44 protein-coding genes (2 of these 44 only partly in view) are annotated in these 57,671 nt (G+C 38.3%); 32 read left to right on the top strand and 12 right to left on the bottom strand.

From position 1 onward, the window contains the following. Together R3E32_24510 and R3E32_24505 are read left to right on the top strand one after the other, a co-directional pair. Window positions 1-518, top strand: partial view of a glycoside hydrolase family 9 protein gene (locus tag R3E32_24510; protein ID MEZ4887913.1) — the 3' portion only. It extends 2,041 nt beyond the left edge of the window; only the last 518 of its 2,559 coding nucleotides appear in the window; the start codon falls outside the window, past its left edge; the stop codon is at window positions 516-518. A gap of 58 nt (window positions 519-576) precedes the next feature. Continuing rightward, complete coding sequence (locus tag R3E32_24505) at window positions 577-2,460, top strand: sodium:proton antiporter (protein ID MEZ4887912.1); 1,884 nt, start codon at window positions 577-579, stop codon at window positions 2,458-2,460. 162 nt (window positions 2,461-2,622) lie between these two features. Here R3E32_24505 and R3E32_24500 read toward each other — a convergent pair whose 3' ends face one another. Together R3E32_24500 and R3E32_24495 are read right to left on the bottom strand one after the other, a co-directional pair. Further along, window positions 2,623-3,897, bottom strand: coding sequence for a M56 family metallopeptidase (locus R3E32_24500; GenBank protein MEZ4887911.1), 1,275 nt, complete (start codon window positions 3,895-3,897; stop codon window positions 2,623-2,625). Between the two features lie 91 nt (window positions 3,898-3,988). Continuing rightward, window positions 3,989-4,348: a BlaI/MecI/CopY family transcriptional regulator gene (locus R3E32_24495; GenBank protein MEZ4887910.1), complete on the bottom strand. Its 360-nt coding sequence runs from the start codon at window positions 4,346-4,348 to the stop codon at window positions 3,989-3,991. 236 nt (window positions 4,349-4,584) lie between these two features. On the opposite strand from R3E32_24495, the gene R3E32_24490 reads away from it, so the two are divergent. The 9 genes from R3E32_24490 (at window position 4,585) to R3E32_24450 (ending at window position 13,980) form a co-directional block, all read left to right on the top strand. Further along, window positions 4,585-5,187 carry a DUF899 family protein gene (locus R3E32_24490; GenBank protein MEZ4887909.1) on the top strand — a complete coding sequence of 201 codons (603 nt, stop codon included), beginning with the start codon at window positions 4,585-4,587 and terminating at the stop codon, window positions 5,185-5,187. A 149-nt stretch (window positions 5,188-5,336) separates the two neighbouring features. Further along, the gene (locus R3E32_24485; protein ID MEZ4887908.1) at window positions 5,337-6,245 is read left to right on the top strand and encodes a DUF2167 domain-containing protein; all 909 of its coding nucleotides are present in this window, start codon (window positions 5,337-5,339) and stop codon (window positions 6,243-6,245) included. A gap of 163 nt (window positions 6,246-6,408) precedes the next feature. After that, entirely contained in the window at window positions 6,409-8,844 is a 2,436-nt protein-coding gene (locus tag R3E32_24480; protein ID MEZ4887907.1) for a TonB-dependent receptor, read from the top strand. A gap of 141 nt (window positions 8,845-8,985) precedes the next feature. After that, window positions 8,986-10,008, top strand: coding sequence for an RHS repeat-associated core domain-containing protein (locus R3E32_24475; GenBank protein MEZ4887906.1), 1,023 nt, complete (start codon window positions 8,986-8,988; stop codon window positions 10,006-10,008). Window positions 10,009-10,060: 52 nt separating this feature from the next. Further along, window positions 10,061-10,438, top strand: coding sequence for a hypothetical protein (locus tag R3E32_24470; protein ID MEZ4887905.1), 378 nt, complete (start codon window positions 10,061-10,063; stop codon window positions 10,436-10,438). Between the two features lie 33 nt (window positions 10,439-10,471). Next, window positions 10,472-10,696 (top strand): VCBS repeat-containing protein, encoded by a 225-nt coding sequence (locus R3E32_24465; GenBank protein ID MEZ4887904.1) that lies wholly within the window; start codon window positions 10,472-10,474, stop codon window positions 10,694-10,696. Between the two features lie 250 nt (window positions 10,697-10,946). Then, window positions 10,947-11,972 (top strand): RHS repeat-associated core domain-containing protein, encoded by a 1,026-nt coding sequence (locus R3E32_24460; GenBank protein MEZ4887903.1) that lies wholly within the window; start codon window positions 10,947-10,949, stop codon window positions 11,970-11,972. A gap of 45 nt (window positions 11,973-12,017) precedes the next feature. Beyond that, window positions 12,018-12,644, top strand: coding sequence for a hypothetical protein (locus tag R3E32_24455; GenBank protein MEZ4887902.1), 627 nt, complete (start codon window positions 12,018-12,020; stop codon window positions 12,642-12,644). Window positions 12,645-13,062: 418 nt separating this feature from the next. Continuing rightward, complete coding sequence (locus R3E32_24450) at window positions 13,063-13,980, top strand: VCBS repeat-containing protein (protein ID MEZ4887901.1); 918 nt, start codon at window positions 13,063-13,065, stop codon at window positions 13,978-13,980. Here R3E32_24450 and R3E32_24445 read toward each other — a convergent pair. Then, window positions 13,975-14,568 (bottom strand): ISAs1 family transposase, encoded by a 594-nt coding sequence (locus tag R3E32_24445; protein ID MEZ4887900.1) that lies wholly within the window; start codon window positions 14,566-14,568, stop codon window positions 13,975-13,977. The genes R3E32_24450 and R3E32_24445 overlap by 6 nt on opposite strands. Further along, a complete protein-coding gene (locus tag R3E32_24440) occupies window positions 14,538-15,098 on the bottom strand; it encodes an ISAs1 family transposase (protein MEZ4887899.1) in 561 nt (186 codons plus the stop codon). The genes R3E32_24445 and R3E32_24440 overlap by 31 nt, the downstream gene beginning before the upstream one ends. Window positions 15,099-15,174: 76 nt before the next feature. On the opposite strand from R3E32_24440, the gene R3E32_24435 reads away from it, so the two are divergent. Together R3E32_24435 and R3E32_24430 are read left to right on the top strand one after the other, a co-directional pair. Beyond that, window positions 15,175-16,128 (top strand): ASPIC/UnbV domain-containing protein, encoded by a 954-nt coding sequence (locus tag R3E32_24435; protein MEZ4887898.1) that lies wholly within the window; start codon window positions 15,175-15,177, stop codon window positions 16,126-16,128. Between the two features lie 44 nt (window positions 16,129-16,172). After that, complete coding sequence (locus R3E32_24430; GenBank protein ID MEZ4887897.1) at window positions 16,173-17,888, top strand: FlgD immunoglobulin-like domain containing protein; 1,716 nt, start codon at window positions 16,173-16,175, stop codon at window positions 17,886-17,888. A 134-nt stretch (window positions 17,889-18,022) separates the two neighbouring features. Here the strand turns inward: R3E32_24430 and R3E32_24425 are convergent, their stop codons facing one another. The 3 genes from R3E32_24425 to R3E32_24415 form a co-directional block, all read right to left on the bottom strand. Then, window positions 18,023-19,276: an ATP-binding protein gene (locus R3E32_24425; protein MEZ4887896.1), complete on the bottom strand. Its 1,254-nt coding sequence runs from the start codon at window positions 19,274-19,276 to the stop codon at window positions 18,023-18,025. A 488-nt stretch (window positions 19,277-19,764) separates the two neighbouring features. Continuing rightward, the gene (gene typA / locus R3E32_24420) at window positions 19,765-21,576 is read right to left on the bottom strand and encodes a translational GTPase TypA (protein ID MEZ4887895.1); all 1,812 of its coding nucleotides are present in this window, start codon (window positions 21,574-21,576) and stop codon (window positions 19,765-19,767) included. A 203-nt stretch (window positions 21,577-21,779) separates the two neighbouring features. Next, on the bottom strand, window positions 21,780-23,339 hold the full coding sequence (locus R3E32_24415) for a GNAT family N-acyltransferase (protein MEZ4887894.1): 1,560 nt from the start codon (window positions 23,337-23,339) through the stop codon (window positions 21,780-21,782). Between the two features lie 115 nt (window positions 23,340-23,454). On the opposite strand from R3E32_24415, the gene R3E32_24410 reads away from it, so the two are divergent. Then, window positions 23,455-25,236: an ABC transporter substrate-binding protein gene (locus R3E32_24410; GenBank protein MEZ4887893.1), complete on the top strand. Its 1,782-nt coding sequence runs from the start codon at window positions 23,455-23,457 to the stop codon at window positions 25,234-25,236. Window positions 25,237-25,460: 224 nt separating this feature from the next. Next, complete coding sequence (locus R3E32_24405; protein MEZ4887892.1) at window positions 25,461-25,913, top strand: regulatory protein RecX; 453 nt, start codon at window positions 25,461-25,463, stop codon at window positions 25,911-25,913. Here R3E32_24405 and R3E32_24400 read toward each other — a convergent pair. The 3 genes from R3E32_24400 to R3E32_24390 form a co-directional block, all read right to left on the bottom strand. Beyond that, the gene (locus R3E32_24400) at window positions 25,910-26,338 is read right to left on the bottom strand and encodes an ATP-binding protein (protein MEZ4887891.1); all 429 of its coding nucleotides are present in this window, start codon (window positions 26,336-26,338) and stop codon (window positions 25,910-25,912) included. The two genes, R3E32_24405 and R3E32_24400, sit on opposite strands and share 4 nt — an antisense overlap. After that, on the bottom strand, window positions 26,335-26,670 hold the full coding sequence (locus R3E32_24395; protein MEZ4887890.1) for an STAS domain-containing protein: 336 nt from the start codon (window positions 26,668-26,670) through the stop codon (window positions 26,335-26,337). Before R3E32_24395 ends, R3E32_24400 begins: the two co-directional genes overlap by 4 nt. Before the next feature lie 183 nt (window positions 26,671-26,853). Next, window positions 26,854-28,902, bottom strand: a complete 2,049-nt coding sequence (locus R3E32_24390) for a PP2C family protein-serine/threonine phosphatase (protein ID MEZ4887889.1) — start codon at window positions 28,900-28,902, stop codon at window positions 26,854-26,856. 16 nt (window positions 28,903-28,918) lie between these two features. Between R3E32_24390 and rlmD the strand changes: the two genes are divergently transcribed. The 11 genes from rlmD (at window position 28,919) to R3E32_24335 (ending at window position 41,039) form a co-directional block, all read left to right on the top strand. Beyond that, on the top strand, window positions 28,919-30,319 hold the full coding sequence (gene rlmD, locus R3E32_24385) for a 23S rRNA (uracil(1939)-C(5))-methyltransferase RlmD (protein ID MEZ4887888.1): 1,401 nt from the start codon (window positions 28,919-28,921) through the stop codon (window positions 30,317-30,319). 169 nt (window positions 30,320-30,488) lie between these two features. Then, window positions 30,489-31,025: an RNA polymerase sigma factor gene (locus R3E32_24380; protein ID MEZ4887887.1), complete on the top strand. Its 537-nt coding sequence runs from the start codon at window positions 30,489-30,491 to the stop codon at window positions 31,023-31,025. Next, window positions 31,025-32,683, top strand: coding sequence for a hypothetical protein (locus R3E32_24375; protein ID MEZ4887886.1), 1,659 nt, complete (start codon window positions 31,025-31,027; stop codon window positions 32,681-32,683). The genes R3E32_24380 and R3E32_24375 overlap by 1 nt, the downstream gene beginning before the upstream one ends. 138 nt (window positions 32,684-32,821) lie before the next feature. After that, on the top strand, window positions 32,822-33,214 hold the full coding sequence (locus R3E32_24370) for a PepSY-like domain-containing protein (GenBank protein MEZ4887885.1): 393 nt from the start codon (window positions 32,822-32,824) through the stop codon (window positions 33,212-33,214). 14 nt (window positions 33,215-33,228) lie between these two features. Next, complete coding sequence (locus R3E32_24365) at window positions 33,229-33,843, top strand: HD domain-containing protein (protein MEZ4887884.1); 615 nt, start codon at window positions 33,229-33,231, stop codon at window positions 33,841-33,843. A gap of 52 nt (window positions 33,844-33,895) precedes the next feature. After that, window positions 33,896-36,277, top strand: coding sequence for a TonB-dependent receptor (locus R3E32_24360; protein MEZ4887883.1), 2,382 nt, complete (start codon window positions 33,896-33,898; stop codon window positions 36,275-36,277). Window positions 36,278-36,377: 100 nt separating this feature from the next. Further along, a complete protein-coding gene (locus R3E32_24355; protein MEZ4887882.1) occupies window positions 36,378-37,181 on the top strand; it encodes a phosphatase PAP2 family protein in 804 nt (267 codons plus the stop codon). Window positions 37,182-37,258: 77 nt separating this feature from the next. Next, window positions 37,259-37,942 carry a GldM family protein gene (locus R3E32_24350; protein ID MEZ4887881.1) on the top strand — a complete coding sequence of 228 codons (684 nt, stop codon included), beginning with the start codon at window positions 37,259-37,261 and terminating at the stop codon, window positions 37,940-37,942. A gap of 18 nt (window positions 37,943-37,960) precedes the next feature. Then, window positions 37,961-38,635 carry a GldM family protein gene (locus R3E32_24345; protein ID MEZ4887880.1) on the top strand — a complete coding sequence of 225 codons (675 nt, stop codon included), beginning with the start codon at window positions 37,961-37,963 and terminating at the stop codon, window positions 38,633-38,635. Between the two features lie 12 nt (window positions 38,636-38,647). Continuing rightward, a complete protein-coding gene (locus R3E32_24340; protein ID MEZ4887879.1) occupies window positions 38,648-39,313 on the top strand; it encodes a GldM family protein in 666 nt (221 codons plus the stop codon). 319 nt (window positions 39,314-39,632) lie between these two features. Further along, complete coding sequence (locus tag R3E32_24335; GenBank protein ID MEZ4887878.1) at window positions 39,633-41,039, top strand: hypothetical protein; 1,407 nt, start codon at window positions 39,633-39,635, stop codon at window positions 41,037-41,039. A 94-nt stretch (window positions 41,040-41,133) separates the two neighbouring features. Here R3E32_24335 and R3E32_24330 read toward each other — a convergent pair whose 3' ends face one another. After that, a complete protein-coding gene (locus R3E32_24330; protein ID MEZ4887877.1) occupies window positions 41,134-43,821 on the bottom strand; it encodes a hypothetical protein in 2,688 nt (895 codons plus the stop codon). 943 nt (window positions 43,822-44,764) lie between these two features. Here R3E32_24330 and R3E32_24325 point away from each other — a divergent pair. Together R3E32_24325 and R3E32_24320 are read left to right on the top strand one after the other, a co-directional pair. Beyond that, the gene (locus R3E32_24325; protein MEZ4887876.1) at window positions 44,765-46,972 is read left to right on the top strand and encodes a carboxy terminal-processing peptidase; all 2,208 of its coding nucleotides are present in this window, start codon (window positions 44,765-44,767) and stop codon (window positions 46,970-46,972) included. 141 nt (window positions 46,973-47,113) lie between these two features. Continuing rightward, the gene (locus R3E32_24320; protein MEZ4887875.1) at window positions 47,114-48,637 is read left to right on the top strand and encodes a sulfatase-like hydrolase/transferase; all 1,524 of its coding nucleotides are present in this window, start codon (window positions 47,114-47,116) and stop codon (window positions 48,635-48,637) included. A 26-nt stretch (window positions 48,638-48,663) separates the two neighbouring features. On the opposite strand, the gene R3E32_24315 is transcribed toward R3E32_24320, so the two are convergent. Further along, on the bottom strand, window positions 48,664-51,102 hold the full coding sequence (locus tag R3E32_24315) for a L,D-transpeptidase family protein (GenBank protein MEZ4887874.1): 2,439 nt from the start codon (window positions 51,100-51,102) through the stop codon (window positions 48,664-48,666). Window positions 51,103-51,409: 307 nt separating this feature from the next. On the opposite strand from R3E32_24315, the gene pheS reads away from it, so the two are divergent. The 4 genes from pheS to R3E32_24295 all read left to right on the top strand — a co-directional run. Beyond that, on the top strand, window positions 51,410-52,453 hold the full coding sequence (pheS, locus tag R3E32_24310; protein MEZ4887873.1) for a phenylalanine--tRNA ligase subunit alpha: 1,044 nt from the start codon (window positions 51,410-51,412) through the stop codon (window positions 52,451-52,453). Between the two features lie 765 nt (window positions 52,454-53,218). Then, the gene (locus R3E32_24305) at window positions 53,219-54,982 is read left to right on the top strand and encodes a hypothetical protein (GenBank protein ID MEZ4887872.1); all 1,764 of its coding nucleotides are present in this window, start codon (window positions 53,219-53,221) and stop codon (window positions 54,980-54,982) included. A 241-nt stretch (window positions 54,983-55,223) separates the two neighbouring features. Continuing rightward, window positions 55,224-56,429 (top strand): hypothetical protein, encoded by a 1,206-nt coding sequence (locus tag R3E32_24300; protein ID MEZ4887871.1) that lies wholly within the window; start codon window positions 55,224-55,226, stop codon window positions 56,427-56,429. 813 nt (window positions 56,430-57,242) lie between these two features. Next, window positions 57,243-57,671: the beginning of a right-handed parallel beta-helix repeat-containing protein gene (locus R3E32_24295; GenBank protein ID MEZ4887870.1), read on the top strand. It continues 2,346 nt past the right edge of the window; only the first 429 of its 2,775 coding nucleotides appear in the window; the start codon lies at window positions 57,243-57,245; its stop codon lies beyond the right edge, outside the window.

Raw genomic sequence — 57,671 nt, 5'->3', positions numbered from 1 at the left:
CATTTGACGTTTTTCCTTCAAACACAGTTGATTGGCTCTTAATAGAATTGAGAGATCTATCCAACAATACCCTAATTCTCGCTCAAAAAGCCTGTGTTTTATTGAAGGATGGAACAATTGCGGGGATGGATGGTTTGGAAGGTGTGACCTTTACGAACTTGGGTAGCGGTGATTACTATGTATCTATTAAAAGTCGACATCACCTTGCTTTATTAAGCGCAAATGTGGTATTCTTGCCGAATGAAACGGCATTTGATTTTGGAAATGCGGACAACATTGAAGGAGGGACATTGCAGTTGGCGGATTTAGGAAGTGGAGTAAGAGCATGTTTTGCAGGAGATTTTGACAGCAATGGAATTGTGAGTGTAGCAGACTTCAATCATTTTACAAACAATATGGCACAACTGAACCAATATTTGGATGCAGATTGCAATATGGACGGCAATGTGACGGTAGAGGACTACAATTTTTATAGACAAAATGCAAGTGTGATTGGCGTAGAGGCGATTAGGTATTGAGGAATGGGAATTCAGGAGGGGAAAGTTAGAGTTATAATAAAATAGCATATCTTGAAGTATGATTGAATTAGGAGGAATAGTAATATTGGGAATTTTGGGGCAATGGATAGCGTGGAAGATGAGAGTTCCTGCTATCTTACCGTTGATTTTGATGGGTTTAGGAGTCGGCCCTATTGCTGAATATTTTTTGGGTTCAAAACTCATTACCCCTATTTTTGAAGCTGAATTAAACAGAGGATTGTTTTTGTCAAACAGTTTTTTCTATTTTGTTTCCATGTCCATTGGTATCATTCTGTTTGAAGGAGGACTTACACTCAGGAAAGAAGAAGTCAAAAAAAGTGGTTCAACCATTTTGAAACTGATTACTTTTGGTTCACTCATTACCTTTGGTGGCGGCACTTTGGCGGCTCACTATGTGGTAGGTTTGACTTGGAATATGTCGTTTCTATTTGCAGCCCTGATTATTGTGACGGGACCGACAGTGATTGCACCGATTTTGAGGAATTTACCACTCAATAAAAATACTTCAACAGTATTGAAGTGGGAAGGAATTTTGATTGATCCCATTGGTGCATTGGTTGCAGTATTGGTATTTGAATTTATCTTAATAGGTGCTACGGGGCATGGAGGTGAGGCTTTTACAAGTGTAGCATTTGGTGAATTTTCCAAAATATTGGTGGTTGGAACGGGCTTGGGATTCGGTGGAGCTTACTTGCTCAATTATTTGTTAATCAATCATTTAGTTCCGCATTACCTCATCAATGTATTTACATTGGCATTGGTCTTATCGGTATTCGTTATTTCTGATTTGATAGCACATGAATCAGGCTTATTGACAGTAGTAGTTATGGGCATGGTAGTGGGCAATATGGGAATTCCGCACCTCAAAGACATTCTAAATTTTAAGGAATCCATGACCGTCTTGCTAATCTCGGTTTTGTTTATCACACTTTCTGCAAATATAAGTTTGTCTGACGTTGAGCTACTTCACCCCAATACTTTCATTCTATTCTTGATTGTGTTATTGGTATTGCGACCTCTGAGTGTTTTTGTGAGCACCTATGGGGGCATATTGAGTTTCAAAGAAAAACTGTTTATTTCGATGGTAGGTCCACGTGGAATCGTTGCAGCAGGTATTGCTTCTGTTTTTGGATTGAAACTAACCGAAAAAGGGATTGAAGGTGCAAATATGCTGACTCCATTGGTTTTTTTAATTGTATTGGGAACAGTGTTATTTACGGCTTTGACTGCCCGATTTTTTGCCAAAAAGCTGAAAATCACAATGGATCACTCAACGGGTGTCACCATCATAGGAGCAAATGCGGGGGCAAGGTTGATTGCCAAGTTTTTGCAGGAAAATGGCCGACACGTTGTCTTGATTGACAATTCTGAAATTAAAGTCCAAAGAGCCACCGATGCGGGTTTGCAAGCCTTCAAAGACAACATATTTGACGAAAACCTACCTGATCAATTTGATTTGTTGGACATGGGTTATTTGCTGGCATTGACCGAAAATGAAAGTGTGAATCTCTATGCTTGCAACAATCTTCAAAGTACTTTGGGAGAACATGGATGTTACCGCTTGATGTCGCCCACCGAAATGAAAAACACAGATGAACCTCCTTCAAGCAATGCTTTGTTTGACACAACGGTTGATTTTCTGAACTTTAGTGAAGCGGCAAGGGATTTTCCAGAAATTCATGAAATACATTATGAAGATGTAGATGAACTTCAAATGTTGCTAAAAAAATGTAGCAATACGCATGAACGCATCCCATTGTTTATTCGTCGAAAGAATGAGCAATTCGATGTGATTCCTGCCAATCGAGATGACTTCAAAGTAGATGACGGTATGTCACTGGTTTATTTGGGTAGAGAAATCACGGAGGAAGAATTGGAGGAAGAAAAGAAAGTGATGGATGAAGAATTGACTCAGAAATAGAGAATGTAGATTTTTTATGAGAGAGCCAGAAGTTTTTGTTTCATTGATATATCCAACATCAAACGCCGTTAATTATAAACCCTAAATCCTACTCAGAGAATAGGTGATTAACGAAGTTTGATATCGGATTTTTTGCCCTTGATAGTATCCCTGATGCAGCATCTATTCCATTCTTACAGCAGGCAATTTGAAACTAATCGGAAGGGTGAACTGCACTTTTACCTTTTCACCATCGTTCATGCCAGCTATCCAATTGGGCATCGCATTGACAACTCTCAAAGCCTCAGCATCACAATCAGCATTAAACCCTTTTATCACCTTTGCTTGCGTCACCTCCCCTTTTTCATTTATAACAAAAGTTACAAATGATTTCCCTTCAATTTTTGCATCAAAAGCCGACTTTGGATATTTCACATTGTCAATCATAAACTTAACCAATGCTTCAAAACCTCCTGCAAATTCAGGCATTTGATCCACTTCAAGATAGATATCCTTATCTTCAAATCCAGCCATCTTCTCTTTCACTACTTCCGAAATAGGTGTTTGTTTTTCAAGAGATTCAGCTTCGGAGCAAGAAAATAACAAAAAGCTCAATCCAAATAGAGGAACAGCCAAGAGATAAATCCAAAGCGCACGGTTTTGTGTTTTTGTGTTTTTCATCATGAGAATACGTTTTTTAATTTGATGTTTAGAAAAATGATTACTAATTGAAAGCACATTGCAATGTATAGCTTGTTGCACAATCAGTTGTGCATAATTTTTCATGCTATCGGGATAGTGCTGCAAAACCACACTATCTGCTAAATATTCGTGGACTTCCTGCAATTTTTGCTGGTACAAATACACGATTGGGTTGAACCAACAAACAATCTTCAAAACCTCCAATAACAAAATGTCATAGCTGTGCTGCTGTTGAATATGTGTTTCTTCATGCAGTAAAATCTGTTCTTTTGCCGAATCAGATATTTGTTGGGTATTGATAACCAAATATTTGAAGAAAGAAAAAGTGGGTAATTGTTGGGTTTCAATGACGAAATATCCTTTCTCTGAAACTACTCCATTTGCCCTGTGTTTGCGGACAAAATGCCCAAATGACCACAACTGCCCCAACAATCGAAGGCTGAACAACAAAACACCTGTTAAATAGATGATGCTCAAAACTTCCACCAAGCCCATATTTTGCTGCAATTGCTGACTTGCTTCTGCTTCAATCGAAATCGTTTGCAGCACATAGGACCAAGTTGGAACATCTGCAACTGATTGATAATTAATCCTAATTTGCAGCAAAGGCAAAACCAAAGCAGTGATTGAACTCAGTAACAAAAACCATCGGTTCCATTGAAGTGAAGTTTGTTTTTGCAGCAAAAAACAATAAAATAGGTAAAACAAGGTCATGCAGAGGCTGACCTCTGTTAGGTATATTAGTAAATTTTGCATAGGTATTTGTTTGATAGAAAAATAAGACTACAATCTCAATCCAAGAATTAATTCATAGAATACAAAAGGATTTTGTAATCAGTGTATTTGATTAATCTTCTTCCAATTCCTTCAATAAATCTTCAATATCCCCTTTATCCAACTTCTCTTCTTTTGCAAAAAACGAAACCATTTTTTTGAAAGAGCCGTCAAAATAGTTACTCACCATATTGTTCATCAAAAACTTTCGGTAATCGGATTTGCTGACATTGGGCGTATAGATATTCGTTCTACCAAAAGTTTCGTAAATCACAAAACCTTTGTTTACCAAGACTTTCACCATTGAAGCCACCGTTGTAGGAGGTATCTCCTCCCCTTTCGGCAAGGCTGCTCGAATATCTCCTAAAGCCGCTCTTTCGAGTGACCAAAGGGCTTGCATGATTCTTTCTTCTGCTTTGGTTAGTTTTTCCATTTGTATGCTTTTTTCTGCTGTTAAAGCAAAGATAAAACTTATTTTCCAATCATACAACTGTTTTTACAGTTATAAGACTATTTTTTTGAATTAAATCATTGTTTTGTCAAATTTTGTTAAATATTTTAGTTTATTGCTCAAATTTTGTTATATTTGAAGTGATTTATCTTCAATTTTAGAAATCTTTGAGATTCCCAAAATTTTCAACAACTCTTTATCATTCAAAAATAGAAACCATGACTTTAGACGACAACACACTTCAAGAACGCATCCATGAGCTCGAAAAAGAAATCATGGACAAAAAACAAGCCCTTGCCAAACTCCGAAAAGACCTCATTCCGCAAGAAATAAAAGACTACACGCTTATTGACAAAGATGGCAAAGAAGTGCAACTCTCTGAATTATTTGGAGATAGTAATGAAATGTTATTGGTCTTCAACATGGGAAAAACCTGTAGATGGTGCACACTTTGGGCAGATGGTTACAATGGTATCAGTCAACACCTACAAAGTCGAGCTGCTTTCATCGTTGTATCTCCTGACCCACCTGAAGTGCAGCAAGAATTTGCGGATACAAGAGAATGGGATTTTCCGATGTTGAGTTACCAAGGCTCGGATATTGGCAAAGATTTAGGCTATCAAACAGAGGATGGTTATTACATGCCTGGGGTGATTTCGTTGAGCAAATCGAAAGAAGGAAAAATTTGCTATCACAGCAAAGCCTTTTTTGGACCAAGTGACAACTATTGTGTGCAGTACGATTTTATGGATTTGCTGCCCAAAGGGGCTAAAAACTGGCAACCGCAATATGAATATTCAACAGAAATATCTAACAATTGATTTTCAATATTTTATGAATATATATGACAATATTTTTTAGATAGCACTCAATTTATTTAGACATTAGTTGGATAAATAATACTCATTCGTATCTTTGGGATTTGCTAATTCATTTGACAATCTATTCACTAGCTATAAATTCCTATTTTATGAAAAAATTATTACTATCCATTTTGTGTTTGTTCTCTTTCCATGTATTCATTGCAGCCCAAGAAGATATGGATACAACCGCTTTGGAAATGTCTGATTCATTGTTGGTTCAGCTTTTTAAACTCCAACAAGATAGCATTGAAAAAGCCTTTGTTTACCAAACAGGAAAAGTCGAACTGGGCGACGGTTTGGCTGCCATTGAAGTACCGACAGGCTACAAATTTTTAGATGCTCAACAATCCAACTATGTTTTGACCGAATTGTGGGGCAATCCTCCAAGCGAATCATTGGGGATGTTGTTGCCCGAAGACATTTCACCCATCAGCGACAATTTCTCCTATGCCATTGATGTTAGTTATTCAGATGAAGGCTACATCGAGGACAAGGATGCCAAAAGTTTGGACTACGATGATTTGCTCGAAGAAATGCAGAAAGATGCTAAAGAAATCAACGATCAGCGTAGAGAAATGGGCTACCCTGCGGTTGATTTGGTCAGATGGGCTGCACCTCCTTATTATGATGAAGCTAACAAAAAACTCCACTGGGCAAAGGAATTGGCCTTTGAAGGAGAACCTGCTAATACACTGAACTACAATATCCGCATTTTGGGGCGAGGTGGTTATCTTAATCTCAATGCCATTGGAGAAATGGATATTTTGCCGAAAGTACAAGCCGATATTGGTGACATTCTCACCAGCGTAAACTTCAATAGCGGAAACCGATACAGCGATTTCAACCCAAGTATGGATAAAGTGGCAGCTTATGGTATTGGTGGACTCATTGCAGGAAAAGTTTTGGCAAAAGCTGGCTTTTTTGCTCTTTTATTGAAGTTCTGGAAAATCATTGCAGTGGCAATAGTGGGCTTTTTCGCCTTTATCAAACGGATGTTTACAGGTGGAGGCCAATGAAAAAAATAATTTAGGATTCTTTAACACACTGAAAGGCTTTTACTTTGAACTTTGAAGGGGCAATAAGAGTTGTTTAGTTAAAACTAAGGGGAGGTGAATAAGTAGTACTTATTCACCTCCTATTTTTTATACCAAAATATACTTCATTCTAAAATATCAAGCTATGAAAGTTTTTGTTACCCTTTCGCTTATTTTATTCAGTTTTTGCAGCCAAACCCATGCTGCTAGTATCAAAGGACAATTGCAGGACGACAAAGGCGAAGCATTGATTTTTGCAGCCGTTGCTTTATATACCAGTTCTGACAGCACTTTAGCGAAAGTAGAAACTTCCAACGAAACGGGAATTTTCCACTTAAAAGGTATAAAAGCAGGCAATTATTACCTGCAAGCCACTTATGTAGGATTATCCGATTTGAAGAAAACGGGTATTGTACTAGCCGAAAACCAAGACCTCGATTTAGGCATTTTGGCTTTTGAACCAGCATCAGTCAAACTGCAAGAAACTACCGTAACAGCTTCAAGGGTAATGGTGGAAACCAAACCCGATAGAACCATCTTCAATGTTAGTGGAACTATCAACAGCACTGGCTCAGACGGTATCTCTTTGCTGCGAAAAGCTCCGGCAGTAATGGTCGACAACAACGACAATATCACTGTTTTGGGACGTTCGGGCGTACTCCTCTATGTGGACGGCAAACGGCTACCATTGGCAGGAGCAGAGCTCACCAATTATCTACAAAATCTTCCCGCTGACCAAATTGACCGCATCGAAATTGTCACCAATCCCGGTGCAAAGTACGAGGCAGAAGGCAATGCGGGTATCATTGACATACGATTGAAGAAAGACAAAAATCTAGGCGCAAATGGCTCTATCAGTGCTACTTTCAGTCAAGGACGCTATGCTAAAGGCAATCTCAACGGAAGTGGTAATTACCGCAATAAAAACTTCAACGTTTTCGGAACGATTGGTTTGGCAGACGGCAAAAGCTTCAACGATATGCACTTTGAAAGTTATCAAAATGGCATCCAATTACTCGAAAAAAATACGACCCGCCATAACTGGGACAATTACAATTACCGTCTTGGAACTGATTTTTTCCTTCACAAAAACCACACGCTTGGTTTTTTGGTGAGTGGGATGACTTCCACAGGATTAGGCTTGAATACCAACCGTATTGCGATTGGACTCGAATCCACGCCTACCCAAATAGATAGTATTTTGGTTGCCAACAACGTTTCGACAAATGATCGAACACAAAATTCGTACAATATCAACTACCGCTTTGACAATGGAGAAGGACGCAGCCTAAATGTGGATTTGGACTATGGCAAATACGGGAATGAAAGCGATCGTTATCAACCCAATCAATATTTCGATGCCAATGAAGTGGTTGTTTTAACTGAGGTAATCAATCGCTTCGATATGCCTACGGATATTGATATTTACACACTGAAAGTGGACTACGAGGAAGAAATGTTGGGCGGTACAGTCGGTATTGGTTCTAAATTAAGTCAAGTGGTTTCTGAAAATACCTTTTTGGTTTTTGACGAAGAAAATGGAGATTTTATTCAAAACAATCAACGCTCCAATTTCTTCAAATATGATGAAAAAGTATATGCGGGTTATATCAATTATGCCCGAAAACTGAATGACAAGTGGAATCTTTCGGCGGGATTGAGGGCTGAACAAACCGATGCAATGGGAAATTTGGAAGCTTTTTTACCTGAACTACAAGAGCCTCCTGTAGTATTGGACTATCTTAGCTGGTTTCCAAGTGCAGGCTTGACATGGCAAGTTGCTCCTAAGCACAGTTTGGCACTGAACTACGGTCGCCGAATCAATCGCCCCGACTATAATGTATTGAACCCCTTCAACAACCAATTGAGTCAAATCTCTTATGAAAAAGGGAATCCTTTTTTGCGTCCAGAAATTGTGAACAATTTGGAGCTGGGATATACAATGAACTACCGCTACAACTTCAAATTGGGATACAGCCGCACAATTGACCAAATCACCCGTTTGATTGGTCCAGACGAAAATGATCCGAGAGCGAACTTCATCACTTGGGACAACTTAGCCGAAAAAACAGTGGTTAGCTTCAATGCGAGTGCGCCAGCGCAAATCACCAAAAAATGGAATGCTTACTTCAATTTCAGTGCTTCTCACATTGACAATCAAGCCGATTATGGAGAAGGGGCAATAGTTGACCTACAGGCATTTACCTACTCAATTTACCAACAACATACCTTCGATTTACCCGCAGGCTTCAAAGGTGAAATATCGGGCTGGTTTTCAGGCCCTGGAATCTGGGGAGGTGTATTTGAATACGAAACAAGTTGGAGTTTGAACTTTGGTTTGCAAAAGAAATTCTTCAATGACAAACTGAATGCTCGATTGAGTTTTGACGATGTTTTTTTCGAAACGGGTTGGGACGGTATTTCTCGATTTGATGGTTTGGTATCCGCAGGGGGCGGAAATTGGGACAGTCGCCGTGGCAGCCTTAGCCTTAGCTACAACTTCGGTAATCAAAATGTAAAATCTCGTAAGCGCAAAACGGGTATTGAAGAAGAGGCAGGAAGGGTAGGAAGCGGGAATTAATTATGTGAATCACAATAAGTAATAAATAAAAAAGACACTTCAATGTCAGTTTTAGACTTTGGACGAAAGATTAAAGATATAAGGCAATTGGACAGTTCAGCGAAACCTTGTCAATCAAGGATGCCGAAGAAATCGGTATAGTTGCAAACTTTGACAACGGTTGAGCGGCACTTCCTCCTCCAACACCTACACGACTACTTCCCCTACGGCAAAACCCTACGTGAATGGTACCCCAACGAATTCGACCCACAGGAACGCTACCAAACGACTCAACACCAAAGAGACTTCGAGACCAACTTCGACCACCGAGGGGCGAGGTTGTATGATGCGGATGCTGGACGATTTTTGAGTTTGGATCCTTTGGCAAAAAAATATCCTACACTTTCAGATTATGTTTATGTAGCTAATAATCCCTTGATTTTTGTTGATCCAGAAGGAAAGTGGATTGAAGAAATTGTACAAAAGGGAGGAGGAATAAATGGACGAGACCTTGTAACTATTAAAATAACAGGAAAATTCATGAATTATTCAAGTACTGATGTAGATATGGAACAAGCACTAACAGAAATTAAAAATATGGTCGAATCTTCTTTTAGAGGTGAAGATGTTGGAGGTGTAGATATTCAGGTTGATTTTGATTTTAGTATAGTTGAAAGTATGGAAGATGTTGAGAGCAGTGATCATTTACTTGTTTTAGCTGATGGGAAATCTTGGAAAGTACCTGCAATGTCAAATAAAATTGGAGGAATGGTTGCATTTGGAGATGCGAAGTATTTTGAAGGTTGGTACGATACCAATTACGGGGAAGAAGGTGAAAGATCAATGGCTCACGAGATAGGACATTTATTTGGTTTAACACATAGATCTGGTAATTACAGAGGATCAAATTTAATGACTCAAGGATATGCGTTTTTACGTGGTAATAAAATTACTAAAAAACAGCTGATGCATACGAGAATGATGATAAGAACAGGGAGGCTAAATAGAGGTGGAAACACCTTCTATGGAGGTCCTAATACTGAAACAGATGCTATAGAAAATCAAAAAAAAGTACACGCAACTCGATTTTTTTCTTTGGCGCCTGGAATAAAGAATGGTAACAACTTAGGAACTGAGTCAAGGATAAGAAAAAATAAAGAACGATTAGACATTGATACTAACTAACAATCAAATACACCATTATTTAATTTGTCGTATAATTAAACACATATAACAAATGAAGAAATCAATTGTACTTATATTTTTTTTAGTAATTTTCCTTTTTGGAACATGGCAAATAGTTTGGGTTATGGTTGAGGGAGGTAATTTGAATATCTATGTATTAAATGAGACAGAATTGCAAGAAGGTATTTCAACAAATATTTTTCTAGATGGTAAAAAAATAATTAATAAAAAAATTGAATATAATATTTTTCCTGAAGAAGAAAATTTTCGGAAAGTAATAGGTAATTATAATCTTACCATCCAGTGTAAAGATTTAAACCTTAGTAAATCAATAGATTTTCAATTGCTTACAGTGAATTGGATTCTATTCTATATATCAGAAGACACTATTGTTATACAGAAAAATATCATTCCTCCTCTATTTCAATAATTTTCCACTTAGTAACTACAAAATAAATACTTTATGAAAACCAAAACAATAACAATACTATTATACCTATTCTTTCTTGTTTCTCAATCCCACGCCCAAACCTTCACCGAGGTCAGCCAATCCATAGGCATAGAAGTCCTACACGAAGGCAAGCAATATTTGGGAGGTGGAGTTGCCTTTTTCGACTACGATGGAGATGGATGGTTGGACATTTATGCAACAACGGGCAGGCAGTGTGAACAGGAACTCCTAGATTGAAAGGAACTGCTTACTTGGCTATGTTTTGAAAAGTGGGTTCACGTTATATGAGGTTCTTTTACATCTAGCAGTTCCTGTTCAAAACCATTAGCCAATCCATAGGCATTGAAGTCCTACACAAAGGCAAGCAATATTTGGGAGGAGGAGTTGCCTTTTTCTAAAACCATTCAACAATAAGCATTTGACCAAAAAAATCACATATCATTCTTTCAACAACTTGGACAGTTCAGCGAAACCTTGTCAATCAAGAATGCTGAAGAAATCGGTACAGTTGCAAACTTTGACAACGGTTGAGCGGAACTATGTCCTCCAACACCTACACGACTACTTCCCCTACGGCAAAACCCTCCGTGAATGGTACCCCAACGACTTCGACCCACAAGAACGCTACCAAACCACTCAACACCAAAGAGACTTCGAAACCAACTTCGACTACCGAGGGGCGAGACTCTACGATGCAGATGCTGGGCGGTTTTTGAGTTTGGATCCTTTGGCGGCGGATTATCCGAGTTGGAGTGATTACAATTATGTGTTGGGGAATCCTGTGATTTTTGTGGATCCTGATGGGAAAAGCCCAGGTGATTCTCGTTTTTATATTACTATGAAAGTAAGAATAAAACAGACGTTTTATAAGGTTGAACAATTAATATTTCCTTCTTGGATAACCACAGCTCCTTCAGAAGCAGGATTTATTTCTCCAAACTATACAGGAGAAAGTAAAGTAGTAGGTTTTGACATAAATATTCCTGTAATATTGCATGAAGATGGTAATTATGCCATTGCTGAAAAACAAATGGAGGTTGGCTCTAAACCATTCAGAGGAAGCGGAAAACTAAGTGTAACTGGATTAGGTACACTTTTTCAAATTCCAAATACAGTTTTTGAAGGGGACTTCTCGATTGGAGCAGCCCCAGGTGAAATTAATCTTGGAAAACTTGCAGCATATGTCAAATACGAAAAAGAAATTGCTGGTGGATTAAAAGGAGGAGTATCATATACAATGGATTATAACGTTGTTTTAAAGGGAGAACCTAAGATTCTAAAATTTTCTATAACGGTCAAATTGAAAGATTACGATGATTGGGGAGATGCTACACCTCATTTAGAAATAGAAGTGGAAGGATTAGAAGAAAGTTTTGAATTAGGCTCACAAGATTATGACGTTTATATAGAGTTCAAACAGTCAGACTTGGGTTATCCTGGAGCACAAAAACCGCTTGGAGTTATAGTAAAACACTCATCTGGAAGAGACATGAGTAAGTTTAGAGGTGATTAAAAACTTTTAGTTCAAAACATATTATTTAATAAAAATAATTACACTATGTTTATTAATTATAAAATAATATTAGTTATAACTGCATTAAGTCTACTTTATCTAAGTAATAGAGGTATAAAAGATAACAATAATATTCTTAATGAAAAGGAATTTTTAGATTATCACTTAGCTTTGATAGATACGATGACTGTACTAACAGATGTGAATTTAGAATCATATAAAATGGACTGGAAAAATGATTTCCCGTGTGAGTATATGCAAAACCAAGAATGGTTAAAAAGAATAAGAAATCATCTCGAAAAGTATGATTATATTGGAATGTTTAACATACAGTTTAATCCTCCAATGCTTTGTGGTCAATCTATCATATTTGATGAATATAAATTCACTAAGTCGGCTGGAGATTTTCAAAAAAATCTCTTCTATTATACTATAAACCAAAACTTAAAATTAGAAATTTACATAGCTGGATTTGATAAAGATAAGCCTTTATTAGAGAGTTTTCAAGGGGAGATAAGAATCAGTGGAGTAAAACAAAACAGTGGGTATATGTATGCAGGAAAGTATGATTTTAACGCCACTATACTAATCCCTAAGGACTTCACTGAATGGAAAGAAAAAATCCAAAGTAAAAGCATAAAAGAAATTCTTGAAGGCACAGTGAAGTTATAATTGATTATGAACACTAATTTAATTTTCACCCTAAAATTAAAAAAATGAAAACCAATACAACAACAATACTCATTTCCACCTACTTAGTGCCTGAACGGATTCTTACAAGAAGTTCACAGTCAAACTATTGGATGCAAAAAATTATTTGAACTTTTTTGGATTTTTAGGAATACCAATACCTTCAATAAATTCCTAATGAATTAGGAACAAGTTATTACAAGAATATAGAATCTTCGTGAAATATAGGCAAAAAGTTCGTTCGTTTAAACAATTAGTTATATTTTGATAGTCAAATGATTGAGGGTTTTCGTTCAAGCACTACTTACTATTCCTCTCTCTACAACTGGCACACGCCCAAACCTTCACCGAGGTCAGCCAATCCATAGGCATTGAAGTCCTACACGAAGGCAAACAATATTTGGGAGGAGGAGCAGCCTTTTTCGACTACGATGGCGACGGTTGGTTGGACATTTATGCAACAACGGGCAGCAATGGCGTTGATCACCTGTACCACAACAGAGGCGACGGCACTTTTGAAGAAGTCGGTCTATCCGCAGGATTGGGCATCACCGAACAGTTTCGCACGATGGGCGTGATTACAGGCGACCTCAATGGCGATGGATTCACCGACCTCTTTGTCAGCACTTGGGAAGATGCAAGCAGTCTGCACAGCCGCCGCAGAAACTTAGCAGGCAGCCGCAACCTATTCTTTCTGAATCAAGGCAACGGCACCTTCACCGAAGTAGGCGAACAAATCGGACTGACCCAAAACACCTTCACAATGGCAGCGAGTTTTGGCGACTACAACCTCGACGGACGACTCGATCTCTACCTCGGCAATTACATCGAACAAGCCCATTGGACAGCCGAAGAAGGCTTCCAAAACACAGGATACGCCAACCTCCTCTACCTCAATCAAGGCAACGATGCAAACGGATTGCCCCAACTCACCGAAGTAGGCGAAGCAATGGGCGTAAACAACACAGGCTGCACCCTCGCCTGCACCTTCACCGACTTCGACAATGACAACGACCTCGATATCTTGGTCGCCAACGACTTCGGCAAAAAAGGACAATCCCACGTCCTCTACCGCAACAACTACCCCGACATCAGCTTTACGGATGTCAGTCAAGCCGCTGCCATCAACACCAATAGCTATGGCATGGGCATTGCAGTGGGCGACTACAACAACGATGGTTTTTTGGATTATTCTATGAGCAATATGGGAGAGAATCCGATACATACAGCAGAAAACCGAAATTTTGGAAATTTCGGTTTTCTCGCCAAGGGAAATTCCCCCTTTGGAGGCAGGGCTAATCAGTTCTATTTTTTATGAATATGAGTGTGCTTGAAGCATACCGAAAAGTTCTTTAATTTTGTTGGCAAAAATAATATTGGCTTCCTTTATGGATTGTAAACCATTCATTCTGAATGTATTGATAACTCCATTTTTCAAAAGCGAAAGATTTTCAATTGCATATCCTCCTTTGATATTGGACTTATCTTCATTCTGAACAACATCTTTGACATAGTGTAATCTATTTTCAATATGCCAATGCGCTCTAATTCCTTGGGCTACTTGTTTTGCATCATCGGTATCTTTACTTAATATGTAATAATGATGCTCATCAAAATGTCCATCTTTTTTCTTGTCCTTTTGAGGGCGATAACCATATCGGTGTACATGAATAATGCGTTGAAGACCAATCCACTCAGGGCTTATACCTGTAATATCATCATAAATTTCAACCAGTCTATTTTCTGTGCGACCTCTATTTTTCTCTTTTGAAAAATGTGTACTTATAGGTTTGTTGGAATCTATGTTAATTTTTATTTGTTTGTATAGATTCCGTTGATTTCGTTTGACTTGTATGCAATAGCCATTTTCATCTTCTATGATGGTGGCAACTGTTTTTTTTGGCAATGTAGGGCATCTAAGGTGATAATTACTCCTTTTCCTTTCAATTGCGACAATAAATCTTGCAACATGGTCATTTCTGCTGCTTTGCCATTTTCATAGCGTTTAACAGCTAAGACTGTACCTGTTTTTTGTGCAAAGAAGCTGACCATAGAGATGAAATTTTGTTTAGAGTTATGACAATTGGTCACAGTGGAGTTGAGTCCTTTTCCATCTCCACTTACCCAATCTCCTTCTTCAAGAGGAATAAATTGGAGTGCCCAACCCGTAAATGCTTTACAAAGTGAATCGTAATCTATATCTCGCAGAATTGTCCTCGTTTGCGTATAACCTGGAACACCATGCTTTAAATTAAATAATTCAACCAATTCTTTTTGGTTGCCTTTGAAAAATTTAGCTAATTCTTGATACGCATTCCGACCACTCATAATGCCTAATGTAACCATTGTTAAAAAAGGTTGTAATGGGTGACGAAGACCACTTGAATTTCGAGTGTCTTTTACTTCTGCGAATGCTTCATATAAACTCTTTGCCATATTCTTTTTGTCAAATATACAACTTTTTCAGAACTGATTAGCCCTGCCCTTTGGAGGGGGGCAGGGGGAGGTTCGAGTGCAAAACGATATAAGCTGGGGCACCGCCTTCTTCGACTTCAACCATAATACCCACCTCGACCTATTCGTTGCCAACGGCTACATTCCCGCCATCGAACTCAAAGACAAAAACGACTACGAAATTCCCAACCGCCTCTACCAAAACAATGGCAATGGCAGTTTCACAGAAATCGGTGCAGCAGTGGGCTTAGACAATACCGACATCGCAAGAGGCATGGCAGTAGGCGACTACGACAACGATGGTGACTTAGACATTTTGGTTGCCAACATCGCCAATCACACCCAATTCAAAAGACAAGACCCACGCATTGCCCAAGACCATTTTTTGTTGTATCGAAACGATGCTGCTGATGGGAATTGGTTGAAAGTCAGTTTGGAAGGCACAGAAAGCAACAGAGATGGCTATGGCGCAAAAGTTCGGCTAACGGTCGGTGCACAGACCTTTGTGCGGGAAATAGATAGCGGCAGCAGCCATTTATCACACAGCAGCACTACGGCACATTTTGGCTTGGCGAACCATAGCGAGATAGATAAAATTGAAGTCGTATGGCCTGGCGGAAAAGTACAAACAGTATTGCCGAGCGAAGAAGGCATTTTTGACGGCAAAACCAACCAACACATTCACATTATTGAAGCATCTGAAACCACTGCATTGACGAGCGTTGAAGCCGCTTATTTTCAAGTCCAAACCTTCCCCAATCCTTTCAGCCAAAACCTTACGATTCAATACCAATTGCCAAACACCGCCAACGTTTCGGCAAAAATATACAATGCAGCAGGGATTTTGGTGGCTGATTTGCTCACTTCAAAAGAACAGTCGGCAGGGCAGCACGAATTGCAGTGGAACGGAAAAAATGCAAAAGGCTTGAGTGTTCCTTTTGGTACCTATTTTTGCCAATTGCAGGTAGAAAATCGTTTGGTTGTTCAAAAAATTGTGTATATTCGTGATTGAAATACATAATATCTCATTATCTTAAGAACTAAACCAACCAATTTATGACAACTCTTAAAACTCTTGTGATTCTATTGTTATTGATGATGGCAAGCACTTTTTGTCGCAACCAACAACTTTCTGCCCAAACTGCGGACTGCAATTCTCCTTTATCCAATCTTGAAATGCGCTCCAACAATGTCAATGCAAGGATTTACAATTCAGGCTCCTTGTTCTTTGATCCTATTTCTTTTGCTTCTGGCTATGAAGTTCCCAAAGGTTCAGGAAAACATTCTATGTATTCAATAGGCTTGTGGATAGGTGCGAAAGATTTGGGCGGAAATTTGAAGTTGGCGGCTAGCACTTACAGTGTTGAAGGGAGTGATTTTTGGGCGGGCCCCATTGACGAAACACAGGCAATGGGAGGTTTGAACACAGATGTCTGCAACGATTATGACCAATTGTTCCATGTTAAATCATTTGACATCAACAAATTCAGAGCAGACTTAGCGGATGCAGGCGGTACTTTGCCCGCTTCGTCCATTCCCACCGATGTTCTGCGATGGCCCGCTAGAAACAACCCTCATTTTGATTCATTTACTCTTCCAGCCAACAAGGACTTGGCCCCTTTTTGGGATGCAGATGGAGACAAAATTTACGACCCGACAAAAGGAGACTATCCTGTATTGGATAGCAATATTTCAGATTTTTATCCTACCGAAATGACTTGGTGGATCATGAACGATATCGGCAATGAACACACCTTCTCTGGAACAGAACCACTAGGAGTAGAAGTAAGTTGTTTGGCCTACTCTTTTGCGAGTACGACAGAGGCGGTGAACAACACTACTTTTTACAAATACAAGATTCGCGCTGCTCAAAACTCGTTCCGAGATTTCTACGTTGGCTTATATGTGGATTCCGATTTGGGACAATATGACGACGACTATCTCGGAAGCATTCCCGAATTGAATACAGGATTTTTCTACAATGCAGATTCTTTTGATGGTGACTATGGGAATACTCCACCGCTTATAGGTGTCCGTTTTCTGAATGGCTTGACAAACGAAATTGGAGAAGATTTGGGTATGACTTCCTTATTGTATATGGAGTTGAATGAAGGAATAAGGGGTTTTCCTACTCAACCGATTGGCTTCTATCGATATTTACAAGGACTTTGGAATGACGGCACTCCTTTGACCAAGGGAGGCAATGGGTATGGCGGAACTGAGGCAACAAGGTTTGCCTATGATGGCGACCCTTCGAATCCCACAGAGTGGTCGGAGTGTTCGGTCAACAGTGTTCCTTCGGATAGAAGGTTTGTGATGAGTTCGGGCCCAGTGGATTTACAGGTTGGAAAAACACAAGAAATCAATGTCGCTATTTATTGGACACGTCCACAAAACGCTTACCCTTGTCCAAGCACTGGTCACCTACAATTGGCCATTGACGCAGTAGAATCTTTGTCAAATACGGTGGATGTGCCAACGGTTTCGCTTCAAAATAAGAGCATAACCGCCTATCCAAATCCTTTTTCTGAATCCATCAGCCTTCAATATACACTACCTCAAGCCTCCAAAGTTTCTGCAAAAATATACAACACCGCAGGAATGTTGGTAGCCCATTTGGCAGCCGAAGAAAACCAATCTGCAGGGCAACACCAATTGCAGTGGGATGGCAGAAATAGACAGGGTTTAAGTGTTCCTTTTGGCACTTATTTTTGTCAATTGCAGATAGGCAATCAAGTAGTGACAGAAAAGGTGGTGTATTTGAAGGAGTGAGGTGATGGGTTTGAAGGATTGAGGAGAATGTTAATGCTGATAGAATATTACAGCAAAAACTACATAAACGGTGGCTTGTTTTTCACACAAAAAATGGACAGTTAATAGTTTTAGAAACAAGTCACCAATCACTACTAACCTCTCGGCAAGGTAAACACAAACGTACTCCCCTCTCCCACTTTTGAATCAACGCCAATAGTTCCACCGTGCCGATCCACAATCCGTTTACAAATTGCCAGTCCCACACCCGTTCCTTCGTATTCTGTGCGGTTGTGCAAACGTTGAAACACCTGAAAAATGCGTTCGTGGTATTCAGGCGCAATTCCTATACCATTGTCCGAAACCCTTATCTCATAGTTCCCATCTACTTTCTCACAAAAAACATTGATGATAGGAATCATATTTTTATCTCGGTATTTGATGGCATTCGAAATCAGGTTTTGAAAGAGTTGAATCATTTGATTGAGATCCGCTTTCACCGTTGGAAGTTTTTTGACATTTACGACCGCATTCGTTTCTTCTATATTGACCTTCAAGTTGATTTTGACCACATCCAATACCTCATTGAGATTCACCTTTTCAAAAGGTTTTTTGCGGGTATTCACACGAGAAAATGCAAGCAAATCATTGATCAAGACATCCATTCGCTGAGTACCATCCACCGCATAGTTGATAAACTCCTTCAATTCTTGGTCTTCCTTCACCTTGCCATTCAAGCGTTTTTCAATCAAGCCTAAAAAACTGCTGACCATTCGCAGAGGTTCTTTGAGGTCATGCGAAGCCACATACGCAAACTGTCGGAGGTCTTCGTTGGTATGCTGCAGTTCAACTGTACGTGCCGTTACGATGTTCTCCAATTCTTCATTTTGTTGCTTAGCAGCATCTGCCTCTTTTTCAGCTACTTCAATGAGTGCTTCTGACAAGGCAAAAATCAAATACGATACATACCCACAGCCAATCACCCCAATATTGCCAACAATATACGCTACCCACATCTCGGGCAGTACATTCGCAAAACCACCGTAGGACTTAACTACAATTACTGCAAAATGAACCCCTAATACCATCAAGGCGGCTAAAATGTAGGATCCAATGTGTTCTCTTTTGAAGGCAAACAAACCCAATAGCAGGTAAATGAGAAAAAGTTGAGAAAGAGTGACATATAAGCGCAGATAATGAAATTTTTCTGGGGAAAGATAATCATTGACAATATTGTGAATCACTATCAATATCAATGTGCTAAAAACCAATGCATAAGCAGAAATATCTACCCTTTTGTGGCGGATAAAATAAAGCGCAATAAAACCGCCAATTATTCCAACTAAATCGCCTATGTATTTGTAAATTCCGCTTGCTTCATAAATATGAAGTGGGATGGAGATTGCCATGACAACAATCATCATAATGGATGTAAAAAATATATAACGTGACTTTTTTTGTACTTCCAAAGAAAGAGACTCATAGCCCTCTAGAAAATAGTCCGGTATATTGCTTTTCCAATGACTCATATTCTTACTCGACTTTTCGCAGCATAAACACACATAACAAATTCAACAATATAGACATTTTTTGAGTAAGAGGATTGTAGGATATTAGGCAATTAGGATAAGTAGTTGTCTTTACTATTGAAGAATCATTGTTAATCGCTGCTTATTGAAGAAAACACCAAATATAAAATGGGATAAACCCGAAAACTCAATATAACAAATAACATACCTAAATTAATAAATTTAGAATGTTTTGCTAAGAAGATCAAAATTATACAAAACTTTTACAAAAAAAAGAGATTGGACCAAATAAATTGAATCCAATCTCCTTCATAGCATATTATGCACTGCATCTTATGTATTGCAATTATTACCTTGTAACTTCGAATCTATCCTTCTACTAAAATCTTCTTTCCGAACCTTTTTCTTTCGTTCTCGTCCAAATAGACTTTTCTCAAACGAATAGATTGAGGTGTAACTTCTACATATTCATCCTCCTGAATGTATTCAAGTGCTTCTTCCAATGAAAACTTAATGGCAGGAGCAATCTTGGCTTTGTCATCCGAACCCGATGCACGAACGTTGGACAATTTTTTGGTTTTGTTTACTTTCACCACCAAATCATTGCCACGTGAATGTTCGCCAACCACTTGACCCGTGTAAACATTTTCACCAGGATCTACAAAAAACTTACCTCTATCTTGCAGCTTGTCAAGCGCATAAGGAATGACCGTACCTGTTTCGCCCGAAATCATCGAACCATTGATACGAGAAGGAATATCGCCTTTCCATGGCGCATACTCTTTGAAGCGATGCGACATGATTGCCTCACCAGCTGTTGCAGTTAGCATTTCATTTCTCAATCCAATGATCCCCCTTGAAGGAATTGTAAACTCCAAAATCGTTCTATCACCTTTGAGGTTCATCGCCAACATCTCTCCTTTTCTTTGGTTCACCATGTTAATAGCAGTTCCCGATACTTTTTCGGGCAAATCAATGGTCAATTCTTCAATCGGTTCACATTTTTTGCCATCAATTTCTTTTATCAATACCTGAGGCTGACCAATCTGCAACTCATACCCTTCACGACGCATCGTTTCGATCAACACAGACAAGTGCAAAACACCTCGACCATACACCATAAAAGAGTCAGCAGAACCAGTATCTTTTACCTGCAAAGCCAAGTTTTTTTCCAGTTCTTTGTCCAATCTATCCTTGATATGTCGAGAAGTCACAAATTTACCTTCTTTACCAAAAAACGGAGAATTGTTGATGGTAAACAACATACTCATCGTAGGCTCGTCAATGGTAATCGGTGGCAATCCTTCTGGATTTTCAAAATCTGCAATGGTATCTCCAATCTCAAATCCTTCAATACCAACTACTGCGCCAATTTCACCCGCTTCAATTTTATCTGTTTTTTTCTTGCCAAGACCTTCAAAAACATACAATTCTTTGACCCTTGAACGCTGCAAACTACCATCTCGCTTCACCAAATTGATAGGCTGATTCGCTTCAATTGTTCCTCTTTCTATACGTCCAATCGCAATACGACCAATGTATGGAGAGTGGTCCAAAGAAGTAATTTGCATTTGAGTTGTTCCTTCACCCACTTTTGGGGCAGGAATATGCTCTACAATAGCATCCAACAAATAGTTGATATTGTCCGTTGGCTCCATCCAATCTTCTGCCATCCAATTGTGTTTTGCAGAACCATAAACGGTAGGAAAATCCAACTGCTCTTCTGTAGCGTCCAAATTGAACATCAATTCAAATACCGCATCATGCACCTCATCAGGACGGCAGTTTTCTTTGTCCACCTTGTTGATAACCACAATTGGCTTCAATCCCAATTCCAATGCTTTTTGTAGTACAAATCGAGTTTGCGGCATCGGCCCTTCAAAAGCATCCACCAAAAGCAAAACCCCATCTGCCATGTTCAACACACGCTCCACCTCACCTCCAAAGTCGGCGTGACCAGGTGTGTCAATAATGTTGATTTTGTAATCTTTGTAGCGTACCGAAGCGTTTTTAGAGAGAATGGTGATACCTCTTTCTCGCTCCAAATCATTGCTGTCCATAATCAGTTCGCCCACCTTTTCGTGTGCTTCAAAAAGATGCCCAGTGATAAGCATTTTATCTACGAGAGTCGTTTTCCCGTGATCTACGTGGGCAATAATCGCAATATTTCTAAGCTGCATAATGCTAATAATTTGATATTGTATTGTTTAGAAGTTGTAACTTCTGTTTTGTTACTCCAATCGGGGCGCAAAGGTACGCTTTTTTGCTTTAAAGTTGTATGGTAGTTTAAAATCAAATTGTTAAGTTTAGTTTCACACACAGAAAACGGAAGTTTTGAAAACTTCCGTTTTCTCTCCCACAAATCACGACTTTCCTCCCTCAGTCAAACCTTTTCCTGCTTCAATGCCTCCAAAGTTGAGGCAGGAATATCCTTGATAGCCAATATCATAAACCCATCCAAAACATCCGAAAAATTTGGGTCCACATTGAAGCTGATGAATCGAGCGTTTTGTTTGACATATTGCTTGAACAAAACAGGAATCTTAAAGTGTTCTGGTTCAATATCTTCTACGAAGTTATCGAGATTTTGCAGTTCGCCATTGAAGTTTCGCATCAAAGCTTTGAGGTCTATTTCCTTCGTTTTCACTTTGAAGGGTTTACGGGGTTTCAGGTATTTAGCCAATTGCTTGTTGAAGTAAAACTTCTTCACAAAAGCGACAATCAGGCTTTTAGAAATATTGGAGTAATATTTACTGATGCTCACAGGCCCATAGATATATTGATATTGAGGATTTTGAAGCAAAAAATACAAAATGCCTTTCCACAACAAAAATAAAGGCAATCGTTCTTTTTGGTATTCAGGCACAAGGTATGAACGGCCTAACTCAATAGATTTTTGTAGGATAGGGAAGAATCCTTTTTTGATTTTAAATAAACTGTGGATATAAAAGCCTTCAATGCCGAACTTTTCAAAAATGTAATCTCCTTCTCCAATTCGATAACCGCCTACAATGCGTTTATTTTTGTTGTCCCAGATAATCAACTGTTTGTAATACAAATCGTATTCATCCAAGTCACGGCTATTCCCTGTTCCCTCTCCCACCGCCCGAAAGGTAATCTCCCGCAAACGTCCGATTTCTTGGAGTACATTTGGAATATCATTGACGTTGGCAATCAACACTTCGTAATCTCCACGAGTAGTTAGCAAGCCTTTTGGTTTGATATTAGCAATGTCTTGTTCTAGTAATTTCGCTGCAATCGGAGGAACAATTTCAGCTTTGGGACTTGAGGGATCTAAAGGATTGAGATATAGCTGCTTCATCTCCAATGAAGAGCGCAAGGCAATAATTTTGGAGCGAATAAATTGCCGAAAATCTCGCCCTTTTTCAAACTTTTCCTGTTCTTTCACTTTTATCAATCTACCTATTCTCAATGACACAAGAGGTGTATTTATTTCTTCTTGCACAGATGGTTTTAGCCTCAAATGTATAGGCACGATTCCCAATTTTGCTTCTCGAATAATCTGGGTAAACCGTTTGCTTTGATGGTACTTTTTGGGGGTTTTCCATTTTTGGGTCAGCAAATCATTCACAATAACATGAGCAGTTGTACGGTCTTTTGACTGAGAAAACTGGTCTTCCAAATCCTTAACCAGAGCTTTGGCGAGAGAAGTAATTTTTATTTCTCCCTCAAAATCAGCCAACAATCGGTGAAGTACCAATATTTCGAGATGGTCAGGCAGGGCATTTACAATGGCTATAAAAGATTCATTTTTAGGCAAATGCTTGATTTCGTAGTCATTCACCTCCAATTGAAGCTGTTGAGCGATTTGAGAGGCTGCAATGTGTGTAGGTAGTTGTTTGATAGCAGTAGGGTTTTGAGAATGATTGAGTACTTTCTGGCAACAAAATAAACAATTGATAAGCACTTTTTCACAGCCCACACTCGTTTATTTTGCTGCTAATGGACAATTGTGTTTTTACTACTCTCCAAAAAATGAACTATATTTGTGTTATTCATTAGGTTTTGAAACAATAAAATTATCAACAATATATATTATGAACCAATTAAGCAAACTTCTGTTTCCTCTACTGATTGTTTTTATCTTGCTTTCTGCCTGTGGTAGTGACAATAACAGCGGCAATAACACTGGCGAAAAAGCCAATGCCAAGCTCACCGCAGCAACAGGTGGCGTTTATTACGGAGGAATTTTTCGGATGAACGAAGATGAATATTTGAGGAGTTTGTATCCGCTTAACATTGGAGAAGTTGTTGGTCATCGGATTGCGAATCAAATCTATGAAGGTTTGGTGATGCTCAATCAGGAAACCTTGACAATCGAACCTGCCATTGCAGAAAGTTGGACGGTCAATGAAGATGCTACTCAATATACTTTCACGATTCGCAAGGGAGTCAAATTCCACAATGATGAATGTTTTGAAGGTGGAAAAGGACGAGAAGTGACTGCAAGGGATGTTAAGTATTGTTTGGACCGTTTGTGCAGTTACGCAACAGATAATAAGGGTTATGACTTTGTGAAAGACCGCATCATTGGCGCAGAAAAGCAACATGAGGCTACTGAAAAAGGACAACAGCCCGAAGGAGGCGTTGAAGGGGTGAAAGTGATAGACGATTATACGATACAAATTAGCCTTCAAAAACCTTTTAGTAGTTTTTTACACATTTTGGCGATGCCTTTTGGTTATGTGTTTCCACAAGAAGCAGTAGAAAAATACGGTTTGGATATGCGGAGTAAAACGGTCGGAACGGGGCCTTTTTACCTCAAACGCCTTTCGGAAGATGAGGCAGTAATCTTATTGAAGAATCCAAACTACTGGGGTATGGATGAAAATGGCAATCAATTGCCTTATCTAGATGGCATTCGCTTTTCGTTTATCAAAGATCAGATGGCGGGCATGTTGGAGTTTAAAAACGGCAATATTGACATGGTTTACCGTTTGCCTTTGCAGCTATCGGATGAGATTGTGGATAGGAATGGAAAATTGACGGCAGAGTATTCACAGTTTCAGTTTCAAGAGAAAGCAGCTATGAGTGTGGAATATTACGGTTTTTTGAATACGGGTGAAATGTTCAAAAACAAACTGGCACGTCAAGCATTTTGTTATGCCATTGACCGTCAAAAGATTGTGGATTTCACCTTGAAGGGTGCGGGTGTTCCTGGTAATTATGGCATTGTCCCTCCTTCTTTTGCCAATTATGATGCAACGAAGGTTAAGGGTTATGAGTACAATCCCGACAAAGCGCGCCGATTGTTGGGCGAAGCAGGTTTTCCGAATGGAAAGGGATTCCCAAAGGCAACGCTTCAAATCAATAGCGGTGGAACTCGCAACGAACAAGTGGCAGAAGCAATCCAAAAGATGATTTCGGAAACGCTCAATATTGACATTGACATCATAAAAATGCCTTTTGCTCAACACTTGGAAAATACAGAAGCGGGTAAGTTCAATCTTTGGCGTGCAGGATGGATTGCAGATTATCCCGATCCTGAAAATTTCTTGAACTTATTGTGGGGTGCACACCTTCCCGAAGACCCAAGTGAAGGCACTGAATACCTCAATACGTTCCGCTACCGCAGTGAGACTTTTGACAAGCTTTTTGAAGAGGCTCTACGAACAGTCGATGATGCAAAACGAATGGAACTCTACCAACAAGCTAACCAAACGGCAATCAATGATGCGCCGCTTTTGCCTATTTATTACAACAAAGACCGCCGTTTGCTGCAACCGTATGTTCGGAATTTTCCGCAAAATGCAATGGAATACCGCAACCTAAGATCAACGCATTTTGTTCCTGATAGTGACAAAGTTGCAGCAAAGTGATTGTCAAGGATTGCCAATAAGATAATCTCCCGATTTAGATTTTTGGAGTTTATTCTGAAAGAGACGGAATGTTTGAAAATCAGTAGATTCTCAAAAGAAAACTTCAAAAGTCTTTCTGCCTTCAAGGAACTTATTTTATTGGAGTTGCTAAGTGGTTGGATTGCTATATTGTTATCTAAAAAATTCAAATTATCATCAACAAACACATTTCCCCCGAACAAGTCTTGTCCAAATTACAGCGTTATTGCGCTTATCGTGAACGTTGTGGGCAGGAAATACGCCAAAAACTGAGTAATTTGGGATGTTGGGGCGAACAAGCTGATGAGGTGATGAATCAGTTAGCGGATGAAAGATTTTGGGATGAACTTCGATTTGCCCATATCTTTGCATCCGATAAGTTTCGATTGAAGCGGTGGGGACGCATCAAAATACGGCAGGGATTGAAGCAAAAACAAGTGCCGAAAAGTTTTATTGAAGAAGCATTGAAGGAAGAAATCAAGGATGGGGATTATTGGGAAACATTGCTGTATTTAACCAAAAAGAAAATGGAAACGTTGCAGCATATTACCCATACATTGCAGTTGAAGCAGAAACTTATGCGTTTTTTGCTGCAAAAAGGCTATGAATCGGATTGGATTTGGAAGGCAATTGCACAGGTTGTGGAGGGAAAAGATTAGGTATTAGGGCTTGTCCTCAATTTTTTGGTCAATGAACAAACGGTGACTTTTCCATCACTGTGGTACTGTACGGTGTCCATGATGCTGTGCATCAACATCAAACCAAGACCTCCTTTTTTTCGGGTACGAATGTTTTCTTGTATATCCCGTCCAGATAAATCGGTTTGATTGGGGCAATAATTGCCAATGTCGTAAATATCGACTTGTATATTATGATCACCAATCTCCAATTCTACCTTCAATCTTCGCCCTTGATCACACTCATTCCCATGAATAATGGCATTGGCACATGCCTCATCTACTGCCAAAACCACCTTATTTCGATCGGTTGACGACAAATTTGTGTTGTCTAACTGCTTTGACAAAAAAGATCGTATGTGACAGAGATTATCTGTACAACACGGTGTTGAATAATTGATTTTCATTTAAATGCCAGCTTTGCATCGTTTTCATCTTTCACAATACTGAAAATGTTATGGAGACCAAGCAGTTCAAAAATGGAATAAACCTGCTTTTTCATATTGCAAAAGACAAAAGCGCCTTGATTTTTTTGAAAGTCTTCAATGTAGGAAATAAACACACCCAAACCCGCTGAAGAAATGTAGTCCAATCTTTTACAATCTACTACAATTCTAAATCGCTCATTTTCAAAAGCTTTTTTAATTGCTTCATCCATTTCAATCGCTGAGCTTGCGTCTAAATCTCCCGCAATAGATAGCCTTAAAACCTCCTCGTGATAATGTTCATTTATCTCCATAAACCTATCCTCCTAAGTATATATGTTGAATGTTATAAAAAAGTTCCAAAAAACGCACAATTTCTTAAAAAAAAAATCGTCTTTTCCAACTTTTAAGTAAAAAAATACCTTTAAATATTGTTAAATAGTTGTGAGAACCAAGGGGTTTCAACTTTTTCTTGTTCAAACCCCTTTTTTTCCCGTTTAATCCAAATTTTTCACCTTCAGTACCAACAATGCAGTATCATCTTTGTGCAACTCGCTATCGGTGAAACCCTGAAAATCTTGTAAAATAGCATTTTTTATTGCTTCTGCATTTTTTTCGTGGTTGTCTTCCAAGCATTTTTTTAGGCGTTTATAACCATATTGTTCATTTTCGTTTGAGCTACGGCCTTCGACCAAACCATCTGTGTACAATACGATTACATCTCCTTCATTCAATATTCGCTCTTTTACATCAATAAAGTTTCGATAGCTATCATTGCGGATAATACCAAGTCCCATTCCGTCACCTGTCAGATACTCAACGGTTTCTCTGTCTTTATCGAAATACAACATCGGACAATGACCGGCTCGACTGTATTCAAGCTTTCGTTCTGCAAAGTTAAGCATAATATAGAACAAGGTAATGAACCGTTTTTTTTCGAGACAATTCGAGATAGCTCGGTTTGCCATTGTCAGAAAATGATTGGGAGTAATAGATACTTGTATCAAAGACTGAAAAATACCCTTCATTTGCGCCATGTGAAAAGCCGCAGAAGTTCCTTTGCCCGACACATCTCCAATCACAATAGCCAACATGTCTTTTTTGCGCTGATTGAAGTCGTAATAGTCTCCTCCTACTTCTTTTGCAGATTCGTGAAATGCTGCGATTTCAAAATATTTGCTTTCAGGAAAAGTTTGCGGCATCAAATCTGCTTGTACTTTTTGAGCAATCTGCAATTCCTCTTTATAACGAGCCGATTCGATGGTTTCCTGCAACAATTGAATGTTTTCAAAGGCTAACTTAGATTGGTCAATATAGCCTCGCACCATGTTGATCATGTACTCATCAAACCCATCGGGAAAGGGCTTAATCAAAGAAATGGTTGCCAACAATCGTTCGTTTTTATCAAAAATTGGGAAGATAATCAGTGACTGAAACAAGGATTGTTTGTCGGTAAATACTTTGGCTTTTATCAAATCAGGAAAATGGTAGTAAGATTTCTCATCACTTTTACTCTGCAATAGGTCTTGAAAACCAATTTTTGCATTGATTAGTTCAATCTGTTCTTGGTAAATATTGGAGGTGTGAACTGTTTGTGGAACTGTTTCATTTTGAAGGATTAACCATCCTGCATTGCTCTGGGTATTTTGATAACATATATTGAACAATCGCTCAAATATTTTCTCTTCACTTTCTCGGTTTTGCAGAGCTTGACCCATTTCCTGGTAGCTGCGAATTTCGGTATTTTGTTCTTCGATGACTGATGAAATAGGTATATTGAATAGTACTGCGAACATAGACAACAATCCATAAGCTGTTGCACTCCCCGTAAGCAAAAGTATGAACGCATTGCTGTAAAAAGGATTTATCAATCCCTCTGCAATCGTACCCATTCCCATCAGTTTTTGAATAATCGCAATAGACATTAAATTAATGGTAAGCAGAAAAAATACAGATAACAATTTGACTCGTATCTTCAACTCTGCAATCCACTTGATACGAAAAACCAAAGGAAAAAATACTAAAGAGCCTGCTATCAGTATTACTTTCCATATAATTTCGGGTAGATGCAGATGTTCAATCATCGAAATCAGTGCAAGCATCAACACAATCATAAACAAACCCCACTGACGGATGACGGTATTGTCTCGTCGGTGAAAAATCAATTTGCGGTAAAGCATTATGCTGACCAAAAAATATACAATTGCGGCAGTAAGAACCACCAAATCCATAATTTGTACACTTTTTGTATCATCCAATTTGGCTATACCTAAATAAGGGAGTGCAGGCTCCGAAATAATAATTCCTAAAGAAACCATCCCTACTAAGATGATGCGGGTAAATAATTTTTCGACATTAAAAATGGTAGCATACTTGTAATACTCATTCATCGAAAAAAAGTGCATCACAATAGACACTCCATATAACGCCCCTATTGTTAATGGATTAACAAGCAAAAAATGCTCCTGAACCAGCACCCCTACAAGGGTCAGCAGAAAACATACAATGCTAATAAGCAAATAGATTTTATAGCGTTTGGCTATCATTTCGTAATTTTGACTTATGGGTAGAAAACGAAAGATAGTCAAAGAACTCGAAATAACCAAGATAGCCGCCGAAGGAAAAGGAATGGCTAGACGTGATGGAAAGGTTATTTTTGTCGAGAACGCCGTTCCAGGCGATATTGCAGATGTGTACATCACTAAGAACCGCAAAGATTTTGCCATCGGGAAGGTGTCTGAAATGAAAGAACCATCTACTGACCGAATAGATCCTTTTTGCGAATATTTCGGCGTTTGTGGGGGCTGCAAATGGCAGTATTTGCCTTACGAAAAACAAGCGCACTACAAACAAGCTATTGTAGAAGAATCTTTTCAACGAGTGGGCAAGCTCGAATTTCCGCCATTGCCTCCCATTTTGCAGGCAGAAAAATCGCAATATTACCGCAACAAAATGGAATTCACTTTCTCCAACAAGCGTTGGTTGAGTTTGGAGGAAGTCAACAGCGACACCCCTATCGAAAACCGCAATGCCTTAGGTTTGCACGTTCCTGGACTGTTTGATAAAGTAGTGGACATCGAACATTGCTACCTTCAAGGTGAACCTTCCAATGATATCCGCAACGAATTTCGGAAGTATGCTAAAGAAAATGAACTGACTTACTACGACTTGCGTGAGCATACAGGCTTTCTTCGCAACCTGATTATTCGCACTTCTACTTTGGGCGAATTGATGGTGATTGTGAGTGTGGCAGAACCCAAACAAGAGGTCATTGAAGCCATACTCGACTATATTTTGCGCCAATTTCCACAGATTACCTCTTTGCATTATGTGGTCAATCAAAAAAAGAACGATACGCTTTACGACCAAGACATCATAACTTATCACGGACGAGGCTATATTTTTGAGGCTTTTGAAGATTTGAAGTACAAAATTAGCCCTAAGTCTTTTTTCCAAACCAATCCTTATCAAGGTGTTCGTTTGTATCAAGTGGTGCGGGATTTTGCAGATTTGAAGGGCGATGAATTGGTGTATGACCTTTATACAGGTACAGGAAGTATTGCGCTGTTTTTGGCTCGCCAATGCAAACAAGTAGTGGGTATTGAAGAAGTAGAGGCTGCAATAGTGGATGCCAAATTCAATGCAGAATTGAATGAAATGGACAATACGGCTTTTTATGCAGGAGACGTAAAGGAAATGTTGGGAGGTGATTTTGTGGCTGCAAATGGTGTGCCTGATGTGTTGGTGACAGACCCGCCGAGAGCAGGAATGCACCGAGATGTGATTGAACGTATTTTAGAAATGGCTCCTGCCAAAATCGTTTATGTGAGCTGCAATCCTGTCACACAAGCGCGTGATTTGCAGTGGTTATCGGAGACTTATTCGATTGAAAAAGTACAGCCCGTAGATATGTTTCCACATACGTATCATATTGAAAATGTGGTTTTATTGAAGAAGAAATAAAGGCTCTCCCTGCAATAAAGTGCCGTTTTTTAATAGCTATATGAAGGTTTGATTTTTTCCAAAAGAAGTTGAATCACAAAAGAAATATATCCAATAGGCAACTTTTTGATTCCTTTTTGGACTTCCTTAATATCAAAGCACAAGTTCAATCAATCAAAAAGTTGTTCCATTGACCGAGTCCCAACTCATAACTGCCTGCAAAAACGGAGACCCTGCTGCCCAAAAACAATTGTACGAAAATTACAAAAGCAAGATGATGGGTGTATGCTTGCGGTATGCACAAACTCGAACTGAGGCACACGACATTTTTCAAGAGGGTTTCATCCAAATATTTCGGGATATACATCAGTACCAACCTATTGGACCTTTTGGGGGATGGATGCGGAGAGTGATTGTCAATACGGCACTCAAGCACATTCGCCGAGAAAAACGCAACCTTTTTACCCACATAGATACCAGCGAAATCGAAGATTCTTACCAAACCAATGAAAATATTTTCAGCACTTTTAGAGAAAAAGCTTTGTTGAAAATGGTTCAGCAATTGCCAGACGGTTATCGAATGGTATTCAATTTATACGTCATTGAAGGATATAGCCACAAAGAAATTGCAGAGCAGTTGGAGATTTCACAGAGTACTTCCAAAACACAGTTGCGGAAAGCAAAAATAGCTTTGCGAAAAATGATAGAAAAAGAAATACACATATAATGGAAGATAATTTACACAACGACAATTTGGAGGATTTTTTCCGAAAATCTCTGGGAAACTATGAGGATAATCCCGATGATACTACATGGGGAAACATTGCCCCTTTCATAGTGCCCACAGGAGTTTCAGAAGTAAACTCTCTCCAAAATAAAATACAAGCATTGAGCAATCAAAACGTATTGCTCAAATCGCTATTGGCTGCAATTTGTGTAGTTTTGATTGCCTTTCAACCTTTCAATTCCAACAACCAACAACAAAAAATCACCTTATTAGGGCAACAACTCGTCCAACAAAACCAAACCATTGATGCATTAAACAATAAGATAGACAGTCTTTACAGTTCTGACAATGAAAATATTGCAGCAAATGCAAGTACAAAAAAAACTACCCATCTCTCCAACTCAGCATTCAGTACTTCGAGTGAGTCACCCAACGCTCCAACCATCTTCAAACAAGATGCTTACAGCCTGAAAGAAAAGGGGATAGCATCCAACAATCCAAGCCAAAAAAAATCTCCTCGTCTCTCTGTCTCAGCGTTCAAAAATCCAACGCCAAGTGAGCAATCCAAAAATTTCAGAGCGAAAACAAACACAACTGATTATCAAACCCCAGCAACGGAAGAAAAAACGCCATTTTCCACAAATAACAATCCACAAAATCAAGCATTAAAAAAATCTCCGCATCCCTCCAACTTAGGGTTCTATAATCCAATGTCAGGTGAGCAATCCAAGCTCCAATATCCAATATCCAATATCCAACCCCTTCCATTTCTGCTGATTGAAGAAAAGGATTTGGAAATGATGGCATTGCAGCGACAAAACAGCAATGAATGGAAAAAAGATATTGAAGAAAAAGAAGAAAATAAACACCTAAAAATCCAATTGCCGAATTTGAAACCCATTATAGAAAACTTAACTGTAATAGCTTTTCTACAAACAGGTAAAACAGAAAACCACTTCAAATACGAAGACTCCTTTATTGGAGAAGAATTGGCAAAAATCAATGGTAAATTCAAAGAAGATGCAAAAATGCTGCAATACGGTTTGTTAGTAGGCTACAAGGTTCACCCACGAGTACAAATTGAAGGTGGAATAGGCAGTTTGAAATATTCCCAGAATTTGGATGGAATAGAAATTGAAGGTATTTACAAAAACCCTGACAGTGACGGTTCATTGACCTTCAACGACCAATTTTACACAAGTTACTCAGACAACCAAATTCAATTTGCCATCAACGATGTAGCACAACATTTTCCAAGCGCAAACATAGGAGACACTCTTCGTGTACCAATTAGACTTGAGCAAGAAATCTCTTACATCAGCGTTCCATTATCAGCCAAATACAACATTGGAGAAAAACGCCTCAGTTTTTACATCAAAGGTGGAGGCGCAGTTAATTTTTTGATAGAAAACGAGTTGGATATTTCAAGTTCACATACTTCTTTTAGAGAACAGGAGATGTATTCCCAAAAAGGTTTGCCTCCAATTTATCTGACCTACCAATTAGAAACAGGACTTCAATATCAAGTCAGTAAGCGAATAGGACTGCAAATAGCTCCTTACTTTATGGGCAATTTGACACAATTAACCGAAAATTTGCCTGTCATAGCCTACCCATCTACAAAGGGTTTACGATTTGGAGCAACCTATGAATTTTAAAGCAATCAAAATATTTTATAAACACGGAAACTAATTGAAAATAAGGGCAACTCTTTGGCTTCAATATGGACTACCTTAATAGTGAGCTACACCACTAAAAGACAATACAAATTATCACTTAACAAATAGCTTTGCATCATGAATAATCTAATGAATGTTATATTTCTTTGTTTTTTAAGTGCCTTTATCATAAGCTGTTCTTCCAACAATGCAGCCAATGTCAATCACGAAAAGGTAACATCCAATGCTTCAAACGAAGATGATGATAAGGATGAAAAAGAAGCTGACGATGAGAATGGCAAAGACGAAATAGATGAGAAAAAAATTGACATATCCCAACTTCCTGAATCTATCATTCAATACATTACCACCAACTATGCAGACGCTACCATTATAGAAGCAGAAGTCAGTAATACAAACTATGAAGTAGAATTGAGCAATAATGTAGAACTGGTTTTTGACAAAGAAGGAAATTTCAAAAAAATAGAAAGAGAAGAAGACGATAAGAAAGACAATGATGATGACAAATAATCAAAATAAGCATCATGAGCAAATCAACTGCAATTGTCTCAAAAACAACAAATTATATTGAGACACTTTTTAATAACAACCTTCCCATTCACTTGGTTTACCACAGTTTAGAGCATACCCAAAATGTAGCCAAAGGTGTAGACAAACTTTGTGAGCATATCCCTCTAACCAAAGAAGAAAAACTCATAGTAAGGCTGGCCGCTTGGTTTCACGACAGTGGCCATATTATAGTTTACAAAGGTCACGAAGCAGTGAGTCAAGCCATTGCTTATAAGTTTTTGAGGGATTTGGATGTAAAAATAGATGTCATTCAGCAAGTCATTGATTGCATTGAAGCAACCAAAATGCCACAAAAGCCTCAGAACTTATTGCAGCAAATCGTCTGTGATGCTGACCTTTACCATCTTTCTTTTGCAGATTACGACGACTATGAATACTTGCTTAGAGTCGAATGGGAATTAATTCTCAACAAAACTTACACGGATGAAGAGTGGCGCAATTTGAATATTCAATTTTTAACCAATCACGAGTATTTCACTCCTTATGCCCAAAAAGTATGGAGAAAACGCAAAGATTTGAATCTAAAAATTTTGCGTGAGCAAAGAGGGAAAAAAGTAAGGCAAACTTAGTAAACTCAACTTCAAAACCTATCGCAACACCATTCTAAAAACATACCCTACTATGAAATACCTCACTTTTACAATCATTTTTGTTTTATTGGGCCTCTTACATAGTTTCGCCCAAACCACCGAAAAAGGTAGGATTCAAGGCATTTTGATGGACGAAACAACAGGGGAAACGCTTGTTGGAGTTCACATTGTCATTGAAGAAACACAAACGGGAACGGTGACAGATTCCAATGGCAAATTTGTCATCGAAAATTTACCCAAAGGAAAATATACGCTGATTTTGACCTTCATCGGCTATGCCAAAAAGCGCATTGAAAATTTGGAATTGGCTGTCAATCAAACCCTTAAAGTAGGGCAAATCAAGCTTTCGGAAGAAGCTTTTTCGTTGAATCAAGTGACGGTTACCCCTGGCAGTTTTTCGATTATGGGAACAAAAATCGCTTCTCGGCAAACTTTGGCGAGCAAAGACATCAAAAATATGTCATGGGCAGAAGACATCACCCGTGCCGTGGCTCGACTGCCAGGGGTTTCATCGAGTGACTATTCTTCAAAATTCACCGTTAGAGGAGGAGAAGCAGACGAAGTATTGATTACTTTGGATGGAATGGAATTGTACGAACCCTTTCATCAGCGGGATTATTCTGGTGGATTGTTCAGTATCGTCGATATCGAAACCATTGAAGGAATCGAGTTGATGACAGGTGGATTTTCAGCTGATTATGGAAATCGCTTGAGCGGTGTTTTCAACATGCAAACCAAAAAAATCAAAGATGATGAAAAGCATACTTCGGTAGGATTGAGTGTGATGAACGCCAGAGTTTATACGGACGGAACTTTTGCAGACAACAAAGGAAGCTATATTTTTTCGGCAAGGCGAGGCATGTTGGATGCCGTTTTCAAAATCTTGGGGGAAACCGAAAGTGTGCCGACTTTTTATGATGCAATGGCAAAGGTCAGCTACCAACTCGGCGACAAACACAATCTATCGGCTTATGTACTGCAATCGGGTGACAAAACCAAAATTCGGGACATTGCAGAGGAGAACTTCGATAAAAACGATACGAAATACAGCAATACCTATGCTTGGTTGGCTTTGAATTCCTACCATACGCCCCACCTTTTTTCACGTACTTTGTTGTATTCGGGTTTGGTGAAACACGATAGAAATGGCTCGTTTTTTAAATACGAACCGACAGATAAAGGTACTTTTACACTGACCGATAAACGAGATTATTCTCTTTTTGGAGTGAAGCAAGATTGGAATTGGCAGATTTCCAATAATTTGCTGTTGAAAAGTGGTTTTGAAGCCAAACAAATCAAAGCTGATTACAACTATTTCAGAGAACTACATGAAATTCGTGTCAACTCTAATCAAGAACTTTTTGATTACGACAAGATTACCGAAATCGAACTACATCCTTCTGGTCAGCAAATTGGCATTTATTTGACGAGCCGCTTCAAAGTTTTACCCAAACTGATTGCAGAAACAGGGCTTCGGTTTGATTACACGTCTTATTCCAATGACCAAAACGTGAGTCCTCGAATCAGCTTGGCCTATGCTTTCGGCAAAAACACCTTTTTGCGAGGAGCTTGGGGCTATTATTACCAAAGTCAATTCATCAACAATTTGGATGTAAATAATGGCATCACCGACTTCAATACCGCAGAATTGGCGAAGCATTATGTGTTGAGTTTTGAACATTTGTTCAACAACGGCATCAATTTTCGGGCAGAAGCATATTATAAAGACCTGTCAAATATCAGTCCGCAATGGCAAAATATGCGAGATCATTTGGAGATTTTCCCCGAAGCACGAAATGACAATGCAAGGATTATTTACAACGGATCGGCTTCAAAGGGTATTGAGCTATTTTTGAAGTATGACAAAGGCGAGAAAATTTCTTGGTGGCTGAGTTATGCGCTGGCAAAGGCGGAGGACGATATCAAAGACATTGAATTTGATGGACTCCTGACCAAAGTGACAGGCAAAGTGCCTCGCCTCAATGACCAACGACACACCGTTTATGCGGATGTCAACTACCGCCTCAACAAAAAATGGCACTTTAATCTCTCTTGGCAATACTACAAAGGTTGGCCTCGCACTGATTATACTTACGATTACAAAATACTTCCGAATGGCCAATATCATTTTTACCAAATCCACAAAGAATTTAATGGTACATTGTACCCTGCCTATCACCGCATGGATTTGAGAATAAACCGTCATTTCAAAACCCCAAAAAACAAGAATATCACCGCTTTTTTGCATTTGGTAAATGTCTATAACCGTGAGAATTTGAAGAAGTTTGACTTGGATGTAACTGATGATGAGGGAAATCTGACCTTGAACAATGAAGGCAATTATGTTCCTTTTGAAGATAACAAATATTGGTTTGGATTTTTGCCTGTAATCGGGGCAAGTTGGGCGTTTTGAACAGAGGCATAAACAAGAAATTCTATATGAAAAAGAGCTTTCTTATTGGCTTTTTGAACTGCAATAGGCAACTTTTCCCTTCAAAAACAAAACAAATGATATGAACTACAAATTGGTTTTAATTTTTCTTTTCTTGATTTTTAACCTTCTCTTATCAGCACAAAACAATTCCCCCTACGAGTTGAACTTCAAAAGAGAAACATTGCTGTTGGGATTGGGAGGAGTGGGAAGTTTAACAGCGGTCAATTTGCAGCAAAAAAACATTGCGCCATTGACTATTGAACAAATCAATGCGGTCAATGCAAACGACATCAATGGTTTTGACCGTTCGGCTACTCGCAATTGGTCGACTCAGGCTGCAAAAGGAAGTGATTATTTCTTGTATGCTTCTGCCGCTTTGCCTTTCACTTTACTGATAGACAAGCCTATACGCAACGATGCTTTCATTGTCGGAACCATGTTTGTCGAAACCGTTTTGATCAATCTCGCCCTTACAGACTACACCAAATACATTGCCCGTCGCTATCGACCATTGGTTTACAACGATGAATCGCCTCTTACCTCAAAACAAGATTTGAGTGCGCAATTGGCTTTCTTTTCGGGGCATACTTCAGGCAGTGCAGCACTTTGTTTTTTCACTGCAAAGGTCTTGACCGACTACCATCCCAATTCCAAACTGAAACCTTTGATTTGGGGAACGGCTGCCATGATTCCTGCTATCACAGGCTATCTTCGCTACAAAGCGGGCAAACATTATCCAACAGATGTAATTGTGGGGTATCTTGTGGGGGCTTCGATTGGGTATTTGATTCCTCAATGGCACCGAAAGAAAGAAGGTGGAACGAGTTTGCAGTTTTCACCGAGTTTGGAGTATAGTGGGATGAATGTATTGGTGAAGTTTTAGGATGGTGGAATTTACAATTTCCTATACTACAATTGTGTTATCCTTCAAACGCAATTCATTCACCAAACCAAACCTTTATGCAAAGGCTGCCTCGATATTTTGCCATAGCTTTCCTATTGTTCACCGCCTTCAATCTGTCCTTTACCCTATTTTCTCCGCCTCCAACTGCCAGCAATCAAATTGGCGTAGTCAGTGCCGACAAAATGAATATACTGTATATCGGTGCAGACAATCCGATTTCAGTTGCTATGGCAGATGTTCCGATTGAACAGACCAAAGTGAGTATTTCGGAGGGTAAAGGAACGCTCTCCCAAACTGCTAAAATAGGTATTTACAATGTGGATGTAAATAGTCCAGGTAGCATAACGATTCGAGCAGAAGGTGTGACGAATCAGGGCAAAACGGTGATGAAAGAATTGGGTTTTCGGGTCAAGCGAATACCAGATCCTATTCCAAAATTGGGAGGGAAAACAGGAGGAAGATTATCCATTGATACATTGAAAGCACTAAAAGAATTGACAGTTGAATTGGAGGATTTCGACTATGATGGAACATTTCAGCTTTTAGAATTTGAATTTACGCTTGCTTATTATCAACACCTTTATATATCCAACAATGAAGGTTCCACTTTCAATGAGCGAACCCAAAACCTCATTCAAAAGGCAGAAGTCGAAAATGTGATATACTTGGACAATATTCGAGTGAAAGGTCCTGATGGAATAACAAGAAAATTACCAACTGCATCATTTATATTGTATTAAGAAACAGTTTGCTTCATTATGAAAAATATTTTCTTGTTTACCACCTCCGTTTTTCTCCTATTCACCTCCTTTCACTTCAATAACAGCTCAGAAAATATTGAAGGACTAGTTGCTATCAGCACCGACAAAGTAAATATCTTTTACATTGGCGTACTCAATCCCATTTCCGTAGCAATTTCGGGTGTTCCCATTGAAGCGACCAAAGTAAGTATCAGTAAAGGGATAGTTTCTCCAAGTCACATAAAAGGGCAATACTACGTGCGTGTTTTTGAAGTAGGAAAAGTCATGGTGTATTTGGAAGGTAAAGACAAACAGGGAAATACAGTTTGGAGTTCCAGTGAATTTCGGGTCAAACGAATTCCTGGCCCTATTGCAGTATTAGGTCGAATAGCCGGGCATCCTTTTGGTAGCTATGATAGAACAAGAACAATTGGTAGAGGGCTTTTGGCGATTTTAGAGGATTTTGACTTTGATGTCCGATTTGAAGCGCTAAGTTTTGAAGTACAGTATGTTCGACAAGGGGAAGAAATAAAAACTTTCTACAATGAAGGGTCAGCATTTTCTCCTGAAATTTTGAAAGTTGGCGATGATATCCAGATAGGCGATACTTATCATTTTGATAAACTTCGAGTAATAGGCCCTGACAGTTTGATACGAGAATTACCGAGTTTCACTTTCACCATCAAAGAATAAAATTTACCTTCAATGAAAAATTTACTTTTGTTAATTGCTTCCATTTTCCTACTATTCACCTCTTTCTTCTTCAAAGAAACATTGGAGGATAGAGAAGTTTTGGCTGTTATCAGTGCCGACAAAATGAATCTTCTTCACATTGGGGTGGACAATCCGATTTCAGTAGCTATTTCGGGCATTCCCATTGAAGCGACTAAAGTGAGCATTGACAAAGGAGAAATTACACCAAACAGTCAAAAAGGGCAATACATTGTGCGTGTTTTTGAAGTTGGGGAAGTGACTATATCATTGGAAGGAAGGGATAAGCAAGGAAATGTTGTGCAGGGCTTGGGTAGGTTTCGAGTGGAAAGGATGCCTAACCCAACTCCAATGTTGGGAAATAAAGCAGGAGGAGTGATATCTATGGGAGAGATGAAAGCACAAAGAGGGCTTCTTGCTGTTTTGTTGAATTTTGACATTGATGCTCGATACGATGTATTGCACTATAAAGTCACCCGAATCCGAACAAATGAACCTTCCATAGTTTTGGAGAACAAAGGAGCGGTCTTTTCGGAGGAGGTCAAAAGCCTTATTGAAGGTACAGCAGTTGAGGATTTGTACTTCTTTTTTGACATTGAAGTAAACGGGCCTGATGGCTTCATCAGAAAACTTCAAGAGGTAGGATTTAAGGTAGAATAAGTTGCAATGGATATTATTCAGCAGGAAAACCTCAAAGACTTATTATAGATTAAATTAACTTACTTGGTTCTTTGACAAAATCTGTGATTTGGGACTTCGGAAGTTTGCCGCTTACAAAATCAAAAAACTATTTCACTAAAAATTAACCTCTTATAAAATGAAACTTCCGAAGTCTTTATTGCTTCCACAAAAATTGTCACAGAACCACTTACTTTTCGAGGAGTAAATAATAATGTAAGATTTGTGTTTTACCTTTGTGGTTTATTTTTTGTATTTAGCAATCACAAACTCATTTTTTATCTAAAAACAATTTTAAAACATGGATCCAATCAAAATTAAATTTGGTACAGATGGCTGGCGTGCAATCATCGCCAAAGAATATACAACGGACAATGTGGCAAGAGTAGCAGTTGCAACTGCACTATGGTTGAAGGAAAGATACGATGCGCCCAAGGCGGTTTTGGGGCATGACTGTCGTTTTGGTGGGCCTATGTTTGCAGAAGTGACGGCTAAGGTGCTGTGCGAGAATGGGGTAAAAGTGTTTATGGCGGAAGGTTATGTTTCTACGCCGATGGTTTCTTTAGGTGCATTGAAGTACAATGCAGGTGTTGGTGTGGTTTTAACTGCAAGTCACAACCCTCCTACTTACAACGGCTACAAACTGAAAGCCAGTTTTGGTGGCCCCATGGTTCCTGCAAATATTGCAGAAGTGGAGGAGTTGATTCCTGATGAAGCGGTGATTCCTGATACAAGTTTGGAGGACTACAAATCACAAGGTTTGTTGGAGATTGTAGATTTGGAAGAAATGTATGTGCAAGATGTTGAAACTGCATTTGATATGGAAGCGATTCGCAATTCGGGTATCAAAGTGGGATACGATGCCATGTTTGGAGCTGGTCAGCGTGCGATGCAAAGATTATTGCCTGATGCTACTTTTTTGCACTGCGATGACAATCCTGGCTTTCACGGACGTGCGCCTGAACCGATTCATAAAAACTTGTTGGAGTTTTCAGAACTGATCAAAAACAGCGGTGATATTCAAATCGGTATTGCGAATGATGGAGATGCGGATAGAATTGGCGTGTATGACAGCAAAGGTAATTTTGTGGATTCTCACCATGTTATTTTGTTGGCAATCTATTATTTGCACAAAATCAAAGGTTGGGATGGAAAAGTGGTCATCGCTTTTTCGGTGACTGATCGGGTGAAAAAATTATGTGAGGCTTATGGATTGGAAGTGCAAGTGACACAGATTGGCTTCAAATATATTGGCGGTATCATGGTTGAAGACGATGTATTGTTGGGCGGTGAAGAATCGGGCGGTATTGCAGTAAAAGGGCATATTCCTGAACGTGACGGTATCTGGATGGGTTTGTTGTTGATTGAGTTGATGGCAAAAACGGGTAAATCGTTGGAGGAATTGATTCTCGAAATCTATGAAAAAGTAGGTGCTTTCACCTTTGAACGAGATGATTTACACATTTCCAATGAGTTGAAGTGGGAAATCATGAAAAATTGTGAGGACGGAAAATACGAGCGTTTTGGCAATAGATTGGTGGAGCGTGTGGAAACGATTGATGGCTTCAAATTTCACTTAGATGGAGGCGATTGGGTCATGATTCGACCTTCTGGTACTGAGCCTGTGTTGCGGGTGTATGCAGAGGCTGGTTCACCTACGGCGGTGAGGATTTTGTTGGACACGGTTCACCAAAGTTTGAAAGGTTAAATAATTCACAAACAAGTAGTAATATAAAAAGGGGTTGCCATTAGAATAAATGGCAACCCCTTTTTTTGTTCTGCAAAATCTAACAGTCTGTCATTTAGAATTTTGCGTCAATATTATTCATAGCCTCTTTCACCGCCTTTTTGTCCTCATTGCTGAGGCGATTGTTGCGTGCATCCAATTTTTCGAGGTCGGGTAATTGCTTGGCAATATTAGCAAAATTGTTGAATTGCAGCTCGTTATTGACACAAGAAAATTGCTTCAACGCTTTGAGTGACTCAATTCCTTTCAAGTTTTTGAGTTGATTCTTACTGCAATTAAGACTTTGTAGGTTCTTCAATTTTTCCGTTCCTCTAAGGTTGGATATTTCATGTTCTGCAATGTTTAAGGTTTGCAGATCGGTTAGTTCTCTGAGACCGGAGAGGTTGGTCAATTTGAAACTCAATTTGTTTTTACTAGTGCGGTAAAAACTCAATCGTTTGGACTTGAGCAATGTTTTAATCTGTTGATTAGTAGGTTTAGCAATAATTTCATCGTTTCCTACAACCACATTAAACGCCATTTGCCACTGTTTCTCAAGTGATTTCCACCACTTCGAATACTGCTTTTCTATATCATCCTTAGCAGTGTTCGCTACCTGTTTCTGTTTTTTAGGAAGCGGTTTAGGTGTTTGCTTTTTGGGCGACGTTTTCACCTTTTTAACAGGCTGTTTCACCTCATTCGCTCCATCAGATTTAGTAGTTTCTTCTACTTTTGGTGCATCCTTGTCAGATTTCTTCACAAACTTTGGCTTGGGTCTATCTTCCGCTTTTGCAACAGGCTGTTCTACTTTGGTAGTTTCCTCTTTTTTAGAAGATTCTTCTACTGCTGGCGCATCCTTGTCAGATTTCTTCACAAACTTCGGCTTGGATCTCTCTTCCGCTTTTGCAGCAGGTTGTTCCACTTCGGTAGTTTCCTCTTTTTTAGAAGATTCCTCTACTGCTGGCGCATCCTTGTCAGATTTCTTCACAAACTTCGGCTTGGGTCTATCTTCCACTTTTGCAGCAGGTTGTTCTATTTCAGTAGTTTCCTCTTTTTTAGAAGATTCTTCTACAGCTGGCGCATCCTTGTCAGATTTCTTCACAAACTTTGGTTTGGGTCTCTCTTCCACTTTTGCAGCAGGTTGCTCTACTTCAATCGCTTCTTCGGGCTTTTCTTCTTTAGAAACATCTGGCTCTTTCGTCGAATCAGAATTAACTTCTATTTCCGCCTTTGGCTTGTATTTCTTAGGCTTCTTGACCAACTTGGGTTTTGGCTTCTCCTGTGAGTTCACTTGATTAGCAGGAGTTTCAATCTGATTGCCATCTGATGATTTTTCCGTCAACTCTTCAACAGGTTGTTCTACATTTGGCTGAGTTGTGTCTGTCAATTCTATTTCCGATTCTGGTTTATTAGACTTTTTCAAGACTACTTTCACCTCTTTTTTAGACTGGTTTCGATTTTGTTCACCTGATTCTTCTTTCCTTCTTTCATTGCCTAATGATTTTTCTTCATTGGGTATTTCTTTAGAAGTAGGATTTTCTGGAGTGTTGTTTGAATGTTCTTTTTTACCATTCACATCTTTGCCACCTTTTTTAGGCTTGTTGCGTCTATCATCCTGCTTTTTTGGTGGTAAGTTATTCCCTGTTTTTTCCTCTTGCTTGTTGTTTTTCTGAGCAGGATTCTGAGGGGATGTATCTTTACTACGTTCAGCAGGTACAGCTTGTGTCGTATCTTGCTTCACGCGTTTCAATTCATCTTCTTTAGATCGTAGTTTATCTTCTAAGTATTTATTGCGGTCTTTGAGTAGTTTGATTTGAACATCTCGAGGATCATCGGCTTCCAATTTTATTTTCTTGGCACATTCGCCCTTGCTGTTTGTCCCTAAAACATAACTCACCCTCTGATTTTTATTTATCTTCGGAACATTTTCAGGATCATCAAAATAAGACTTATAAAAGAATAAATCTTCTCCTCCACCGCTTTCAGGCTTGATTGCACCCATTCCTCGACTTTCATCATATTGTGTAACTTTTCCTTTAATGCGTATTTCATCTACCTGCAAAAGTTCAATATTTCGAGCATATTCTCCTTTGTCAGTTTCTTCAATAACAAACTTGACTTTTTGTCCTTGTTCTACGGTTTGGGGAAGTTCAGAAGTTCTAAAATTTACCTCATCTTCTGTGTAATAGACAATTCGTCCCCAACCTTTGTGGTTGTTGACAAACTTGACATTTCCTTCAAATGTATCTCTTGATGGATATAGTATTCGGTGCAGCTTTTTATACAGCTTATTGGCATCTTCTTTTAAGACAATATTGATATCGAGGTCAAATAATATGAGGTGATCGCCACTAGGAACAGGAATCACTTCACCCATAAACAAACGCATGGGTTCTGCCTCTCGGTCTTTCCATTTGTATTTTGCGTATTTCGGATCGGAGTAGTTGTCGTTGCTAATGACAGCGGAACCATGTCTGTCGGCTAACTCCAAAATGAAATCATCTGCTCGTTTTCCACCACTGACTTGGTAAAAATAGTCTGTGTGTTCTAGTATTTTTTTGTATATTTTCTTCTCATTGTCTGGGATATAATAGCTGGTATTCGCATCGAAAATGCAGAAGAAACTTTGCTTTTTTCGTTTGATTTCGAGCAACAATTGTAGGAGTGCTTGAAGGGACATTTCTTTTCCCCAATGACAGATATTGGTTGCATCTATAAAATAGGTACTCGCTTCTGGAGCGGGGGTTACTTTTATTCTTGCCATAATGTATCTATAAGTTATTTTTTGATGGCAAGTATATGGGGCAAGAAAAACACTAGATAATATTGAGGTATTGCAGTATGAGTTTACTGTGCTGGATATTGAAGGGAAGTAAGTTAAGTCTAAATCAAAACAATTTGGTATAAAAAACTTCTAAGATTGTTTTGCAATTTTTGGATAGTTGCAATATAAGTGAATAAGGCTATTTTTTATAAAGATTAAACCACATTCATTTTAAAAAACTTGATTAATTGTTTTTTATACACGTATTTCGATGATTTATGGGTGTTACTTGGTTTTCTAAAGTTTGGAAGTAACACACTAAAATGTTGTATTTTTAACATTGCTGACTTTTATAAGAGAAGTGTTTATTTTTCTCAAAATCAGCTAATTATTTTTACATTCCTGTCAAATCTCCAACTGATTGCAAGGATTTGTTTTACTAAATAAAAAAACAATGACTGCAATCAAATCTCCTTAGTAACGAATAAAAATTAACATAAGAATTAAAATGAAAAAACCACTTCTTAAATCAGATTGTTGGAAATTTCAAATACACAACTTATTTTTTGACCGTTACTTAGTGAATTTTCTTATCTATTTATTTTTCTTTTCAAAGCTAACGCTTCTGCTTTCATATACTTGTCGAAGTGAAATTTAATTAATTTTCTGCAAAATTACACAAGTTATTCATATAAACTCCCTATTTGTATAGGTATTGTGATGGTGTAGCATATAATTTTAAACAACATTGCAGTAATTTAGTTTTTTTTAACAAATATTATGCCCAACAAATCGCCTCATTCTATTGTTTATAAAACTATTCAGGCAGTATTTTTGTAACCTTTATGGAAGGAAGATGTCAAAAAAATGGATGACATTCTCCAATAATTATCTATTTTTATTGTTTGGATACTAAACACACATTGATTAACATATCTAGCTTATGAAATTTCAATTCAAAATTCCTTTTTTGGCATTAGCTTTTTTTATGCTTTTGGCTTTTACAACTGGGTCAGATGACTCACAAAAGGATAGGATACTATTACAGGTAATTCTGCAAGGATTAAATCAAGTACACTATGAACCACATGAACTGGATGACAATTTTTCAGAAAAGGTTTACGGCTTGTATTTGAAGCGCTTAGATTATAATAAACGCTTTTTTACAAAGAAAGACATTGCTGAGTTTGATAAATATAAAGATGATCTTGACAACGAAGCTGCAAAGGCATCTTATGATTTTTTTGAACTTTCTACGAGAACACTCAATACAAGAACGACCTTGATTGAGGGATTTTACAAAGAGATTTTGGCAGAACCATTTGACTTTAGTAAAGATGAATATATTGAAGTCGATTATGAGAAAATGGATTATGCCAAAGATGAAGCGGACTTGAAAGAAAGGTGGAGACAATTACTCAAGTATCAAACACTCAGTCGTTTGTCTGAAAAATTGAAGCAACAAGAGGAAGGAGAGGAAACCTTGAAAGGAAAGTCTTACAAAGAATTGGAAAAAGATTCGAGGGAAAAGGTATTGGAAAACCAAAATCGTTTGTTCAAACGTATTGGCGAATTGGATCAACGTGATCGACTCAGCACTTACCTGAATGCGATAACCTCTGTATATGACCCACATACGGGTTATTTCCCTCCAAAAGATAAAGAAACTTTTGATATCGAAATGTCTGGTCGTTTGGAAGGTATTGGTGCAAGATTGCAGGAAAAAGATGGCCTTATTAAGGTAAGCGAAATTGTTCCTGGTAGTGCTTCTTGGAAACAAGGTGAGTTGGAAGCAGAGGATGTTATTTTGAAAGTATCTCAAGTAAATACCAAATTAGCAGAATTGAGTCCATTGGCTGCCAAAATGATGTTGAGTTATTTGGGTAAGGATGAGGAAGTGGATTACAAAGACAAGAAATACGATAAAATTGATGTGAACATAGATGTAGATGTGGTAGAGATGCGCTTGGATGATGCGGTTCAATTGATTAGAGGTAAGAAAGGTACAAATGTGAAATTAACAGTTAAAAAAGCTGATAATAGCATTAAAGAAATCGTGATTACGAGAGATATTGTAGTGATTGAAGAATCGTATGTCAAATCGGCAATCATCGAAGAAGGTGATGCGGCAGATAAATACGGTTATATCTATCTACCTAAGTTTTATGCTGATTTCAATAGCACTGAAGGACGTAGTTGCTTTCAGGATATGAAGAAAGAATTGGCAAAAATGAAGACGGAGAATGTGAATGGCATCCTATTGGACTTGAGAAACAATGGTGGTGGTTCGCTTAGAGATGTAGTAGATATGGCGGGTTTGTTTATTAAAGAAGGACCTATTGTTCAGGTCAAAGAAAAAGAAGGTAGAGCGCAGGTATTGAGAGATACGGATCCAACGGTACAATATGATGGCAAGTTGGTGATTTTGGTCAACTCTTTCAGTGCTTCGGCTTCTGAAATCATGGCAGCGGCTATGCAAGACTATGGTAGAGCAATCATTGTAGGCAGTTCTGCTACTTTTGGAAAAGGTACGGTTCAGCGTTTTATTGATTTGGACCAATCTATTAGCAGTGACTTCAATGAATTCAAACCTTTGGGTTCTATCAAATTAACCATCCAAAAATTCTATCGCATCAATGGTGGTACAAATCAATTGAAGGGTGTGATTCCTGATGTGGTTTTGCCTGATTCTTATGCTTACATTGAAGTGGGTGAAAAAGAACAAGACTATTCTATGCCGTGGGACGAAATTGCACCTGCTGACTTTGAAGTATTTGACCATCCTGTCGTGAATAGAGAGGAAGTATTGGTGAATAGTCGAAAGAGAGTAGCAAATCATCCTACTTTTCAGTTGATTGAAGAAAATGCTCAACGTTTGAAAAAACAACGTGAAGAGTCTTCTTATACTCTTTGCTTGGACAAATACAATCGCCAACAGGTAGAAATTGAGGAACAAAGTAAACGATTTGAAGACATTGAAAAATCCATTGAAGGGTTGAAAGTTGAATCTTTGAAATCGGATGCTGAGGCAATGGCTGCTGATAAAGACAAGCAAAAAACTGTTGCAGAATGGCATGAAAATTTAGGCAAAGATGTGTATTTATACGAAGCACTGCAAGTATTGAAGGATATGCACGAAGAATCGAAGTAAAAACTCAAATTGAAATCGCAAACTCAGGCTCATAAGATTTGATAAACAAACGATGGAGTTTGCTTAATAGAATGAAAAATCCCTTTGCAGAAAACTTGCAAAGGGATTTTTTTTCTTCAAATCTCTCAAAAAAGAAATCAGATGAAACTACTCACTATCATTTCGTTATTCCTACTAATCAACATTTTTCCGTTTAACATTTCTGCTAAATCACCCAATATATTGCTTATCATAGCGGACGATATTGGTCTGGGTGAAACGCCAAATTATGCCCCTGATGCGACAAAAGCCAACATGCCAAACCTCCAAAAAATGATGGAGGAAGGTTTGACTTTCGACAATGTTTGGTCTAATCCCGTTTGCGCTCCAAGTAGGGCAAACATCCTCACGGGTAAGTACGGTTTTAGAACCAATGTGCTGAATGCAGAAACATTGGCAACTCTCGACCTCAATGAAACTTCTCTCCATAAATACATTGACCAAACGAGCAATGGTTTGTATAGCAACTGTCTTATAGGGAAATGGCATTTGGGCGGCAGCGGAAACAATCCCGATTATGACTACCCAAACAAGCTGGGCATATCGTATTTTTCAGGCATTTTGGGTGGCGGAGTAGTTGATTACAACAATTATGCTTGGGTAGAAAATGGAGAAGCTGCAAATACCAATGAATACATTACTACCAAAATAACAGACACAGCCATCAACTGGATCAATGTGCAAAACCAGCCGTGGTTTTGTTGGTTGGCTTACAATGCTCCACATACTCCCTTGCATCTACCTCCTTCAAATATGCACTCACAAGGTAATTTACCAACAGACCAAGCCTCTATTGATGCCAATCCACTCCCCTATTTCTTAGCGATGGTCGAAAGTGTTGATTATGAAATGGGTAGATTATTCAGTACTATCCCTCAAAGTGAATTAGACAATACGGTTGTCATTTTTGTTGGCGATAATGGAACAGATAGGGATGTTATTCAAGCACCTTATGCAAAGTATCAGTCCAAAGGAAGTCTCTATCAAGGTGGCGTTCATGTGCCAATGATTGTTACTGGTGTAGGAGTCACACGACGCAATGAAAGAGAATCTGCTCTTGTTTCTTTCTCCGATTTATTTTCAACGATTGTGGAACTAACAGGAACACCTCTTTCACAAATACATGATAGTTATAGTTTTGCTCCCCTGTTATCCAATTCAGGAGAAGGACAAAGAGATTGTTTGTACACCGAAATTTCTTCTAACAATTCTGGCTGGGCATCTCGTGACGCAACCTTCAAATACATTGAACTGGAAAATGGAACACAAGAATTTTACAACCTCCTCAACGATCCCTATGAGAAAAATGATTTGCTACCAGATCTCAATTCAACCCAACAAGTTTCGTTTGACAAATTAAGCACTCTACGTGAGCTACTTACTTCAATTGAAGAAGTGGATTTAATGGCACAAACTGCATCTATTTTCCCGAATCCTGCACAAAATGAAATTTACTTGGATTGGCAATACCCAAACCAAGAATTTTCCATTTTTGATACTTTGGGAAATAAGCCAATATCGGGTCAATTGCTTTTTGGCAAAAACACCATCTCTATTGAAGCACTTAAAGCTGGAGTGTATTTTATACAAATAGGGCAAATGAGGAATAAGTTTGTGAAGATTTAGAGCCAATCCATATCTGACCAACAATTCTATAACATCGCCTTCATCACTACCTCATCCTTACCATACACATCCTTTTGGAAATGTGTCAAACCACTTGCATCTACCCAAGCTGTAAAATAAGCGATGTAAATAGGGATTTTTTTGTCCAAAGAAACCCGAGTATTTTTCTCACTATCCAGCACTTTCTGAATTTTCTGAGCGTCCCACTTTGGATCATCCTGCAATAAGTATTCGGCAAATTGGACGGGATTATCCAAACGGATACAACCATGACTGTAAGCACGTTCTGCCTTCACAAACAAACTTTTGGAGGGGGTATCGTGTAGGTAAATGTTGTATTTGTTGGGAAACATAAACTTCACCGTTCCAAGTGCATTTTTAGTACCTGGTTCCTGTCGAATAGTATAAGGGAACTTTCTGCTACTCAGACTTGACCAATTCACATTATAAGGATTGATGACTTTTCCGCCCGAAAAAACCTTCATATTTTGACGGTTCAGATAGCTTAGATTTTGCTTCAATTTGGGAAGGATTTCATTCGTTGCAATACTAAAAGGCACTGTCCAATACGGATTGAGGTCAAGGTAACGAATGTTGTTGCTAAAGATAGCAGTTTTGTGGTTGGGCAAACCTACCATCACCTTCTTTGTCTGATCAATTTTTCCATTTTTATACACATCCAGTTGATATGCAGGGATATTCACGAACACAAAAAAGTCACTGAATTGGTTGGGCATCCACCGCCACTGTTCCAAGGCAATGTTGATTTGTTTGATTCGGTGCTCAAGTGAGGTGTTTAGAACAGAAAGTGTATTGGGCCCGATTACCCCATCATCTCCAATTCCATGTTGCTGCTGAAAAGCCACAAGCGCATTGTGAACAGTGATATCGAAAACTTCGGGATTATAAATACTATCCATTTTGGTAAGAATCAACGAGTTCTCCAATTCCTCTATTTTTGCATACGAACCTCTGAGGGTGTCCATATTTACCTCACTTTTCAACACTTTAGTAGTCGTAGCTTTGTGATCATTTAACTTTTCTGGAAGTGCCTCTTCAAACGCCAAACGCTGACGCAGCAAAGCAACTGCTTTGTCTTTCATACCCAACTCCAATTTTTCACTTTTGAGGTCGGTCATCCATTCACCTTTCTCATTTTGAAGAGCTTGATAATAAGCCAATGCTTCCTTCAATTGGCCATATTCCTCATGCTGCGGTTTACGATCTTCAAAAAACTGATTTACATTGCGGTTAATTATTGCCTGTTGAAGAGCAGCCGCAAAATCAAATGCCCCATCTCTTTCGATGTTCCATCCAATATCCAACTTTGAAGGATTCAATTTGCCATAGTGTAAATGATAGGCGTAATGAAGAGCCGCATCGGTAATGAGGACATCTATTTTAGGCAAAAAATTGTCGTAAGGGATAAATTTTACATCATAGACCTCATTGATATCGCTGTGCCATTTGGTCAATACATCACCATGGTAATCTTTGGAGGCCAATCCTTCTTGAGATGCTTTTTCGATATGACGTATCACCTCACTCCCACGACCATATAGCGTATATCCATTGTGCCAAACAGGCTCATAGTTGCGGCTTTTGTAGAAAGAATCAATCCATGCAGGGTGGTAAAGAGCCTGATTGAAAACACTTTTTGAAGCAGGACGGCTGATTTCTTTTACCAATTTGTAGAGACTCGAATCTTTTACACTAAGAACTTTAGGCGTATTTGCAGGTTGAGCAGGAACAGTTTGGGTCACTTTCGCATCTTCAGGTGAGCCTATATCCTCGGTATTTTCTTCAAAAGCCTCGCTATCGTTATCGTCAGTAACCTTCAATGAATCAGCTACCTGAGAAGCTTCCTCAAAAGATGAGATATCGAAATCATCCAAACCTTCTTGCAATTCTTCAAAATAAATCGCCAAACTTTCACTCTTAAGCGCATTCAACAATCCGTCAATAATCAACAACCTAATCGTTTCTTCCTCCAGTTGTTTTGCCTCTGGTTTTTTCGCTACAATTTTTTCTTGAATATCATACGCATATTGCAAAGCACCATCGGTAAGCAAAATATCCAAGTCCGATAAGCTATTGTAGTCAAAAAAACCAATAGGCAATAGCTGACTTCTAATATCATTGTAGAGCAATTCAGCTTTCTTCAAATGATAATCATTTTCAATTACCGCATTTTGAAGAATACTGATGATTTCATTCGCAAAAATAAAACCCGTAACAGTATTGTACCAAATCGGGTGACAATCTTGTTCCTTGTATAATTGATTGGTCCAATCGGGCTGATAAAGTTCGATGCCATCTATCTTCAATATCATCATCCATTGCTCGAGTTGCTCACAATCATCTGCATTATAAGAACTTAATTGTGCAGACATCTTGGTCGAAGAAAACAAACTTAAAGAGAGAAATAAGATAGTGCTGATTAGAAATGAATATTTTGCTTTCATATTTTTTTAGGATTTGAAATTTTGGATGCTTTATAGGTTGCTTGGTTTAATAATTTAAAGATAGTAAAAACACCTGAAACGAATAAGCAAGCATAAAACGAAGGAAAGAAAAATATGTTTACTCTTCAATGTTTTACCAAATAACTGCAATAGGCTTTCGAGTATTGTGAATCCATAAGTTTGCAAATAGGGAAGATTAACCACCAATAGACGGTTATTTTTCACCAAGAAATCATTAGTTTTGCAGCTACTAAAAAACGCTGCTGAAAATAGTAGTAATCCAAATTTATATTAATACAGAACTACCATGTCCGAAGGAAACAAAGATATATTCGCAACCGCAAAGGATTTATTGGCGCAGATAGAAAAATTCACAACAACTGATAAACAAGAATTAGAGCAATTTCGGATTGCTTATTTGGGAACAAAAGGAAATATAAAAGCTCTTTTTGCAGGCTTCAAAGATGTACCCAATGAGCGAAAAAAAGAATTTGGACAAGTAGCCAATGCCGTAAAACAAGCAGCAGAAAACAAAGTCAATCTATTGAAGACTGCAATAGAAGAAGCTTCAACCAATACGATTGAAATACCTGATTTAACCCGCCCTATCACTACAATGCCTTTAGGGAGTCGTCACCCTATTTCCATCGTTCGCAATCAAATCAACGAAATCTTTACCCGAATCGGTTTCACCATAGCAGAAGGCCCCGAAATTGAAGACGACTGGCACAATTTCACCGCCTTAAATACCCCAGAAGACCATCCTGCTAGAGATATGCAAGATACCTTCTACATTCAAACCAATCCTGCCTCCGTATTGCGCTCACAAACTTCAACGGTGCAAGTGCATGTGATGGAAAACCAAACTCCTCCTATTCGCATTATTTCTCCAGGTCGTGTCTATCGAAACGAAACCATCTCTGCAAGAGCACATTGTCAATTCCATCAAGTAGAAGGATTGTACATTGACAAAGATGTATCATTCGCCGATCTCAAACAAACACTACTCTACTTTGCTCGTGAAATGTTCGGCAAAGAAACCAAAATTCGCCTTCGACCTTCCTTCTTCCCTTTCACCGAACCCAGCGCAGAGGTTGACATCTACTGGGGCTTGAAAGACGAAATAGATTACCGCATCACCAAAGGCACAGGCTGGCTCGAAATTTTGGGCTGTGGTATGGTCGACCCAAATGTACTCCGAAACTGCAATATTGACCCCGAAGTATATTCTGGGTATGCTTGGGGAATGGGTGTTGAGCGCATTGCGATGCTCAAATACCGCATTGGTGATATTCGCTTGATGTTTCAAAATGATGTACGCTTTTTGAAGCAGTTTGGGGCGGCACTCTAATATAATACTTTCACTTTCATACATTCTCACCCTCCAAGGCAAGAAATCTTTTCTTCCTATTGCCTTATTATGTCTATATAATTGGTAAATAGATACTTTTGAATAAAAATGACAATTTAATGACGATTTGATGCTGATTTGTTTTGCAACATCTATCCTAATGACTTCACAATTGTTACACAATAATGTTGTGAAAAGATTGATATTTTATAAAATATTGAATATGTTTAATTTATGCATGAATTCATTATAAGCAATTGAAATACAGTATTTTGCAAAATAAGACAATGAAATTTTATCATAGAGATTTTTTTTGCATATAATAAAAAACATTTTTTTTATCTGAAATTTCTGCCTACCTTTGATAAACAGCATTATAAGTTATTTTTTTTGAGAAAAGCACAAACCATAAAAATCTTTTAGGTAGTCAAATAATTGTTTAACCATTAAATTTATACCACTAATAGTTCATAATACTACAATAAATCCTCCCGTATAAATTTTATTTTTATCGTGTATTCATAATAAAGTATGAAATACGCATAAAATTATATTTCTACCTTTCTACACGTGTGCATTCGCAAGTAATACAATTGATATATTCACCATATTAATGAATAACTATTAATCAAATGGATAAGCTTTGGGCTTTATGTATTTTGATGATGTAGGGTTTTTCTATGTTCTATAAGAATGGATATTTGATGTTTTTCAAATAATAAATTAAACAACTTTTTTATTCCTAATTTTAAACTCATAATTTCTATGCAAAACAAAAATCTATTACCCAGTTCGACCAAACAGTTAGCCTTGAAGTGCTTGGCTTTCTTAGTATTTGTAAGCTGCTACAATAGCCTTAATGCAGCGACTATTCCTGTAGGGCCAGGCGAAACGTTTACTACCATTCAAGCAGCTATTGATGATGCAGGTACTCTAGATGGTGATGTTATTGAAGTACAAGCAGGGACTTATAGTGAAAGTATTACAGTGTCCAAGGAAGTCGAAATTCGAGGTCCTAATTTCGGAATCTCTCCTAACACAGGCAGTCGTGTAGCAGAAGCCATCATCGTTCCTGGAGCTACAGAGACCGACGTAATTACAATTACTGCTAGTAATGTGGTTATAGATGGATTGACCATAGATGGTGACAATACGAGTATCACTACAGGTTGGATAGGTACGAATGGTGCAGATATAGATGCCTTTGATGGAGTCGTTTATTATGATACAGGGAATACTATAGTTGTAAATTCTTTGAAAGTTAGAAATAATATTTTTCAAAACTTGTCATTTTTTGCAGTAGATATATTCGGTTGGGATAACTTCAATAATCCATCTACTTCAGATCATTTAGTAGATGATAACTTAATGAGAGACTTGGGAACTTATCAGTCTGGTGGAGTTATTGATTTTTGGGGTGGAGGAGTCCTTCTTTACAATGATAACTATACTCGAATAACGAATAATGTGATGACCAATGTAAGAATTGGGATTCAAACAGGTAACTTCCACGATGCAAACCCTGGTGATGTCATGTATCAAGTAATTGACAACAATACCATTGAAGCAAGAAGAAGAGGGATTTTTTACAATCTGCATACAGGTGGAAGCGTAGAGCCACTGACTTTTTCAAACAATGTTATTACTGGCATAGATGATGCCAACGAAACAGTGTGGGACGGCATTTTGGCTGCAAGTTTGAGTGATGCAACTGGGCAAATCCTAAACAACACTGTTGATGGCACTGGAATTTCAAATCCTTCTGAGGGATTTGAAGTTTGGAATGTCAACCCTGCAAATCCTGTAAACATACAAGGATGTACTGCAAGTAATGTAGATATAGGAATTTTTGTGAATAATTATGAAGGTTATAATTCTAATGCAGGCAATACTGGAGCATTAATAGATGGAGCAAAACTTACCAATAATGTGGGTACTGGAATTTATGTCAAGGACAGTCCTGATAATAGTAACAATGCTACTGTGGAGGCAGAAATAATAGGAAATACCGATGTAAAAACTGTGGTTACAACAAATGTCACTGATAGGGTAGGAATAAAGGTAGAAGGAATTGATGCCTCAGCAAATATTCACGATAATGTATCCACTATTTCTGGAAATTTAATTGGTATTTTAGTAGATGCAGGGGATGCTACAATTACCAATAATACGATTTCAAATAATGGTATTGGTATTCAATTCATAAATAATGGTACAGGTACAGCAAATATGAATGTGATTGCAGGGAATGGTACTTTTGGAGTAGATAACCAAACTGGAACTCTAATAGATGCTACACAGAACTGTTGGGGTGACCCATCTGGTCCAAGTGGTGAAGGACCAGGTACAGGTGATGCAGTAAGCGTGGACGTAGACTTTAGTTCTTTTATTACCGATTCAACGTGCGCTAAGGAAGTACCAATACCAACTCTCTCCGAATGGGGCTTAATCATCTTGGCATTGTCATTCATGACATTAGGTGTTCTCTACATTACAGAAGAGAAAAATAAGCTGCAGTGGAATAGCTAGAAATTGGGGAAGATTTTTCTAAAAAAAGTACAATTATTCTTGACATAAACATCGAGAGTAATTGTATTTTTTTTTAGGGTTAATTTTTCAAGGACTGAAAAATATTCTCTTTACCTTTTGTATATCAATAATTAACAAAAATATATTAATATAATACTTGGGTTGTTTTTAGTCATTTACTATGTAATATTTATACTATTTTAAAAACTTTTTTATTCCTAATTTTAAATTCATAATTTTTATGCAAAACAAAACTCTATTACCCAGTTTGACCAAAAAGATAGCCTTGAAGTGCTTGGCTTTCTTAGTATTTGTAAGCTGCTACAATAGCCTTAATGCAGCGACTCATACTGTCTGTGCCTTAGGATGTGATTTTACTACTATTCAGGCTGCTATTGATGCCGCAGCAGCAAACGATATAATAGATATACAGGATGCTAATCACACCGAGGGACATATAACGGTTTCTCAGTCTGTAACGATTCAAGGGCAAGGAAAGAATGTTACAACAGTCAGTTCAAGTTATAACACTGCATCGAGTGGACATGGCAATCCTGCATCGGCGTGGATAATAACAGCCCCTGGCACTACTGTTCATATTAAAGATATGACCTTGGACGCAACGGGTATCGACACTTATACTGCTCTTCGCTTTCAAGATGGAGGCTCAGTAGATAACGTTGCCTTCAATGAAATCAAACACTCCTCCTCACCTTATCTTGGAATCGCAATTCAAGTTCAGGATGGACATGTTGACATTACAAACTGTACGTTTACCAATATAGGACGAATAGGTGTGCATTTCCGTGCAGGAGTCATTGATCCTGCAACAATAAGTGGAACTTTCACAAACAACACTTATACTGGAAAAGGCGATGGAGATTGGCTGGATTATGCACTTGACATTTCAGGTGATGTAACTGTAACGATTACTGGTAACACGATTACTGGAAATACGGGTGAAGCTTCTTCTGATGGATCTACTTCTGCAGGCATTCTTATTACAACTTATTTTCCTGCAGGAGAAAATCTCCCCAATGACATAACTATTACTTCTAATACAATAACTGGAAATACGGTGGGAGTCTCCATAGGATTTGATCCAGCAGCAGATGTAAGTGTGGCTACGATAAATAATAACGATTTGAGCAATAACCCCTCTGGAGGAATTGTCAATGTATCCCCTTCTGCCACTGTAGATGGTTCGATGAATTGGTGGGGAGATGCTTCTGGTCCATCTGGTGAAGGTTCAGGAACAGGGGCTAGTGTCAGTCCTAATGTAACTTTCGGTTCGTGGGCAACATCGCTTGCTCAGTTGGGATTAAATCCATCTATGCCTATTCCTACCCTATCCGAATGGAGTTTAATCATCTTAGCCTTATCTTTGATGACCTTAGGCGTTCTCTATATTACCGACGAGAAAAATAAGTTGCAGTGGAATAACTAATAATAAGATTTTGATTAATCTTTAGAGAAGATTCTCTTCAATAATATTAAGTACAATTGTTCTTGACATAATTCGGGAATAGTTGTACTTTTTTTTTCACGGATAGAAGCATCTTCCCTTTACTTCCAGTTAGCTTTTTCTGTAGGATTAATAAATAGAGATTATAAAATATGACATTTTTATGTCATTTTCCACAAGAACTAATACATTGAATGTCTTTTCATTACAAAATAATTATGTAAAAATTAATATTTAATTAAATAAAAATATTTTTTAATGTTATGACAAAAAAACTCTAAAACATTAAAAATCAATGCTTTTATAATCCAAGCGATAAAATTTCCTTATAATGAAATTTTACTTATATAAGTAAAAATATTTTTTTCTATCTGATTTTCTCCGTACTTTTGATAAAGTGACAATGCACTATATCATTTCCGAGAAAAGTATAAACCGTAGAAATCTTTTAGGTAGTTGAATAGTTTTGTTTAACCATTAAATTTATATCACTAATATTTTATACTACTGCAATAATATCTTCTGTATAAATTTTATTTTTATCGTGTATTCATAATAAAGTATGAAATACGTATAAAGCTATCCCTCTGCCTTCCTACATTTTGTAAATTCGCAAGTAATATAATCGACATTTTTATCATAGCAATGAATAACTATGAATTTTAACCATTAATCAAATGGATAAACCTTGAATATTCTCTGTTTTAATAATCTATCATTTTTATACCTAATTAGATTGTTTAAAACATTGAATTTAAACAATTTTTAATTAAAAATATAAATTAATCAACTTTTATGCAAAACAAAATTCTATTACCCAAATTAATCTTAAGGTGCTTAGCTTTCTTGGTATTTATAGGCTACTGTGGTAGTCTAAGTGCAGCAGTTATCAATGTACCAGGTGATCAAGCTACTATTCAAGCTGCAGTAACTGCGGCTAGTTCAGGCGATGAAATAGTCATTGCAGCAGGAACTTACATTGAGAGTGTAATCATCCCTGCAGGAAAAAACAACCTAATCATTCGGGGTGCAACTGGAACGGCAGCGGATGTCACCATAGATGGGAATAATACCTTAACTGATGCAGGTATTCAGATTTCGAATGGGGTAACAGGTACAACTATTCGAGATTTATCTATTGAAAATTTTGTAGGCTATGCTGCTTCTGAAGCTGCTATCTATGGAATTGGAGGAAATAATTCTACTACGATTGATAATGTTGAA

Source organism: Chitinophagales bacterium (genome assembly GCA_041392475.1).
Classification (GTDB): Bacteria; Bacteroidota; Bacteroidia; order Chitinophagales; family UBA2359; genus JAUHXA01.
The sequence above is the reverse complement of the archived record's forward strand: the minus strand, read 5'-3'. Positions and strand labels throughout refer to the sequence as shown.

Coding starts and splice junctions, on each gene's coding strand:
- R3E32_24320 (MEZ4887875.1), top strand. CDS start 47,114: ATGAAACTACTCACTATCATTTCGTTATTCCTACTAATCAACATTTTT.
- R3E32_24315 (MEZ4887874.1), bottom strand. CDS start 51,102: ATGAAAGCAAAATATTCATTTCTAATCAGCACTATCTTATTTCTCTCT.
- R3E32_24500 (MEZ4887911.1), bottom strand. CDS start 3,897: ATGCAAAATTTACTAATATACCTAACAGAGGTCAGCCTCTGCATGACC.
- R3E32_24440 (MEZ4887899.1), bottom strand. CDS start 15,098: ATGGCAAAGAGTTTATATGAAGCATTCGCAGAAGTAAAAGACACTCGA.
- R3E32_24430 (MEZ4887897.1), top strand. CDS start 16,173: ATGACAACTCTTAAAACTCTTGTGATTCTATTGTTATTGATGATGGCA.
- R3E32_24460 (MEZ4887903.1), top strand. CDS start 10,947: ATGCTGAAGAAATCGGTACAGTTGCAAACTTTGACAACGGTTGAGCGG.
- R3E32_24340 (MEZ4887879.1), top strand. CDS start 38,648: ATGAAAAATTTACTTTTGTTAATTGCTTCCATTTTCCTACTATTCACC.
- R3E32_24400 (MEZ4887891.1), bottom strand. CDS start 26,338: ATGAAAATCAATTATTCAACACCGTGTTGTACAGATAATCTCTGTCAC.
- R3E32_24305 (MEZ4887872.1), top strand. CDS start 53,219: ATGCAAAACAAAAATCTATTACCCAGTTCGACCAAACAGTTAGCCTTG.
- R3E32_24495 (MEZ4887910.1), bottom strand. CDS start 4,348: ATGGAAAAACTAACCAAAGCAGAAGAAAGAATCATGCAAGCCCTTTGG.
- R3E32_24455 (MEZ4887902.1), top strand. CDS start 12,018: ATGTTTATTAATTATAAAATAATATTAGTTATAACTGCATTAAGTCTA.
- R3E32_24465 (MEZ4887904.1), top strand. CDS start 10,472: ATGAAAACCAAAACAATAACAATACTATTATACCTATTCTTTCTTGTT.
- R3E32_24360 (MEZ4887883.1), top strand. CDS start 33,896: ATGAAATACCTCACTTTTACAATCATTTTTGTTTTATTGGGCCTCTTA.
- R3E32_24425 (MEZ4887896.1), bottom strand. CDS start 19,276: ATGGCAATCTCCATCCCACTTCATATTTATGAAGCAAGCGGAATTTAC.
- R3E32_24470 (MEZ4887905.1), top strand. CDS start 10,061: ATGAAGAAATCAATTGTACTTATATTTTTTTTAGTAATTTTCCTTTTT.
- R3E32_24505 (MEZ4887912.1), top strand. CDS start 577: ATGATTGAATTAGGAGGAATAGTAATATTGGGAATTTTGGGGCAATGG.
- R3E32_24480 (MEZ4887907.1), top strand. CDS start 6,409: ATGAAAGTTTTTGTTACCCTTTCGCTTATTTTATTCAGTTTTTGCAGC.
- R3E32_24370 (MEZ4887885.1), top strand. CDS start 32,822: ATGAATAATCTAATGAATGTTATATTTCTTTGTTTTTTAAGTGCCTTT.
- R3E32_24410 (MEZ4887893.1), top strand. CDS start 23,455: ATGAACCAATTAAGCAAACTTCTGTTTCCTCTACTGATTGTTTTTATC.
- R3E32_24345 (MEZ4887880.1), top strand. CDS start 37,961: ATGAAAAATATTTTCTTGTTTACCACCTCCGTTTTTCTCCTATTCACC.
- R3E32_24395 (MEZ4887890.1), bottom strand. CDS start 26,670: ATGGAGATAAATGAACATTATCACGAGGAGGTTTTAAGGCTATCTATT.
- R3E32_24335 (MEZ4887878.1), top strand. CDS start 39,633: ATGGATCCAATCAAAATTAAATTTGGTACAGATGGCTGGCGTGCAATC.
- R3E32_24485 (MEZ4887908.1), top strand. CDS start 5,337: ATGAAAAAATTATTACTATCCATTTTGTGTTTGTTCTCTTTCCATGTA.
- pheS (MEZ4887873.1), top strand. CDS start 51,410: ATGTCCGAAGGAAACAAAGATATATTCGCAACCGCAAAGGATTTATTG.
- R3E32_24355 (MEZ4887882.1), top strand. CDS start 36,378: ATGAACTACAAATTGGTTTTAATTTTTCTTTTCTTGATTTTTAACCTT.
- rlmD (MEZ4887888.1), top strand. CDS start 28,919: ATGGGTAGAAAACGAAAGATAGTCAAAGAACTCGAAATAACCAAGATA.
- R3E32_24330 (MEZ4887877.1), bottom strand. CDS start 43,821: ATGGCAAGAATAAAAGTAACCCCCGCTCCAGAAGCGAGTACCTATTTT.
- typA (MEZ4887895.1), bottom strand. CDS start 21,576: ATGCAGCTTAGAAATATTGCGATTATTGCCCACGTAGATCACGGGAAA.
- R3E32_24375 (MEZ4887886.1), top strand. CDS start 31,025: ATGGAAGATAATTTACACAACGACAATTTGGAGGATTTTTTCCGAAAA.
- R3E32_24390 (MEZ4887889.1), bottom strand. CDS start 28,902: ATGATAGCCAAACGCTATAAAATCTATTTGCTTATTAGCATTGTATGT.
- R3E32_24300 (MEZ4887871.1), top strand. CDS start 55,224: ATGCAAAACAAAACTCTATTACCCAGTTTGACCAAAAAGATAGCCTTG.
- R3E32_24365 (MEZ4887884.1), top strand. CDS start 33,229: ATGAGCAAATCAACTGCAATTGTCTCAAAAACAACAAATTATATTGAG.
- R3E32_24350 (MEZ4887881.1), top strand. CDS start 37,259: ATGCAAAGGCTGCCTCGATATTTTGCCATAGCTTTCCTATTGTTCACC.
- R3E32_24490 (MEZ4887909.1), top strand. CDS start 4,585: ATGACTTTAGACGACAACACACTTCAAGAACGCATCCATGAGCTCGAA.
- R3E32_24325 (MEZ4887876.1), top strand. CDS start 44,765: ATGAAATTTCAATTCAAAATTCCTTTTTTGGCATTAGCTTTTTTTATG.